54 protein-coding genes (1 of these 54 only partly in view) are annotated in these 55,638 nt (G+C 69.5%); 31 read left to right on the top strand and 23 right to left on the bottom strand.

Annotated features, from left to right (window positions below):
* The 4 genes in view from N788_RS05985 to N788_RS05970 are tightly spaced (at most 44 nt apart) and all read left to right on the top strand, a layout consistent with a single transcriptional unit that may run on beyond the window.
* On the top strand, positions 1-331 hold the 3' portion of the coding sequence (locus N788_RS05985; RefSeq protein ID WP_034222356.1) for a YiiX/YebB-like N1pC/P60 family cysteine hydrolase. 425 nt of this gene lie to the left of the window's left edge; the window shows 331 of its 756 coding nt (coding positions 426-756); its start codon lies off the left edge, out of view; its stop codon occupies positions 329-331.
* Positions 328-1,452, top strand: coding sequence for a GGDEF domain-containing protein (locus tag N788_RS05980; protein ID WP_034222353.1), 1,125 nt, complete (start codon positions 328-330; stop codon positions 1,450-1,452). The genes N788_RS05985 and N788_RS05980 overlap by 4 nt, the downstream gene beginning before the upstream one ends.
* Before the next feature lie 44 nt (positions 1,453-1,496).
* Positions 1,497-2,534, top strand: a complete 1,038-nt coding sequence (locus N788_RS05975; RefSeq protein ID WP_051924424.1) for a class I SAM-dependent methyltransferase — start codon at positions 1,497-1,499, stop codon at positions 2,532-2,534.
* Entirely contained in the window at positions 2,531-3,235 is a 705-nt protein-coding gene (locus tag N788_RS05970; protein ID WP_034222351.1) for a pseudouridine synthase, read from the top strand. Before N788_RS05975 ends, N788_RS05970 begins: the two co-directional genes overlap by 4 nt.
* Positions 3,236-3,307: 72 nt before the next feature.
* On the opposite strand, the gene N788_RS05965 is transcribed toward N788_RS05970, so the two are convergent.
* Positions 3,308-3,790 (bottom strand): YajQ family cyclic di-GMP-binding protein, encoded by a 483-nt coding sequence (locus tag N788_RS05965; RefSeq protein WP_034222349.1) that lies wholly within the window; start codon positions 3,788-3,790, stop codon positions 3,308-3,310.
* Between the two features lie 188 nt (positions 3,791-3,978).
* Between N788_RS05965 and N788_RS05960 the strand changes: the two genes are divergently transcribed.
* Together N788_RS05960 and N788_RS05955 are read left to right on the top strand one after the other, a co-directional pair.
* Positions 3,979-4,653, top strand: a complete 675-nt coding sequence (locus N788_RS05960) for an RcnB family protein (RefSeq protein WP_084695917.1) — start codon at positions 3,979-3,981, stop codon at positions 4,651-4,653.
* A gap of 197 nt (positions 4,654-4,850) precedes the next feature.
* Positions 4,851-5,168, top strand: coding sequence for a hypothetical protein (locus tag N788_RS05955; protein WP_034222348.1), 318 nt, complete (start codon positions 4,851-4,853; stop codon positions 5,166-5,168).
* 59 nt (positions 5,169-5,227) lie between these two features.
* Here the strand turns inward: N788_RS05955 and dinB are convergent, their stop codons facing one another.
* The 4 genes from dinB to N788_RS05935 form a co-directional block, all read right to left on the bottom strand.
* Positions 5,228-6,322 (bottom strand): DNA polymerase IV, encoded by a 1,095-nt coding sequence (dinB, locus tag N788_RS05950; protein WP_051924427.1) that lies wholly within the window; start codon positions 6,320-6,322, stop codon positions 5,228-5,230.
* Positions 6,323-6,423: 101 nt separating this feature from the next.
* Positions 6,424-7,431, bottom strand: a complete 1,008-nt coding sequence (locus tag N788_RS05945; protein WP_051924422.1) for a GlxA family transcriptional regulator — start codon at positions 7,429-7,431, stop codon at positions 6,424-6,426.
* Positions 7,418-7,852 carry a hypothetical protein gene (locus tag N788_RS05940; RefSeq protein WP_034222346.1) on the bottom strand — a complete coding sequence of 145 codons (435 nt, stop codon included), beginning with the start codon at positions 7,850-7,852 and terminating at the stop codon, positions 7,418-7,420. The genes N788_RS05945 and N788_RS05940 overlap by 14 nt, the downstream gene beginning before the upstream one ends.
* A gap of 141 nt (positions 7,853-7,993) precedes the next feature.
* Positions 7,994-8,860 carry a hypothetical protein gene (locus N788_RS05935; protein WP_034222344.1) on the bottom strand — a complete coding sequence of 289 codons (867 nt, stop codon included), beginning with the start codon at positions 8,858-8,860 and terminating at the stop codon, positions 7,994-7,996.
* A 159-nt stretch (positions 8,861-9,019) separates the two neighbouring features.
* On the opposite strand from N788_RS05935, the gene N788_RS05930 reads away from it, so the two are divergent.
* The 5 genes from N788_RS05930 (at position 9,020) to lpdA (ending at position 15,677) form a co-directional block, all read left to right on the top strand.
* Complete coding sequence (locus tag N788_RS05930; RefSeq protein WP_051924421.1) at positions 9,020-9,553, top strand: EF-hand domain-containing protein; 534 nt, start codon at positions 9,020-9,022, stop codon at positions 9,551-9,553.
* Between the two features lie 408 nt (positions 9,554-9,961).
* On the top strand, positions 9,962-11,320 hold the full coding sequence (aceF, locus tag N788_RS05925) for a dihydrolipoyllysine-residue acetyltransferase (protein WP_051924420.1): 1,359 nt from the start codon (positions 9,962-9,964) through the stop codon (positions 11,318-11,320).
* Entirely contained in the window at positions 11,317-12,327 is a 1,011-nt protein-coding gene (locus N788_RS05920; RefSeq protein WP_051924419.1) for a mechanosensitive ion channel family protein, read from the top strand. The genes aceF and N788_RS05920 overlap by 4 nt, the downstream gene beginning before the upstream one ends.
* Positions 12,317-13,876, top strand: a complete 1,560-nt coding sequence (locus N788_RS05915; RefSeq protein ID WP_034222342.1) for a carbon-nitrogen hydrolase family protein — start codon at positions 12,317-12,319, stop codon at positions 13,874-13,876. Before N788_RS05920 ends, N788_RS05915 begins: the two co-directional genes overlap by 11 nt.
* 25 nt (positions 13,877-13,901) lie before the next feature.
* Positions 13,902-15,677, top strand: a complete 1,776-nt coding sequence (gene lpdA / locus N788_RS05910; protein ID WP_034222341.1) for a dihydrolipoyl dehydrogenase — start codon at positions 13,902-13,904, stop codon at positions 15,675-15,677.
* Between the two features lie 61 nt (positions 15,678-15,738).
* On the opposite strand, the gene N788_RS05905 is transcribed toward lpdA, so the two are convergent.
* Genes N788_RS05905 through N788_RS05875 form a run of 7 tightly spaced genes read right to left on the bottom strand, consistent with a single transcriptional unit; the run spans position 15,739 to position 22,830 of the window.
* A complete protein-coding gene (locus tag N788_RS05905) occupies positions 15,739-17,106 on the bottom strand; it encodes an SLC13 family permease (RefSeq protein ID WP_034222339.1) in 1,368 nt (455 codons plus the stop codon).
* 2 nt (positions 17,107-17,108) lie between these two features.
* Complete coding sequence (locus N788_RS05900; protein WP_034222337.1) at positions 17,109-17,441, bottom strand: Na+/H+ antiporter subunit G; 333 nt, start codon at positions 17,439-17,441, stop codon at positions 17,109-17,111.
* Positions 17,438-17,707: a K+/H+ antiporter subunit F gene (locus N788_RS05895; RefSeq protein WP_034222335.1), complete on the bottom strand. Its 270-nt coding sequence runs from the start codon at positions 17,705-17,707 to the stop codon at positions 17,438-17,440. The genes N788_RS05900 and N788_RS05895 overlap by 4 nt, the downstream gene beginning before the upstream one ends.
* Positions 17,704-18,189, bottom strand: a complete 486-nt coding sequence (locus N788_RS05890) for a Na+/H+ antiporter subunit E (RefSeq protein ID WP_034222333.1) — start codon at positions 18,187-18,189, stop codon at positions 17,704-17,706. Before N788_RS05890 ends, N788_RS05895 begins: the two co-directional genes overlap by 4 nt.
* The gene (locus N788_RS05885) at positions 18,186-19,712 is read right to left on the bottom strand and encodes a monovalent cation/H+ antiporter subunit D (RefSeq protein WP_034222331.1); all 1,527 of its coding nucleotides are present in this window, start codon (positions 19,710-19,712) and stop codon (positions 18,186-18,188) included. Before N788_RS05885 ends, N788_RS05890 begins: the two co-directional genes overlap by 4 nt.
* Entirely contained in the window at positions 19,712-20,065 is a 354-nt protein-coding gene (locus tag N788_RS05880; protein ID WP_034222329.1) for a Na+/H+ antiporter subunit C, read from the bottom strand. The genes N788_RS05885 and N788_RS05880 overlap by 1 nt, the downstream gene beginning before the upstream one ends.
* Positions 20,065-22,830: a monovalent cation/H+ antiporter subunit A gene (locus N788_RS05875; protein ID WP_051924418.1), complete on the bottom strand. Its 2,766-nt coding sequence runs from the start codon at positions 22,828-22,830 to the stop codon at positions 20,065-20,067. The genes N788_RS05880 and N788_RS05875 overlap by 1 nt, the downstream gene beginning before the upstream one ends.
* A gap of 85 nt (positions 22,831-22,915) precedes the next feature.
* Here N788_RS05875 and N788_RS05870 point away from each other — a divergent pair, with 85 nt between their 5' ends.
* From N788_RS05870 to N788_RS05850, 5 genes are all read left to right on the top strand, one after another.
* Entirely contained in the window at positions 22,916-23,773 is an 858-nt protein-coding gene (locus tag N788_RS05870; RefSeq protein WP_034222327.1) for an NAD-dependent epimerase/dehydratase family protein, read from the top strand.
* A gap of 137 nt (positions 23,774-23,910) precedes the next feature.
* The gene (locus tag N788_RS05865) at positions 23,911-25,938 is read left to right on the top strand and encodes a DUF1302 domain-containing protein (RefSeq protein WP_034222325.1); all 2,028 of its coding nucleotides are present in this window, start codon (positions 23,911-23,913) and stop codon (positions 25,936-25,938) included.
* 17 nt (positions 25,939-25,955) lie between these two features.
* The gene (locus N788_RS05860; protein ID WP_211250689.1) at positions 25,956-27,323 is read left to right on the top strand and encodes a DUF1329 domain-containing protein; all 1,368 of its coding nucleotides are present in this window, start codon (positions 25,956-25,958) and stop codon (positions 27,321-27,323) included.
* A 91-nt stretch (positions 27,324-27,414) separates the two neighbouring features.
* The gene (locus tag N788_RS05855; RefSeq protein WP_160171912.1) at positions 27,415-28,611 is read left to right on the top strand and encodes a WD40/YVTN/BNR-like repeat-containing protein; all 1,197 of its coding nucleotides are present in this window, start codon (positions 27,415-27,417) and stop codon (positions 28,609-28,611) included.
* Between the two features lie 10 nt (positions 28,612-28,621).
* Complete coding sequence (locus N788_RS05850) at positions 28,622-31,120, top strand: efflux RND transporter permease subunit (RefSeq protein WP_051924416.1); 2,499 nt, start codon at positions 28,622-28,624, stop codon at positions 31,118-31,120.
* Positions 31,121-31,178: 58 nt separating this feature from the next.
* Here N788_RS05850 and N788_RS05845 read toward each other — a convergent pair whose 3' ends face one another.
* Complete coding sequence (locus tag N788_RS05845; protein ID WP_051924415.1) at positions 31,179-32,066, bottom strand: DMT family transporter; 888 nt, start codon at positions 32,064-32,066, stop codon at positions 31,179-31,181.
* A gap of 130 nt (positions 32,067-32,196) precedes the next feature.
* On the opposite strand from N788_RS05845, the gene N788_RS05840 reads away from it, so the two are divergent.
* Entirely contained in the window at positions 32,197-32,703 is a 507-nt protein-coding gene (locus tag N788_RS05840) for a hypothetical protein (protein ID WP_152560397.1), read from the top strand.
* Between the two features lie 70 nt (positions 32,704-32,773).
* On the opposite strand, the gene N788_RS05835 is transcribed toward N788_RS05840, so the two are convergent.
* Both N788_RS05835 and N788_RS05830 read right to left on the bottom strand, forming a co-directional pair.
* Positions 32,774-33,259 carry an Mpo1 family 2-hydroxy fatty acid dioxygenase gene (locus N788_RS05835; protein ID WP_425476477.1) on the bottom strand — a complete coding sequence of 162 codons (486 nt, stop codon included), beginning with the start codon at positions 33,257-33,259 and terminating at the stop codon, positions 32,774-32,776.
* Between the two features lie 26 nt (positions 33,260-33,285).
* Positions 33,286-34,182 carry a phosphoribosylaminoimidazolesuccinocarboxamide synthase gene (locus N788_RS05830; protein WP_034222316.1) on the bottom strand — a complete coding sequence of 299 codons (897 nt, stop codon included), beginning with the start codon at positions 34,180-34,182 and terminating at the stop codon, positions 33,286-33,288.
* A gap of 94 nt (positions 34,183-34,276) precedes the next feature.
* On the opposite strand from N788_RS05830, the gene N788_RS05825 reads away from it, so the two are divergent.
* The 3 genes from N788_RS05825 to rpe are packed head-to-tail and all read left to right on the top strand — an operon-like array spanning position 34,277 to position 35,647.
* Entirely contained in the window at positions 34,277-34,639 is a 363-nt protein-coding gene (locus N788_RS05825) for a c-type cytochrome (RefSeq protein WP_034222314.1), read from the top strand.
* The gene (locus tag N788_RS05820; protein WP_034222311.1) at positions 34,636-34,962 is read left to right on the top strand and encodes a J domain-containing protein; all 327 of its coding nucleotides are present in this window, start codon (positions 34,636-34,638) and stop codon (positions 34,960-34,962) included. Before N788_RS05825 ends, N788_RS05820 begins: the two co-directional genes overlap by 4 nt.
* A gap of 7 nt (positions 34,963-34,969) precedes the next feature.
* The gene (gene rpe / locus N788_RS05815) at positions 34,970-35,647 is read left to right on the top strand and encodes a ribulose-phosphate 3-epimerase (protein ID WP_034222308.1); all 678 of its coding nucleotides are present in this window, start codon (positions 34,970-34,972) and stop codon (positions 35,645-35,647) included.
* A 6-nt stretch (positions 35,648-35,653) separates the two neighbouring features.
* Here rpe and N788_RS05810 read toward each other — a convergent pair whose 3' ends face one another.
* The 3 genes from N788_RS05810 to N788_RS05800 form a co-directional block, all read right to left on the bottom strand.
* The gene (locus tag N788_RS05810) at positions 35,654-36,313 is read right to left on the bottom strand and encodes a class GN sortase (protein WP_152560396.1); all 660 of its coding nucleotides are present in this window, start codon (positions 36,311-36,313) and stop codon (positions 35,654-35,656) included.
* A complete protein-coding gene (locus N788_RS05805; protein WP_034222305.1) occupies positions 36,310-36,492 on the bottom strand; it encodes a hypothetical protein in 183 nt (60 codons plus the stop codon). Before N788_RS05805 ends, N788_RS05810 begins: the two co-directional genes overlap by 4 nt.
* Before the next feature lie 156 nt (positions 36,493-36,648).
* Positions 36,649-38,661, bottom strand: coding sequence for a marine proteobacterial sortase target protein (locus N788_RS05800; RefSeq protein ID WP_051924413.1), 2,013 nt, complete (start codon positions 38,659-38,661; stop codon positions 36,649-36,651).
* A gap of 141 nt (positions 38,662-38,802) precedes the next feature.
* Between N788_RS05800 and pdsR the strand changes: the two genes are divergently transcribed.
* The 5 genes from pdsR (at position 38,803) to N788_RS05775 (ending at position 47,895) form a co-directional block, all read left to right on the top strand.
* The gene (pdsR, locus tag N788_RS05795; protein ID WP_034222302.1) at positions 38,803-39,492 is read left to right on the top strand and encodes a proteobacterial dedicated sortase system response regulator; all 690 of its coding nucleotides are present in this window, start codon (positions 38,803-38,805) and stop codon (positions 39,490-39,492) included.
* Between the two features lie 7 nt (positions 39,493-39,499).
* Positions 39,500-41,515, top strand: a complete 2,016-nt coding sequence (locus N788_RS05790) for an ATP-binding protein (protein ID WP_034222299.1) — start codon at positions 39,500-39,502, stop codon at positions 41,513-41,515.
* A 121-nt stretch (positions 41,516-41,636) separates the two neighbouring features.
* The gene (trpE, locus tag N788_RS05785; RefSeq protein ID WP_034222296.1) at positions 41,637-43,112 is read left to right on the top strand and encodes an anthranilate synthase component I; all 1,476 of its coding nucleotides are present in this window, start codon (positions 41,637-41,639) and stop codon (positions 43,110-43,112) included.
* Between the two features lie 10 nt (positions 43,113-43,122).
* Positions 43,123-44,871 carry a sensor domain-containing diguanylate cyclase gene (locus N788_RS05780; protein WP_152560394.1) on the top strand — a complete coding sequence of 583 codons (1,749 nt, stop codon included), beginning with the start codon at positions 43,123-43,125 and terminating at the stop codon, positions 44,869-44,871.
* A 57-nt stretch (positions 44,872-44,928) separates the two neighbouring features.
* Positions 44,929-47,895, top strand: coding sequence for an autotransporter outer membrane beta-barrel domain-containing protein (locus N788_RS05775; protein ID WP_152560393.1), 2,967 nt, complete (start codon positions 44,929-44,931; stop codon positions 47,893-47,895).
* A gap of 60 nt (positions 47,896-47,955) precedes the next feature.
* On the opposite strand, the gene N788_RS13840 is transcribed toward N788_RS05775, so the two are convergent.
* Positions 47,956-48,306, bottom strand: a complete 351-nt coding sequence (locus N788_RS13840; RefSeq protein WP_051924412.1) for a MerR family transcriptional regulator — start codon at positions 48,304-48,306, stop codon at positions 47,956-47,958.
* 306 nt (positions 48,307-48,612) lie between these two features.
* Between N788_RS13840 and N788_RS05765 the strand changes: the two genes are divergently transcribed.
* Genes N788_RS05765 through N788_RS05745 form a run of 5 tightly spaced genes read left to right on the top strand, consistent with a single transcriptional unit; the run spans position 48,613 to position 52,065 of the window.
* Positions 48,613-49,200 (top strand): anthranilate synthase component II, encoded by a 588-nt coding sequence (locus tag N788_RS05765; RefSeq protein ID WP_034222287.1) that lies wholly within the window; start codon positions 48,613-48,615, stop codon positions 49,198-49,200.
* A gap of 23 nt (positions 49,201-49,223) precedes the next feature.
* Complete coding sequence (gene trpD, locus N788_RS05760) at positions 49,224-50,258, top strand: anthranilate phosphoribosyltransferase (RefSeq protein WP_034222284.1); 1,035 nt, start codon at positions 49,224-49,226, stop codon at positions 50,256-50,258.
* A gap of 4 nt (positions 50,259-50,262) precedes the next feature.
* Entirely contained in the window at positions 50,263-50,613 is a 351-nt protein-coding gene (locus N788_RS05755) for an antibiotic biosynthesis monooxygenase family protein (protein WP_034222281.1), read from the top strand.
* Positions 50,610-51,398 carry an indole-3-glycerol phosphate synthase TrpC gene (gene trpC / locus N788_RS05750; RefSeq protein ID WP_034222278.1) on the top strand — a complete coding sequence of 263 codons (789 nt, stop codon included), beginning with the start codon at positions 50,610-50,612 and terminating at the stop codon, positions 51,396-51,398. Before N788_RS05755 ends, trpC begins: the two co-directional genes overlap by 4 nt.
* Before the next feature lie 4 nt (positions 51,399-51,402).
* Entirely contained in the window at positions 51,403-52,065 is a 663-nt protein-coding gene (locus N788_RS05745; protein WP_051924411.1) for an HAD family hydrolase, read from the top strand.
* 65 nt (positions 52,066-52,130) lie between these two features.
* Here N788_RS05745 and N788_RS05740 read toward each other — a convergent pair whose 3' ends face one another.
* Both N788_RS05740 and crp read right to left on the bottom strand, forming a co-directional pair.
* A complete protein-coding gene (locus N788_RS05740) occupies positions 52,131-52,589 on the bottom strand; it encodes a GNAT family N-acetyltransferase (protein ID WP_051924410.1) in 459 nt (152 codons plus the stop codon).
* A 3-nt stretch (positions 52,590-52,592) separates the two neighbouring features.
* The gene (gene crp, locus N788_RS05735; RefSeq protein WP_034222380.1) at positions 52,593-53,264 is read right to left on the bottom strand and encodes a cAMP-activated global transcriptional regulator CRP; all 672 of its coding nucleotides are present in this window, start codon (positions 53,262-53,264) and stop codon (positions 52,593-52,595) included.
* Between the two features lie 183 nt (positions 53,265-53,447).
* Between crp and speD the strand changes: the two genes are divergently transcribed.
* Positions 53,448-54,242, top strand: a complete 795-nt coding sequence (gene speD, locus N788_RS05730) for an adenosylmethionine decarboxylase (RefSeq protein ID WP_034222275.1) — start codon at positions 53,448-53,450, stop codon at positions 54,240-54,242.
* A 54-nt stretch (positions 54,243-54,296) separates the two neighbouring features.
* On the opposite strand, the gene coq7 is transcribed toward speD, so the two are convergent.
* Positions 54,297-54,941, bottom strand: a complete 645-nt coding sequence (coq7, locus tag N788_RS05725; RefSeq protein ID WP_034222273.1) for a 2-polyprenyl-3-methyl-6-methoxy-1,4-benzoquinone monooxygenase — start codon at positions 54,939-54,941, stop codon at positions 54,297-54,299.
* The coding region (locus N788_RS05720) for a (Fe-S)-binding protein (RefSeq protein WP_160171911.1) at positions 54,938-55,638 on the bottom strand (701 nt) is incomplete at its 5' end. The genes coq7 and N788_RS05720, both read right to left, overlap by 4 nt.

Here is a 55,638-nt window from a genome sequence, read left to right as displayed (position 1 = left end):
CGACCTGGCCCGCTACCTGGTGCGCACGCCGCCGGTGCCGGGCTCGATGAAGCGCCAGCTGCTGGCCTTGGGCAGCGGCGAGCCGACCAAGGCGATCTGCTCGACCCTGCTGGCCCAGGCCTTTGCATCGATCCGCTATCCGATCCTTCCCGAAATCGAGCGCGTGGATACCGGCACCAAGGGTGGCCAGCGCGCCCGCCGTGAAATCCTGCGCATCCGCCACCACAGCCTGTACGTGCCGCGCGACTTCGACGTCTCGCCGTTCTTCCAGATCGTCAAGCCGCGGCTGGCGCAGGGCTTCGACCACAACGCCCTGGTCTGGCAGGCATGACCCGGCCCGCGTCCGCCGCCGCCGACCCGCGGGCCTGGCGACTGGCGCAGGTGGTGCGCGACACCTACGAACGCTCCAAGCTGGCCGGCTTCCTGTACCTGTTCGGCTGGGCCGTGGTGGGCTGGCTGGCCGGCGCCCACCAGTTCGCGCCCTGGCCCAGCCTGGCGATGGCGGGGGTGTTCCTGGTGGTGGGCGTGCTGCGCCTGGTGATGCGGCCGCCTGCGGCCGAGGACGCCGCCGCCAACCAGCGCTGGCTTCGCCACTACGCCCTGGTGCTTCCGCTGGCGCCGCTGGCCTGGTCCGGCGTGCAGGGCTGGATGCTGCTCGATCCGCGCTTCAGTCCCGAACTGCGCATGGTGTCGCTGATCGCCACCATCGGCTACGCCACCGTGTTCGTGAACGTCTACACCACGGTGCGCCGTTTCGCCGTGGTCGGCGCCAGCCTGCTGTTCGTGCCGACGCTGGTGATCCTGTGGCTCGATCCGGGCCAGCGGGCACTGGCGGTGGCGATGACCTTCTACGCGGTTTACCTGGTCGGGGCGCTGCTGCGTACGCACGCCGAGTATCGCCGCCGGCTCGAACTCGACATCGCGCTGCGCGAACAACGCGACCTCTTCGAAGGCCTGAGTCGCACCGATGCCCTGACCGGCGTGTACAACCGGCGGCACTTCGGCGCGCGCCTGGAGCAGCTGACGGCATCGGCGCGTGGCGGCGGGCCGGGCTTCACCTTGTTGTTGCTGGACATAGACCACTTCAAGCAGGTCAACGACCGCCACGGCCATGGCGTCGGCGACGCCTGCCTGCAGGGACTCGCCGCGCGCCTGCAGTCGGCGTTTCCGGCGCCGCGGGCCTTGCTGGCCCGGCTGGGTGGCGAAGAATTCGGCGTTCTCAGCGAAGACGCGCACGAGCAGGTCGCCGAGGCCGCCCAGGCCCTGCGGCGCGACCTGGCGGCGCGGCCCCTGGTCGTCGATGGCTGTCCGCTGGCGATCACCGTCAGCATCGGCATCGGCCGCTTCGGGCCGCAGCGGCACGGCGATGCCGACGGCCTGTACCGGGCGGTCGACCGCGCGCTCTACGCCGCCAAGGACGAAGGTCGCGACCGCGTGGCCGTGGATGCCTGAGCACACACGCTAGACTTGCGACCCCGCCGCCGACGAGCCTGCCCGTGCCCACCGGTTCCGCCGACCCCGTCCTCGACACCCTGTTCCTGCCCCTGGCTTCCGGGGCGCTGGCCTGGCCGGCCGCGGGTTCGAGCCTGTTCCTGCGTGCCCGCGGCGGTGTCGCCCTGAACGCGGTGCGCGAACACCGACCCGTGTGCGAACAGGGCTTCAAACCCTGGGCCGATGCGCTGGCCCGCGATGGCTTCGCGGTCTCGGAATCCAATACCGGGCGCTTCGAACTGGTGATGCTGCTGGCCCCGCGCCAGCGCGAGGAGTCGCGCGCGCTGCTCGCCCGGGCCGTGGCGCAGGCCACCCAGGGCGGGGTGGTGCTGGCCTGCGCGGCCAACAAGGAAGGCGCGCGCTCGCTGCAGGACGACCTCGAGCGCCTGGCCGGACCGGTGCACGCGTTGACCAAGAACCACTGCCGCGCGGTCTGGACCGCCCCGCTGGGCAAGGCCGTGGATGCGGCGCTGCTGGAAGAATGGCAGGCGCTGGACGCTCCGCGTCCGATCCTCGACGGCCGTTACCTGAGCCGGCCGGGGCTGTTCGCCTGGGACCGGGTGGATGCGGCGTCGGCGCTGCTGGCGACGCACCTGCCGACCGACCTGGCCGGGCAGGGCGCCGACCTGGGCGCCGGCTGGGGTTACCTGGCGACGCAGGTGATCGCGCGATGCCCGGCGGTGACCGGGCTGGACCTGTATGAAGCCGAGGCGCGGGCACTGGCCTTGGCGCGGCAGAACCTGGCCGGCGGTCGCCTGGCGCCGGGCCTTTATTGGCACGACGTCACCAGCGGCCTGCCGCGGCGCTACGATTTCATCGTCACCAATCCCCCTTTCCACCAGCGTCGCGCCGACGAACCGGAGCTGGGTCGGGCGTTCATCGCGGCGGCCGCGGCGGCGCTGCAGCCCGGCGGTCGGCTGTGGCTGGTGGCCAATCGCCACCTGGCCTACGAACAGGCGCTGGCCTCGGGGTTCGCCAGCGTGCGCAAGCACGCCGATGCCGACGGATTCAAGGTGATCGAAGCGATCAAGGCGGCCGCATGAAATTGGTCAAGCTGCTCGCCAACCTCGGTTACGGCAGCCGCAAGCAGGTGGCGCTGATGTTCCGCGAAGGCCGGGTCACCGATGCCGCGGGCGAGGTGCTTTACGCCGACGACGTCGTCGGCCATGCCGACGTTCGCCTCGACGGCGAACCGCTGGATCCGCCCCAGGGCATGCTGCTCCTGCTGCACAAGCCCGTGGGTTACACCTGTTCGACCAAGGATCCGGGCCGGGTGGTCTATGACCTGCTGCCGCCGCGCTTCCGGCTGCGCAACCCGCTGCTTTCGACGGTGGGAAGACTGGACCGCGACACCTCGGGCCTGCTGCTGATGACCGACGACGGCGCCTTGCTGCACCGGATCACGTCGCCGAAATCACACCTGCCCAAGGTGTACGAAGCCACCCTGGCCCAGGACCTGCGCGGCGACGAGGCCGGCGTATTCGCCAGCGGCACGCTGATGCTGGAGTCGGAAAAGACGCCGCTGGCGCCCGCGGGACTGGACGTACTCGAGCCCCGTCGCGCCAACGTCACCCTGGTCGAGGGCCGCTACCACCAGATCCGGCGCATGTTCGCGGCGGTGGGCAACCACGTGCAAAGCCTGCACCGGCACCGGCTCGGCGGCCTGGACCTGGCCGGCCTGGCGCCGGGCGAGTGGCGCCTGCTCGGCGACGCCGAACGCGAACGCCTGTTCCAGACGCCCTGAACCTGTGGGAGGGACTTCAGTCCCGAAGCTTTTCGGGACTGAAGTCCCTCCCACGGGAGGTCGAGGCGTCTTTCAGTCGCGGAAGTTGTCGAACTGCAGCGGGATGTCCAGGTCCGACTTCTTCAGCAGGGCCATCGCGTCCTGCAGGTCGTCGCGCTTCTTGCCCGATACGCGCAGCTTTTCGCCGTTGATCTGGGCCTCGACCTTGAGCTTGGCTTCCTTGAGCGTGGCGACGATCTTCTTGGCCAGCTTCTGCTCGATGCCCTGCTTGACGGTGATCTTTTGCCGGGCCTGGGCCAGGTTGATCTCCGGTTCGCCGACGTCCAGGCAACGGATGTCGATGCCGCGGGCGATCAGGCGGGCTTGCAGGATGTCGAGCATCTGCTTGAGCTGGAAATCGCTCGGCGCCTTCTGCGTCACCACGAAACCGTCGAGCTCGAAGCTCGCGTCCTGGCCCTTGAAGTCGAAGCGGTTGCCGAGTTCGCGGTTGGCGGTGTCCACGGCATTGGTCAGTTCATGTTTGTCCACTTCGGACACGACGTCGAACGAGGGCATCGTTGGCTCCTGCTTGGGTTTGCGGCCAATTCTAGCCGAGGCGGCAGCCCGTTCATGCGCCTGAATGCAGGATCGCCCTTCACGTCGGGCGAATGCTGGATTCAAGGGCAATTCAGCGCCGCCAACGCAATCATTCGCCCCGTGGCCGGAGGCATCCGCCCGCACCCCGTTCCCCGAGGGCTATGAACATGAAAAGAGTACTGATGGTTTCGATGGCCGCCCTGCTGGCCAGCGCTACCGTGATGCCGGCGGCTGCGCAGGACGTGCGCGCCCGCGTCGTGGCGGGCGAGACGGCCCGCGAGGGCAAGGGCCCGATGCGCGCCGACCAGCGCGAAGACCGCCGCGAAAACCGCCACGACCGCCGGGACGACCGCCGTGACTGGCGCGCCGATCGCCGCGACGACCGCCACGACCGCCGGGACGACCGTCGTGACTGGCGTGCCGATCGCCGTGACGACCGCCACGACCGCCGGGACGACCGTCGTGACTGGCGTGCGGACCGCCGCGACGACCGCCACGACCGCCGTGACGATCGCCGCGACTGGCGCCGTGACCACCGCAACAACCATCGCTACGTCCGCCACGACGACCGTCGCTGGCGCGGCAACCACTGGCGTTCCGAATACCGCTACCGCGCCCCGGTCCGCTACGTCTATCCGTCGGGCCATCGCCATGTGCGCTGGAACGTCGGACACCGCATGCCGCCGGCGTATTACGCCCGCCCGTACTACGTGGACTACCGTGCCTATCACCTGCCGCCGCCGCCCTATGGCTACCGCTGGGTGCGCTCGGACCGCGACGTGGTGCTGGTGGCACTCGCCACGGGCCTGGTGCTCGACGTGCTTTACGACCTGTACTACTGAGCCTTCGGGCAAGGTGTCAGCTTCGAGGGGCCGGCCATGCCGGCCCCTCTTCGTTCACGCACATGGCCAAGGCCTGACTTGTGATCGCCGGCTAACGAATTGCGAACGCGCGCTTCAGTGGCGGTTGGAGCACGGGGCATCAGGGTGGACCGCGAAGCCCCGGGCTTCATTCCCCCCGTGATTGGAAGGAGTACGACATGAGCAAGTACAGCATCCCCGCCTCCCTGTTCTGTGCCACCGCCCTGGCGATGTCCGTGTCCGCATTCGCGCAGGACCCCGTGCCGGCGGTCGACCCGGTGCCGGATCCGGCCCTTGAAGCCAACCTCGATGCCGAGGCCCGGTTCGATGGCCTGGACACGGACCGCGACGGCTTCATCGAAAAGACCGACATCCCGCCCGAGCACTCGCTGGCCCTGGAGTTCGAAGCGGCGGACACCAACCGCGACGCCCGCCTGAGCCGGGTCGAGTTCGACGCGCACCTGGGCGAGCCGGGTGACGAGGAAGAGTCCGAGTAAACAACGCAAGGCGTCAATCCAGGGAAGGAGCGAACGGGCGGCCATTGGCCGCCCGTTCTTTATTCGTCCCCTGGCTGGCCTGTTTCGAACAGCCCGGGCTGCGGAGGGGCCTCGTGGTGGCCACGGAAGTTGGCCAGGCCGACGCCAACCAGGCGGTAGCGGGTGTGCGCCGGCAGGTCGACCCGCGCGCGCAGCTCCATCGCGATCGCCGTGAACGCCTCCAGGCTCGCCGGCGGCACCGTCGGCGTCAGGCTTCGGGTGAGGATGCGGAAGTCCGAGGTCTTGAGCTTGAGCACGACGGTGCGTGGACTGCGTTCGGTCTCGCGCTCGGCGCCGGCCCAGGCCTTGGCGGCCAGCCGCACGATGGTTTCGCCGGTTTCCTCCAGGCGCAGGTCGGTCTCGAAGGTATCTTCGGCCGACACCTGGGTGGTCGGGCGTTCGGTCCGCACCGGGTTCTCGTCGATGCCCTGCGAGAGTTCATGCAGGCGCCGGCCCCAGCGCCCGAAACGCGCCTCGAGGCCGTCGCCCCCGTGCGCGCGCAGCTGGCCGACGGTGCGGATGCCCAGCGCGGCGAGTTTCGCCTCCATCACCTTGCCCACGCCCGGCAGCTTGCCGACCGCCAGGGGCGTAAGGAAATCGGCGACCATCGCCGGCTTCACCACGAAGATGCCGTCGGGCTTGCGCCAGTCGCTGGCGATCTTGGCCAGGAACTTGTTGGGGGCGACGCCAGCCGACGCCGTGAGCGCGGTGTCCTCGCGGATCTGGCTGCGGATGGCTTCGGCGACGGCGGTCGCGCTGCCGAGTCCAAGCTTGTTCTGCGTGACGTCCAGGTAGGCCTCGTCCAGCGACAGGGGTTCGACCAGGTCGGTATGGCGCGCGAAGATCTCGCGCACCTGGCGTGACACCGCCTTGTAGCGGGCGAAGTCAGGCGGCACGAACACCGCCTGCGGGCACAGTTTTTCGGCCCGCAGCGCCGGCATCGCCGAGCGCACGCCGAAGGTGCGCGCCTCGTAGCTGGCCGCGCAAACCACCGACCGCGCCCCGCGCCAGGCCACGACCACCGGCCGGCCGCGCAGCGACGGGTCGTCGCGCTGCTCCACCGAGGCGTAGAACGCATCCATGTCCACGTGCACGATTTTGCGCGGTGATGCCATGGGCCCATTGTCGCGCAGCGCGGCCATGGCCGCTTTGCCGGTCGGCGGGGCTGGGTAACGGCCCCGGACGGCCCTTGTTCGGGCTCAAGCGGCGCAAGCGGTCAGTGCGGGCGCAGCCGGAAGCGTTCGCGGTAGTCGGCGGGCGTGAGTGACGTGGCGCGCTTGAACAGTTTGCGGAAGCTCGAGCTGTCCGAGTAGCCGCAACGTTCGACGATTTCGTCGAAGCTCAGCAGCGTCGTCTCCAGCAGCGCCTTGGCGCGTTCGACCCGCAGGTACTGCAGGCGCGCCAGCGGGGTGGCGTCGAAGTGCTGGCGGAAGTGGCGCAGCAGGCTGCGTTCGGAGGTGCCGCAATGCCGGGCCAGTTCGGTGATCGAGAGGTCGCGGTGCAGTTCCCGCTGCAGGAAGCCTTCGGCCTTCTCGGACAGCGAATGCCGCGGCCGTTCCGACAGGGCCAGGCTGATGTAGGGGGCCTGGCTGCTGCGGTCGGGGTCGAGCAGCATCATCCGGGCGGTGTTCTGGGCCAGCGCCGGGTCGGCCACGCGCGCCAGCACCTGCAGCACGTAGCCCATCACGGCGGTGCTGGCCCCCGTGGTGGCGATGTCGCCCTCGTCGCAGACCATGCGCTGCACGTCCAGGCGGACCCGCGGGAAGCGCTCCCGGAACGCGCCGTCGAGCCACCAGCTGGTGGTGGCGCCGCGACCGTCGAGCAAACCGGCCTCGGCCAGCAGCAGGCTGCCGCAGCAGTTCGCGGCCAGCGGTACGCCGCGCAGCGACACCGCGCGCAGCAGTTCGATTTCCGGCCCGTAGCCGGCGATGCGCCGGAACGCGTCGCCGACGCTGTCATGCATGAAGCCCGGTACCAGCAGCAGGTCCAGCGCGCGATCCGATGACTGCACCGGTCCCATCACCAGGCCGCCGTCGATGGTGATGGAGGCCTGGCCGCGGGCGCCGACGAGCACGGTTTCGAGCCGCAGGGGGGTCGCCGGGTCGCGCAGGCGCGCCAGTTTCTGCGCGATCTTGAGCAGGTCCATCACGCCCGTGTAGCAGGACGCCATGGCGCCATCCATGGCCAGCAGGCCCAGCGTGAAGCGGGTTTCAGCGGGGGACATACACCGATCCCGAGTGGGTGGTCAGCCAGTCGAGCACGGGCGCGGGCACGGCCAGCGCCGGCAGGTCGTCCTGGGCTTGCTGGTCGCAGGCCAGCAGCCGGACGTGGCCGGGATGGCCCGCGGGCAGGGCCGTGGCCGAGGGCGCCACCAGGGTCGGCTGGCCGCCGTCGTCGAGCGTCAGCAGCCATAGGCCCGGGGGCACCGGGCTGCCGCGGTGGCAGCTGTTGGCGACCCGCAGGCGCAGGTCGGGGCCCTCGGTGGGCAGCAGGCGCCAGTGCTGCAGCGCGCTGTTGAAGACGGCGTCGTAGCGGGTGCCTTCGACGAAAATGGCTTCGTCGGCGGCGGGCGTCGCCGCACGGGGGGCGGGGGACAGGGCCAACAGCAGGGCAGTAACCAGCGTGAAGGGCATCAGGCGTTTCATCACGGACTCCTCGTGTCCCGGGCGGGGGATGCCGGGGTGGACACAGGGTCTCGCCAGGGAGTCTGCCCCGGCAGTGGCGAAAACGCCATCCTGAGGGCGAAATCCGCCGGGCCGACGGGAGGGCCCGCCCGCCGGGGTGGGTCAGCAGCCGTCGGTGTAGTGCAGCCAGCCCGTGACCAGGCCGCCTTCGGTCTCGACGCGCTCGACCCGTCCGCAGTGCAGCACCGGCTGCTGGTCGCCCGGTGGCAGCCAGCGCGGCTGGTCCTCGCCGGGCACGGTGTCGCCCGCCGGCACCGGTTGCACCGTCTCGATGTCGCCGCTGCCCAGGTCCACGAGGCAGTCGAATCGGTCACCACCGGAATCCACCAGCCGCACCATCGCCTTGCCGCGGTTCATCGGCCAGGCCTTGCTGGCGCCCTCGGTGACCACGCCGCCGTCGAAGGCGCAGCGCAGGACGGCCGGGCCAAGCGTCGGCAGCCAGCGGCTCCAGTCCTCGTCCGGCTTGCCGGCGGCATCAAAACTCGGCGCATTCTCCAGGTCGAGTCCGAACTCGACCGTGCAGCAGCCACTGCCCTGGCGGCCGTCGGCGAAGTGCAGCGCCGCGCTGTAGGGCATGGCCGGGCCATTGGCCATGGTGTCGAAACACTGGGCCGGCGAAAGGACCGCGCCGGTGAAGGCGTCGGGTTCGTCTTCCGGGGCGCCCCGGAAGGTCCAGGCCCCGGTCTCGGTGGCGGCAAGATCGCCGACCAGCAAGGTTTCGTTGCCCGGTTCGGTCAGCACCCCGCCCTGGTGGCCGAGCTCGAGCGACCAGAAGGGTTCGTTGCCGCGACAGCTGAAGCTGCGGGGTACCTGGCCATCCGGTGTTTCTCCCGCCGGTGCGGGTTCCGGTTCGGCGGCATCGGGGAACGGGCTGGTTGCGTTGTCAACGACCAGGGCGGGTGGTTGGGGTGCCGGCGAACAGGCGGCCAGGACCAGGGCGGTGAACGACAGCAGCAAGGCAGCACGCATGGCGGAGCTCCGGCGGGGAAAGCCACGATGCCGCAGCCCCCGGTCCCCGGCAAGCTGAACGCAGGCGGGCAGGCGCGGCGGTTCGGGTCAACCGGCGTGGCGGCCGGGCGTTTTTACCTGGCAAGGGCGGAATCCCCCGCCAGGAAACGGAGAACCCACATGCGCAAGACCCTCCTCTTCACCGCCCTGGCCCTGGCCAGTGGCCTCGTGGTGGCGCAGACGTCCGCGCCCACCGACGCCCGCGGCGACCGCGAGGCGCAACGCGCCGAATGGCGCGCCAAAGCCGACGCGCGCTTTGCCGAAGCCGACAAGGACGGCGACGGAACGCTCGACCGCATCGAAGTGCAGGGCATGAGCGAGCGGCTGGCGGAAAATTTCGAACGTGTCGATGCCAACGCCGACGGCGAACTGAGCCGGGACGAACTCCGGGCCATGCACACGAAGATGGCGACGATGCGCCATCACGGGCGCAAGGGCGCCGGCCGCATGGGCTACATGCAGGGCCTGATCAAGGGCATGGACGACGACGGCAACGGCGCCATCAGCCGGGCCGAGCTCGGCGACAAGGCGCCGAAGCTGGCCGAAAACTTCGCCACCATCGATGCCAATGGCGACGGCGAACTGAGCCGCGAGGAAATGCGCGAGTTCGGCAAGGCCCGCCGCGCCGAGCGCCGCGAAGCCGATCAGGGCTGACGCGGCTGCAGCCACCGGGCGGGAGGTTCCCGGGCATCCCGCCCGGGAACGGATTCATTCCCCCCACCCCGCCCGGGGCCGAGGCCACCCAGCCGTTGCCAAGGCCGGGTGACGCCGGGCTTCCGGGAACCCCCGCTGAACGCCGGGGGAACTATGGCGCCGGGACCGTGTCCCATTTGGCACAGGCGTCGCCGCACCCCTTGGGCGACCCTGTAAGCATCCTCGCAAGGGATGATCGGAAGCAGTCCCTTGGCGCAAGGGCCCGAAACGGTCCCGCCCGAACGCGACCAGCACGCGCGTTCCAAGGCGTTAGCGCTGCCCAAGCCTCCCGGCACCCCCCGGGGGGTTTTTTTTATGGCCAAGGGGGGGACAATAGAAAGCCCTCCGTTTGAAAACCCCAGGTGGACCATGGCCGAGCTCAAGGAAGCGCGGGTGCCGGATATCGGCGATGACAAGGACGTGCCGGTCATCGAGGTCCTGGTCAAGCCAGGCGACAGCGTCAGCAAGGACCAGGGCCTGGTGACGCTCGAATCCGACAAGGCGACGATGGAAGTGCCGGCGCCCTTCGATGGCGTCGTGCGCGAAGTGAAGGTCAAGATCGGCGACGAGCTGTCGGAAGGCTCGGTGGTGGCCCTGATCGAACCGGCCGGGGACGCGGCCGAGGGTGGATCCAAGCCCGGGCCCAAGTCGGACGCCAAATCGGAGCCCAAGCCCGAGCCCAAGGCCGAGCCCAAACCGGAAGCCAAGCCGGAAGCCAAGCCCGAGTCGAAGTCCGAATCGCAGCCGCCCAAGCCCAGCCTGCCGGCCATGAACGCCGGCAACCCCAATTCGCCACCGGTCAGCTTCGATGCCGAGGCCCTGATGCCAGGCAAGGTGCCGCATGCCAGCCCGGCCGTGCGCCTGTTCGCCCGCGAACTGGGCGTCGACCTGTCCCAGGTCAGCGGCAGCGCCCGCGGCGGCCGCATCAGCAAGGAAGACGTGCAGGCCTTCGTCAAGTCGGTGCTGTCCGGCGGCGGCGCGGCGCGCACGGGCGGCGGCGGCCTCGACCTGATCCCCTGGCCCAAGGTCGATTTCGCCAAGTTCGGCGAGGTCGAGCGCAAGCCGCTCTCGCGCATCCAGAAGCTCAGCGGCGCCAACCTGGCGCGCAACTGGGCGATGATCCCGCACGTCACCCAGTTCGAGGACGCCGACATCACCGAGATGGAGGCCTTCCGCAAGCGCCTGGGCGAGGAAAACAAGGACACCAAGGTCACGCCGCTGGTGTTCCTGATCAAGGCCGCGGTCGCCGGCCTGAAGAAATTCCCGGCCTTCAACGCCTCGCTCGACGGCGACGAACTGGTGCTCAAGCAGTACTTCAACATCGGCATCGCCGTGGACACGCCCGACGGCCTGGTGGTCCCGGTCATCCGCGACGCCGACCGCAAGGGCCTGCTGGAACTGGCGCGCGAGCTCGGCGAAATCAGCGCCAAGGCGCGCGACAAGAAACTCTCCTCGGCCGACATGCAGGGCGGCTGCTTCTCGATCAGTTCGCTCGGCGGCATCGGCGGCACCGCCTTCACGCCGATCATCAACGCGCCGGAAGTGGCCATCCTGGGCGTCTCGCGCAGCGCGATGAAGCCGGTCTGGAACGGCAAGGAGTTCGCGCCGCGCCTGATGCTTCCGCTGAGCCTGAGCTACGACCACCGGGTGATCGACGGCGCCGCTGCCGCTCGTTTCACCAGCTACCTGTCCCAGGTGCTGGGCGACCTGCGCCGGCTGCTGCTGTGACGGCGCCGGCCGCCAGCACTGGCTGGTGGAACCAGACCCTGGTCGAGCTTGGCGGTGTCAGTTTCACGCCGGCCGGACTGGCCGGGGCCGTTGGCGTCTTCGTCGTCGCCTGGACGGTTTCCTGGCTGATCCGCCGCGGGCTGGGTCGGTTCTCGGAACGCGAAGCCGCGCGCGACCGTCGCGCGGCGATCTACACCGTCGGGCGCATCGTCCACTACCTGCTGCTGCTGGTGGCCTTCCTGGTGGCGCTGGAGCTGATCGGCGTGCCGGCCAGCCGCTTCGCGGTGTTCGCCGGCGCCATCGGCGTGGGCCTGGGCTTTGGCCTGCAGGCGATCTTCAACAATTTCATTTCCGGCCTGATCCTGCTGTTCGACCGCAGCCTCAAGGTCGGGGATTTCGTCGAGCTCGAGTCCGGCGTGCACGGCGAGGTCAGCGACATCAATATCCGCGCCACCCGCATCACCACCAACGACAACATCGAGATCCTGGTGCCGAACTCCGAGTTCGTCAGCGGCCGGGTGGTGAACTGGACCCACAACGACGTCTCGCGCCGGCTGCGCATTCCCTTCGGCGTGGCCTATGGCAGCGACAAGGAAACGGTGAAGGCGGCCGCGCTGGAGGCGGCCTGCGCCGTGCCCTTCACCCTGGCCCAGGAAGGTCCCCGGCGGCCGCAGGTCTGGCTGGTCGAGTTCGGCGAATCGAGCCTGAACTTCGACCTGGTGGTCTGGCTGACCGCCGAAGCCACCAAGCGCCCCTCCGCCGTGAAGGCGGCCTATAACTGGGAACTCGAGACCGCCCTGGCCAAGCATGGCCTGGAGATCCCGTTCCCGCAGCGCGACCTGCACCTGCGCAGCGCCTTCGGCCTGCGCGACGAGGCCGCCTGGGAAACCATGGGCCACCCGGTGCGCAGGAAGGTCGAAGAAGCGCCACCCCCGAGCAGCGGCGGCAACGATGCCACCGAGGACGTGAAGCGCGAAATCCAGGAGGACGCCAAGGATGAACCGTAGCGACGACAGTCGTTCCAAGCTTTTCGTGCGGCTGGCCGAGCGTGCCGACATTCCCGCAATCGTGTCGCTGTCGGCACGTACCTATGGCGAACGCATGGCCTACACGCCGGAAATGGTGGGTGGCCAGCTCACGCAGTTTCCCGGCGGCCAGTTCGTCGCCGAATACGACGGCGTCGTGGTCGGTTATTGCGCCACCTTCTGCATTTCCGAATCGCTGGCCCTGTCCAGGCACGCCTGGCGGGAAATCACCGGCGGCGGCTACGCCTCGCGCCACGACCCGGCGGGCGACTGGCTGTACGGCATGGAGGTCTGCGTCGATCCCACGCGCCGCGGCCTGCGCATCGGCAGGCGCCTGTACGACCGCCGCAAGCGCCTGTGCATGCACCTGGGGCTCAAGGGCATCGTTTTTGGTGGCCGGCTGCCCGGCCTGGGCAAGCGGTTCAAGCAGTTCGGAAGCGCCGAGGCCTACGTCGAGGCCGTGCAGGAGGGCAAGGCGCGCGACCTGGCGCTGTCCTTCCAGCTCTCGAACCAGTTCGAAGTGATCGGCGTGCTGCCCGAATACTTGCCGTCCGACCACGAGTCGCTGGGTTTCGCCGCGCACCTGGTCTGGCGCAACCCGACGTTTTCCGACCACCCGGAGATCCGCAAGGCCCAGAGCACCGGCGACCTGCCGGCCGCGGTGCGGGTGGCGACGGTGCAGTACCAGCAGCGTCGCATCAAGACCTTCGAGGAGTTCGCGACCCAGATCGAGTACTTCGTCGACATCGCCGCCGACTATCGCAGCGACTTCGTGGTCTTCCCCGAGCTGATCACCCTGCAGCTGCTGTCGATCGAGAACCAGCCGCTGTCGCCCTCGGACTCGATCCGCACGCTCACCAAGTACACCACCCAGTACCGCGACCTGATGCACCGCCTGGCGGTGGCCTACAACATCAACATCATCGGCGGCTCGCACCCGACCCAGATGGACGATGGCGACATCCACAACATCTGCTACGTCGCGCTGCGCGACGGGTCCGTGCACGAGCGCGAGAAGCTGCATCCGACGCCCAACGAGGTGCACTGGTGGAAGATCGCCGGCGGCGACGCCGCCGAAGCCATCGCCACCGACTGCGGGCCGATCGGCGTGATGATCTGCTACGACTCCGAGTTCCCGGAGCTGGCCCGCCACCTGGTCGACCAGGGGGCGATGATCCTTTTTGTTCCCTATTGCACCGACGTGCGCCAGGGGCACCTGCGCGTGCGTTATTGCTGCCAGGCTCGCGCCGTGGAGAACCAGGTCTACGTGGTGACCTCGGGCAACGTCGGCAACCTGCCGGGCGTGAACAACTTCGACATCCAGTACGCGCAGAGCTGCATCATCACGCCCTGCGACTTCCCCTTCGCGCCCGAAGGCATCGCCGCCGACACCACGCCCAATGCCGAGCAGGTCGCCTTCGCCGACCTGCGCCTGGACGACCTGATGCAGGCCCGCGCGTCCGGCACCGTGCAGAACCTGCGCGACCGTCGCCACGACCTCTACCAGACCACCTGGAAGCGCCGCATCTGAGCCGCGCCCCTGCCAAGGAAAGAACATGGCCAAGACCATTGAACTGAAAGTGCCGGACATCGGCGACGACAAGGACGTGCCGGTCATCGAGTTGCTGGTGCAGCCGGGCGACACCGTCGCCAAGGACCAGGGCCTGGTCACGCTCGAATCGGACAAGGCGACGATGGAGGTGCCGGCCAGCGCCGCCGGCAAGATCACCGAACTCAAGGTGAAGATCGGCGACACGGTCTCGGCCGGCGACGTGCTGGCGATCGCCGAGGTGGATGATTCTGTGGGAGGGACTTCAGTCCCGAAGCCTTCGGCAGAAAAGACGTCCTCCGATGCCGAGTCGTCATCGAAAAACATCGGGACTGAAGTCCCTCCCACGAAATCGGCCTCCGGCCGAAAGGCCGACGTGGAGTGCCGCATGCTCGTGCTCGGCGCCGGCCCCGGCGGCTACACCGCCGCCTTCCGCTCGGCCGACCTGGGCATGGACACCGTGCTGGTCGAACGCTACGAATCGCTCGGCGGCGTCTGCCTCAACGTCGGCTGCATCCCGTCCAAGGCCCTGCTGCACGCGGCAGAGGTGCTGGTCGAAGCCAGACATGCCGCCGATTTCGGCATCAGCTTCGGTAACCCGAAGATCGACCTCGACAAGCTGCGGGCCCACAAGGAAAAGGTCGTCGGCCAGATGGTCAAGGGCCTGGCGGGCATGGCGAAGCAGCGCAAGGTGCGCACGCTCACCGGCACCGGCAAGTTCATTTCGGCCAACGAACTCGAAGTCGAGGGCAAGGACGGCAAGACCCTGGTGCGGTTTGAGCACTGCATCATCGCCGCCGGCTCGCAGCCGGTGAAACTGCCGGCCTTCCCCTGGGACGACGAGCGGGTGATGGATTCCACTGACGCGCTGGAGCTGGCCGAGGTGCCCAAACAGCTGCTGGTCGTCGGCGGCGGCATCATCGGCCTGGAAATGGCCTGCGTGTACAGCGCGCTGGGCAGCGAGGTGACGGTGGTCGAATTCATGGACCAGCTGATGCCGGGCGCCGACAAGGACCTGGTCAAGCCGCTGGCCGACCTGCTCAGGAAGCGCGGCGTCGCCGTGCACCTGGGCTGCAAGGTCACCGAGGTCAAGGCGAAGAAGGATGGCCTGCACGCCAGCTTCGAAGGCGAATCCAAGCCCGAACGCAGCAAGTTCGACCGGGCGCTGGTGTCGGTCGGGCGTGCGCCCAACGGCGGCAAGCTCGACGCCGACAAGGCCGGGGTGAAGGTCACCGACCGTGGCTTCATTCCGGTCGACCGGCAGATGCGCACCAACGTGCCGCACATCTTCGCCATCGGCGACCTCGTCGGCCAGCCGATGCTGGCGCACAAGGCCACGCACGAAGGCAAGCTGGCGGCCGAGGTGGCCTTCGGCGAGAAGAAGGAATGGGTGGCCCGGGTGATCCCGTCGGTGGCCTACACCGACCCGGAGATCGCCTGGGTCGGCGTCACCGAAACCGAAGCCAAGGCCAAGGGCCTGAAGATCGGCGTGGCGAAGTTCCCGTGGGCGGCTTCGGGCCGCGCCGTGGGCATCGGCCGCACCGAAGGCTTCACCAAGCTCATCTTCGACGAAGAAACCGACCGCATCATCGGCGGCGGCATCGTCGGCGTGCATGCCGGCGACCTGATCAGCGAGGTCGCCCTGGCCATCGAAATGGGCTGCGAAGCCGCCGACATCGGCCACACCATCCACCCGCACCCGACGCTCAGCGAATCGGTCGGCATGGCCGCCGAGATCCAGGAAGGCTCGATCACCGACCTGTACATCCCGAAGAAGAAATAGCTCGATGTGGGAGGCACTTCAGTGCCGAAGCTTTCGGCACTGAAGTGCCTCCCACAAAAAACTACGAGAAGGCGAACCAGCAGACGATGCAGATCACCGCGGCCGCCAGCACGTTGAGCATGGCGCCTTCGCGGAACATGCGTTGGGCCGTGACCAGGCCGCTGCCGTAGGCGATGGCGTTGGGCGCGGTGGCCACCGGCAGCATGAAGGCGCCGCTGGCCGCCAGCACCGCCGGGAACATCAGCAGCGCCGGGTCCACGCCGATTGCGACGCCGGTGGCGGCCAGGATCGGCATCATCAGCACGGCGGTCGCCGTATTGCTGGCGATCTCGGACATCATCAGCACCGCGGCCACGATCGCCACCAGCAGCAGCGGCAGCGGCAGGTCGCCCAGGCCGGCCAAGTGGCCCGCCAGCGCGCCGCTGAGCCCCGAGGACTGGAACGCCGTCGCCAGCGCGATGCCGCCGCCGAACAGCACCAGCGCGCCCCAGGGAATCGACTCCGCGGTTTCCCAGTCGAGCAGCCGGCTGCCCTTGCCGTCGGAGATCACGCACATCACGACCACGGCCAGCAGCGCCACCGCGGCGTCGTTGGCGCCGGGCATCGCCAGCCAGGTGCTCCAGCCGCCGAAGGGTTCGGTGCGCGTCACCCAGGCCAGCGCCGTCAGCGCGAACACGGCCACCACCCGACGCTCGCCCGGCGTCCAGAGCCCCGGTGCCGGAAGCGTCGCCGCCGGCGTGTCGCCCAGGCCGCGGCCGAGCCACCAGCCCACCATCGGCAACAGCAGCAGCACGACCGGAATGCCGATCATCATCCAGTCCAGGAAGCCATAGCGCGTGCCCGTGGTTTCCGCATACACCTGCATGAAGACCAGGTTCGGCGGCGACCCGATGGGCGTGCCCAGTCCGCCGATGCTGGCCGAGTAGGCGATGGCCAGGATCAGCGGGGCCTGCAGGCGTTTGTCCGGATAGACCTGCAGGATCGCCAGCGCCACCGGCAGCATCACCAGCGTGGTGGCGGTGTTGGAGATCCACATGCTCAGCGCGCCGCAGGCGGCGATGAAACCGAACAGCAGGCTGCGGCCGTTGCTGCCACCGAAGCCACGCACCATGCCCAGCGCCAGCCGGCGGTGGGCACCGCAGCGCTCGAGCGCGCGCGAGAGCATGAAACCGCCGCCGAGCAGCAGGATCAGCTCGTGGCCATAACTCTGGGCCACCTGCCTGGCGTCGAGCACGCCCAGCACCGGGAACAGCGCCAACGGCAGCAGCGCCGTCACCGGCGCGCGCACCGGTTCGAGCACCCACCACAGCGCGCACCAGCCGGTCATGCCCAGGGTGGCCGCCAGCGCATGTTCACTCCCAAGGGCCACCGCGAAGAAATAAAGCGAAACCGCGAGCAGCGGGCCGGCCGGCAGGGCGAGCCCGCGCATGCTCAGGCGTCCCCGTCCTGGCCGGGCGGCGGACCGGGCCGCAGCGAGGCATCGCTCGACAGCGCGGCGCGCGCCACCAGGTAGGCGCTGACCGGTGCGGTCATGAACAGGAACAGCGTGATCAGCAGTTCGCGCAGGCTGGGAACGCCCTGCATCGCCTGCCACAGCATGGCCGCCAGCAGCACGCCGCCGACGCCCAATGTGCTGGCCTTGGTCGGGCCGTGCAGGCGCTTGAAGATGTCGCCCAGCTTGGCCAGGCCCCAGCTGGCGACCAGGGCGAAGCCGGCGCCGGACAGCAGCAGCACGCAGACGAGGATTTCCAGGGCCTGGTTCATTCGACGATGTCCCCGCGGATGACGTACTTCGACAGCACGATCGTGGTGACGAAGCCCAGCATCGCGATGACCACCGCCGCCTCGAAATAGATAGTGCTGGATTCGCGCAGGCCGGCCAGCACCAGCAGCGCGATGGTGTTCACCGACAGCGTGTCCAGGGCCAGGATGCGGTCGGGCATGCCGGATCCGCGCAGCAGCCGGAACATGTTGAGCACCATCGCCAGCGCGAAGGCGCCCATGGCGATGTCGATGCAGGTCTGGATCATGGGAACACCTCCCGCAGCGGCGCTTCGTAGCGCGACTTGATGTGGGCGATGGCGGCGTCGGCGTCTTCCAGGTGCAGGAAGTGCACCAGCAGGTGGCGCTGGTCCGGCGACAATTCCGAGGACACCGTGCCCGGCGTCATCGTGATGATGCCGGCCAGTGCCGAGATGCCGTGGCGATTGGTGATGTCGAGCGGGATCCAGACGAAGGCCGGACGCATGCGTGACTCGCGGCCCAGGATGCGGCGCGCCACCTCGATGTTCGACAGCACGATGTCCCAGAGCACCACGACGATCAGCCGGGCCGCCACGCCCGGACGACGGGCGTGGGCGGTGTCTTCGCGCAGGCGCTGGGCGACCAGGGGCAGCACCAGCGCCAGTACCGCCGCCAGCAGCACGTGGGCGGGCTCCAGCGAAGCGACCAGCAGCAGCCAGACGACGAAAACGGTGACGCTCAGCAGCGGCGCGGGCAGCCAGCGCTTCATGGCGACACCCCCGGCAGGGGCAGGGCGCCGCGGACCGCTTCGATGTAGGCCGAGGGTGCCATCAGCTGTTCGCCCGCCGCCTGGGTGTAGTCGAGCGCCGGGCCACCGAACACGCTCAGCAGCACGCCCAGGCCCAGCAGCCCGATCGTGGCGCCCACTTCCGGGGTGCGCAGCCGCGGCACCGCGCCCGGCGGCGCCGGCTCGCCGCCCTCGCGCCAGAACAGCTGGCTGCCGGCGCTGGCCAGGGCCACGATCACCAGCAGGCTGGTGAACAGGATGACCGGCCATAGCCAGGCCGCCTGGGCACCCGGCACCGCCGCGAGCAGGCTGAACTTGCCGACGAAGCCCGAGAGCGGCGGCAGGCCGGCGACCGAGAGCGCCGCGACCATGAACAGTACGCCGAGCAGGCCGCGGTTTTTCATGTGGTCGAGCTTGCGCAGGCTGTCGCCGGCATTGTCGCGCTGGCGGCGGATCAGGTCGGCCAGCAGGAACATCGCGCCGCCGACCAGGGTGCTGTGCACCAGGTAATACAGGCCCGCGCCCAGTGCCTCGGCGCTGGCCAGGCCCAATGCGATGAACAGGGTCGCCGCCGAGCCCAGCACCAGGTAGGCCGCCAGCAGCCGCAGCGACGGGGCCGCCAGCGCGCCCAGCGTCGCCAGCACCAGCGTCGCCGCGCCCAGCGGCAACAGCCAGGGCCAGGCCAGGTTGGCCAGCGCGCCGGCCTCGGCGCCGAACACCAGGGTGAAGACACGCAGCACCGTGTACACGCCCAGCTTGGTCATCACCGCGAACAGCGCCGCCACCGCGGCGGGGCTGCGCGCGTAGGTTTCGGGCAGCCAGAAATACATCGGCAACAGCGCCGCCTTGGCGCAGAACACCACCAGCAACAGACCCGCCGCCGCCTGCAGCGGCGCTGCCTCCGCCGCCGGCATGGCCGCCACGCGCGCAGCCACCTCGGCCATGTTCAGCGCGCCGGTGATGCCGTAGAGATAGCCCACCGCGAACAGGTAAAGCGTGGACGCGGTGATGTTGAAGGCGACGTACTGCAGGCCGCTGCGCACGCGCGCACCGCGGGCGCCGCTGAGGATCAGGCCGTAGGAGGCGATCAGCAGCACTTCGAAGAACACGAACAGGTTGAACAGGTCCGCCGTGAGGAAGGCGCCGTTGAGGCCCATCAGCTGGAACTGGAACAGCACGTGGAAATGCGGCGCGCGCCGGTCCCAGCCACCGGTGGCGAACCACAGGCAGGGCAGGGCCAGCAGGCTGGTCGCCAGCAGCATGATCGCCGAGAGGCGGTCGGCCGCCAGCGCGATGCCTAGGTGCGAGGCCCAGTTGCCGACCAGGTAGACGCGGGTGCCGCCGTCGTCGGCCTGCACGGCCAGCGTGGCCGCCAGCGCGACCAGCCCGGCACCGGACAGCAGGCCGATGAAACGATGCACCGCGACCCGGCGCGTGCGCACCAGCAGCATCACCAGTGCGGCCAGCAGCGGCAGCAGGATCGGGAGGATCGGCAGGTGCGCCATCACGGCGTCTCCTCAGGCGGCTCATGCCCGTCGACGTGGTCGCTCCGGCTGTCCGACCGGCTGCGCACGGCGGTCACCAGCAACACGGCGGTCATCGCGAAGGCGATCACGATGGCCGTCAGCACCAGGGCCTGGGGCAGCGGGTCGGAATGGTTGGCCAGGCTCGGGTCCAGGGCCTTGTCCAGGATCGGCGGCTTGCCCACCGCCAGCCGGCCCATGCTGAAGATCAGCAAGTTCACCGCGTACGAGAGCAGGGTCAGGCCCAGGATGATGTCGAAGCTGCGCGCGCGCAGCAGCAGGTAGACGCCGGCCGCGACCAGGGTGCCGATGAAGACCGAGAGCGCCAGTTCCATCAGCGCGCCCCCCCGTGCAGCGGCGGCCGCACCGCCGCCATCATTCCAAGCATCAGCAAGCTGCCGGCGCCGACCACCAGGTACACGCCGATGTCGAACACCATCGCGCTGGCCATGGGCAGCTTGCCCAGCAGCGGCACGGCGACGTAGTCGGTGTGGCTGGTCATGTAGGGGTAACCGAGCAGCCAGCTGCCGACGCCCGTGGCCAGGGCCAGCGCCAGGCCGACGCCGATCACCCGCGGATAGTCGAAGCCCAGTCGCTGTTCCATGTATTCATTGCCCGACAGCACGTACTGGAGCAGCACCGGCACCGCCAGCACCAGGCCGGCGATAAAGCCGCCGCCGGGCAGGTTGTGGCCGCGCAGGAACAGGTACAGCGACACCGCCAGCGCCAGCGGCAGCAGCAGGCGCGCCACGGTGTTGGGGATCACCAGGGGGTCCGGCGGGCCGTCGGCCCGGCGCTCGGGCAGCATGCGCGCGCGGCGCAGCATCGCGTGCACCACCAGGGCGGCGATGCCGAACACGGCGATTTCGCCCAGGGTGTCGAAGCCGCGGAAGTCGACCAGGATGACGTTGACCACGTTGCTGCCGCCGCCCTCGGGCAGCGACCGGGCCAGGATTTCGGACGCCACGGTGTCGAAGGGCCGCGTCATCACCGCATAGGCCATCGCCGCGACGCCGCCGCCGGCCGCCAGCGCGATGACGGCGTCGCGCCATTTGCGCAGCCGCGAGGGTTCGGGCGCCGATTCGGGCGGCAGGTAGTTCAGCGCCAGCAGCATCAGCGCGATGGTCACCATTTCCACCAGCAGCTGGGTCAGGGCCAGGTCGGGCGCGGACAGCAGCACGAAGGCCAGGCTCACGGCGAGCCCGACCGCGCCCATCACCACCAGGGCCAGCAGTCGCCGGCGATGCAGCCACACCGTCGCCAGCGTCGCGACCATGCCCATGCCCCAGACCAGCCAGGCCAGCGGCGGCATCGGCTGCGAGCGCCCCGGGAAGGCCAGGTCCGCGGAGAGGAACGGCACCAGTCCCAGCGCCAGCGCCGAAAGCACGACCATCAGCAGGTAGCGCTGCAGGCTGCCGTTCTCCAGCCGATCGGTGAGCTTGCCGGCGAGGCGCACGGCCTCGGCCACCTTCCACTCGTAGACCCGGCGGCCCCGCGAGTCGTAGCTGACGCCGTAGAGGTCGATCAGTTTGCGGATGCCGAAGTAAAGCGCGATGCCGAGGGCCAGGCCGACCAGGCTCATGATGAAGGGCGTGTTGAAGCCGTGCCAGATCGACAGGCTGTAGTAGGGCACGTCGGCGCCCAGCACGCCTTCGGCCGCCGTGCGCAGGACCGGCGCGATGGTCAGCGCCGGTGCCACGCCCACCGCCAGGCACAGGATCACCAGGATCTCGACCGGGATGCGCATGAAGCGCGGCGGTTCGTGCGGCGTGCGCTCGATGCGCACCGGGCCCGGACCGAAGAAGGTGTCGTGCACGAAGCGCAGGCTGTAGGCCACGCCGAAGGCCCCGGCCAGCACCGCCGCCACCGTGATGCCCCAGCGCATGAACATGTGCCCCCGGATCTCCAGCGCCTCGGTGAAGAACATTTCCTTGGACAGGAACCCGTTGAGCAGGGGCACGCCGGCCATGGCCAGCGAAGCGATGATGGCCAGGATGGCGGTGTAGGGAAGGATGCGCAGCAGTCCGCCGAGCCGGCGCATGTCGCGCGTGCCGGTTTCGTGGTCGATGATGCCCGCGGCCATGAACAGCGAGGCCTTGAAGGTGGCGTGGTTGAGGATGTGGAACAGGCCGGCGACCACCGCCATCGGCGTCGACAGGCCGAACAGCAGGGTGATCAGGCCCAGGTGCGAGATGGTCGAATACGCCAGCAGGCCCTTGAGGTCGTGCTGGAAGATCGCGTGCCAGCTGCCCACCAGCAGGGTGATCGCACCGATGCCGCTGACCAGGTAGAAGAACAGGTCGCTGCCGGCCAGGGCCGGGTGCAGCCGCGCCAGCAGGAAGACGCCGGCCTTCACCATCGTCGCCGAGTGCAGGTAGGCCGACACCGGTGTCGGCGCCGCCATCGCATGCGGCAGCCAGAACTGGAACGGGAACTGCGCCGACTTGGTGAACACCGCCAGCAGCACCAGCACCAGGGCGTAGGGATAGAGCGGGCTGGCCAGGATCTGCGGGCCGGAGGCGAGCACCACGTCCAGCTCGTAGCTGCCGGTGATGCGGCCGAGCAGGATCACGCCGCCCAGCAGCGCCAGGCCGCCCGCGCCGGTGATCGCCAGCGCCATGCGGGCGCCGTCGCGGGCCTCCTGGCGGTGTTTCCAGAATCCGATGAGAAGGAAGGAACTGATCGAGGTCAGCTCCCAGAACACCGCCAGCAGCACCAGGTTGCCGGCCACCACCATGCCCAGCATCGCGCCCATGAACAGCAGCAGGAAGGACAGGAAGCGCGGCATCGAGTCCGCTGCGGACAGGTAGTAGCGCGCATACAGGACGATGAGCGCACCGATGCCCAACACCAGGCCGGCGAACATCCACGCCAGGCCATCGAGCCGCAGCGACAGGTCCAGGCCCATGGCCGGGACCCACGGCACCAGGCTGCGAACGCCGGCGCCGGACATGACGTCCGGGGTCATCAGGGCCAGCAGCACCAGGCCACCGACCGGTGCCAGCGCCGCCAGCCACGCGGCCGCGCGTCGCCGGGAATCAGGCAGGAGCCCGACCAGCAATGCAAGAACGAAGGGAGTGGCCAGCAGCGTTGCGAGCATCGCGTTCCTCAAGCGTGGCCGGCGAGTTTAGCGCATCGTTTCGAGAAGGCGCCGTGCACGTGTTTGCCGCGGGTATGCTTCGCGCATGCATAAACAAGAGTCGCGCGGCTGGGGAATCTTCGGGCTGACCGGGCTGGTCGGCGAAGCGCTGCGCGCGCAGCTGCGTCCGGATGATGTCGTGGCCTGGGCAGTCACGCGGCAGGCGCCGGCGGATCCGCAGTCACTGCCATGGCGCATCGGCAGCCTGCCCGGGCTCGGCGCCTTGCCGCCGGTGCAGGCCATCGCCAGCCTGGGGCCGTTGGACAAGTTCACCGACTGGTTCGAAGCCTCCGCGCTTGCGCCGGCGCGATTGGTCGCGCTGGGATCGACCAGCCGGCATGGCAAGGCGGATTCGCCCGACCCGGCCGAGCGTGAGCTGGCCCGGACGCTGGCCGACTGCGAGACAAGGCTGCAGGCGGCCTGCAGCGCGCGCGGGACCGCCCTGGCATTGCTGCGACCCACGCTGATCTGGGGCCGCGGCCGCGACCAGAACCTGGGCCGCTGGGTGGCGCTGGCCCGGCGCTGGCGCTGGCTGCCGCTGCCGCGCACGGCGCGGGGCCTGCGCCAACCCATCCATGCCGACGACGTGGCGGCGGCGGTGCTGGCGGCGCTGCGGGCGCCGGAGCCGGTCGTTGGCGCCTTCGACCTGCCGGGCGCGGAGACCTTGCCTTATGACGAGATGGTGGCGCGCTGCCTGGCGGTGGCGGCGCCGGGGTCCCGGCTGGTCCGGCTGCCGGGCCCCGTATTCCGGCTCGGCATCGCGCTGGCGGGGCGCCGGGGGCCCGGATCGGGCGTCCTGGCCCGCCTGGACCGGTCCCTGGCCTATGACGGCGAACCGGCCAGGGCCGCGCTGGGCCTGGCTTTCAGGCCGTTCCGGCCCCGTCCGGAAGATTTTTCCGGCTGACCATACGCAGCAGCATTGCCATTTCCTAACGAACTATTAATATGCCTAGAGGAAATGCTCTAGAGTCTGGGGGGAGCCAGCAAACCATGAACATCGCCCGGAATCCGCAACGTCGACCCGAACCCGAGGAAGCACCGATGAAGAAACTGCACGCAAACCGAGGGCGCGTCGCGCGTGCCCGCCTGGCCACCGCCGTTGCGCTGGGCCTGATGCTGGCCCCGGCCGCACAGGCGATCGAATTCTCGCGCGGCGACCTCCAGGGCAGCTTCGACACCACCGTGTCGTATGGCTACTCCTGGCGCGTCGAAGACCAGGATCCCAACCTCATCGGCAAGTCCTGGTTCGATCCGCTGCTGTGCACCCAGAACGTGCCGCTCGGCCCGATCCCGGTCGGTCCGGGTCGCTGCACCAGCACCGGCGGCGTGCCGGGTTCGCCGGCGCAGGTCGCCGCGATGGGTCGCTTCTCGGCCAACCGTGACGACGGCAACCTCAAGTACGACGAGGGCGACGCCATCTCCAGCGCGATCAAGCTGACTTCCGAGCTCAGCCTGAACTACCGCGACTGGGGCATGTTCATGCGTGCCACGTATTTCCACGACTTCGAAAACGAAGGCCGCGACGACCTCACCGAAGAAGCCCAGGACCGCATCGGCCAGCGCTTCCGCATGCTCGACGCCTTCGTGTTCAAGAACTTCGCGCTCGCCGACGACGGCAGCCTGGCCGGCACCGTCCGCCTGGGTCGCCAGGTCGTGAGCTGGGGCGAGAGCACCTTCATCCAGAACGGCATCAACGTCATCAACCCGGTCGACCTGTCGGCGCTTCGCGTCGCCGGCGCCGAACTGCGTGAAGCCTTCCTGCCGATCGACATGCTCTACGGCTCGATCAGCCTGAGCGACAACGTCTCTCTCGAGGCGCTGTACATGTTTGAGTTCGAGGAAATCGAAATCGATGCCGCCGGCACCTATTTCAGCTCCAACGACTTCGCCAGCCCGGGCGGCACCTACGTGATGCTGGGCTTCGGCACCACGCCGCAGCCGGTTTACAACCCCGAGCGCTTCTTCAGCACCTGCTACAACGGTCCGGCCGGCTACGCCACCTCCGACCGCTTCGGTGACCTGTCGGCGATCTACGGCGCCGCCACGGCCGCGCAGATCATCGCCATCGGCTGCGGCAACGCGGTGGGCCGCCTGCCCAACCGCAATGCCCGCGACGACGGCCAGTACGGCATGGCGCTGCGCTGGTACGCCGAAGCCCTGGGTGAAACCGAGTTCGGCTTCTACTTCCTGAACTACCACAGCCGCGTGCCGCTGCTCTCGGGCCGCGCCGTGAACAACCCGGCGATCGGCGCCGCGTCTGGCCGCTTCTTCGCCGAGTTCCCGGAAGACATCCAGATGTACGGCTTCAGCTGGAACACCACCATCCCGGGCGGCATCGCCTGGCAGGGCGAGGTGAGCCACCGTCCGAACATGCCGCTGCAGGTTGACGACGTCGAACTGCTGTTCGCCGCGCTGAGCCCGCTCAACCCGTTTATCCCGGTGCCGGCGCTGCAGTTCAACAGCCAGCTCGGCAACTACGCGCTGGGCCAGGAAGTGCGCGGCTGGCGCGAACACGAGGTCAGCCAGGTTCAGATGACCTTCACCAAGCTGTTCGCCGACGTGATGGGCGCCAACCAGATCGCCGTGGTCGGCGAAGTCGGCGGCACCGAGGTCTGGGACCTGCCGAGCCACTCCGTGCTGCGTTATGAAGGTGAAGGCACCGATACCGGTGGTGGTTGCGACGTCGGCGATGTGCTGGCGGCCGGCTTCCCCGGCGCCGGCGCGCTGCAGTTCGGCTGCATGCGCAACCCGCAGTCCCTGGGCGGTGGTTTCCCGACCGCGTTCTCCTGGGGCTACCGCGTCGCCGCGCGCGCCGACTACAACGGTGCCTTCGGCACGGCGCTCACGCTGTCGCCGCGCATCGCCTTCAACCATGACGTGAGCGGCATCACCCCGGGCCCGGGCGGGAACTTCCTTGAAGACCGCAAGTCCCTTACCTTGGGTCTGGAAGCGAACTACCTGCAGCAGTGGGTCTTCGACCTCAGCTACACGTCGTTCAGCGGCGCAGAGCCATATAACCAGATCAGCGACCGCGACTTCGCGGCGTTCACCGTCAAGTACTCGTTCTGAGCCCAGGAGGCATGAGGATGAAGATGAATAGGAAACACGCCCTGGCGCTCGCGGCTGGCGCCGTGCTGGCAGCCGGCACCGGCATGGTGCAGGCGGCCGTCAGCGCCGAGGAAGCGGCCAAGCTGGGCCGTGAACTGACCCCGGTCGGTGGCGAGAAGGCCGGCAACGCCGCCGGCACCATCCCGGCCTGGGACGGCGGCATCACGCGCCCGCCGGCCGGCTTCCGCGTCGGCACCTTCCACGCCGACCCGTTCGCGGCCGACAAGCCGCTGTACTCGGTCACCCGCGCCAACGTGCAGCAGTACGGCAACGTGCTGACGCCGGGGCAGAAGGCGATGTTCGCCAAGTACCCGACCTTCCGCATGGACGTGTACCCGACCCGCCGCAGCGCCTCGTTCCCGCAGCGCACCTACGACTTCACCAAGCGCAACGCGACCCAGTGCAAGCTGGTGTCGGACGGTGAAGGCGTGCAGAACTGCGCCGAGGGTATTCCGTTCCCGATCCCGCAGAACGCCTACGAGGTCATCTGGAACCACAAGCTCAAGTACAAGGGCCTGTCGGTGATCAGCTACTCGAACCAGGCCGCGCCCACCGCCAGCGGCAACTTCACGCTGACCAAGGTGCGCGAGGAACTGCTGGGCCTGTACTACAAGCCGGGCAACACCTCCGAGAACATCAACAACATCCTGCTGTACTTCAAGCAGGAAGTGCTCGGCCCGGCCCGCCTGGCCGGCCAGGTGCTGCTGGTGCATGAAACCCTCAACGCCGCCGCGGCCCCGCGCCAGGCGTGGGTCTACAACCCGGGCCAGCGCCGCGTGCGTCGCGCCCCGAACGTGGCCTACGACAACCCGGGCACCGCCTCGGACGGCCTGCGCACCAACGACATGACCGACATGTTCAACGGCGCCATGGACCGCTTCGACTGGGAGCTGGTGGGCAAGCGGGAAATGCTGGTGCCGTACAACGCGTACAAGGCGCACAGCGACAAGGTCAAGGTCGCCGACCTGATCCGCCCGGGCCACCTCAACCCCGACCACATGCGCTACGAACTGCATCGCGTGTGGGTGGTCGAGGCCAAGCTCAAGGAAGGCATGCGCCACATCAACAGCCGCCGCACCTTCTACGTGGACGAGGACAGCTGGCAGATCATGCTGATCGACCACTACGACGGCCAGGGCAACCTGTGGCGCTACTCCGATGCGCCGTCGGTGAACTACTACGAGGTCCCGACCTTCTGGTCCACCCTCGAGACCCACCACGACCTCAAGTCGGGTCGCTACATCACCATGCTGCTCGACAACGAGGACAAGGTGCGTGACTTTGGTTACCAGAGCACGCCGGCGAACTACTCGCCGCAGAACCTGCGCACCTCGGGCGTGCGTTGATCCAAGCGTGAAGGAACAACCAGCCGCGCCCGAAAGGGCGCGGCTGCGTTAAGGGCCCCGCGCCTGGCGGGGTCGTCGGAAGGGGGAAATGATGTCGAGCAAGCCATTGATCCGCACGCGCCTGGCGGGCGCCCTGCTGCTGGCGCTGTTGTTGCCGCTGGCGGCGCAATCCCAGGACCCGCAGGGTGACGCGACCCTGGAGTCCGCGGAGCCGGCGGAACCCATCGACGAATCCGGCATCGACGTCGGCGAGGGCAGTCCCGTCGCCGCCGATCCGGCTGCGCTCGATGCCGAAATGATGCCCAAGGCCAGTCGTTCGCTGCTGCTCGACGCGGTGCAGACCGCCGCCGGCTACTTCGTCGTGGGCGAGCGCGGCCACGTGCTGATGTCCGAAGACGGCAAGGACTGGCAGCAGCTGGCCGTGCCCACCCGTTCAACCCTGACGTCGATCACCAGCGCCGACGGCGTGCTTTGGGCCGGCGGCCACGACGGCGTCATCGTGCATTCAACCGACGGCGGCCAGACCTGGACCCGTCGCCGCATGCAGGTCTGGACCCCGGACTACCTCGATCCCTTCGATGGCGTCCCGGTGATGGACGTCCTGATGGTCGATGGCATGAACGGTTTCGCCGTCGGCGCCTACGCCATGTTCCTGGAAACCAGCGACGGCGGCGTCACCTGGTCGCCGCGCGGCATCATCAACTACGACGAACCCGAGCCCGAGCCGGCGGCTGCGGCACCCGCGGCGGCGGCCGATGAATCCCCCGCCGACGACTGGACCTTCGACGCGTCCGACCTGACCCTCGAGGCCGAAGCCGACCCGCACCTGTACGCCATGGCGCGCACCGACGAAGGCGACCTGGTGATCGCCGGCGAACGCGGCGCCTTCTTCCGCTCCACCGACGGTGGCCAGAGCTGGGAACGCGACCGGCTTCCCTACGAAGGTTCGATGTTCGGCATCCTGTCCTTCGGCGGCGACCACCTGCTGGTGCACGGCCTGCGCGGCAACGTGCTCGAGTCGCGCGACCTGGGTCGAAACTGGACCCCGGTCGAGACCGGCATCACCACCTCGCTCATGGGCGGCCACGCGCTTGCGAACGGCGGCGCCATCCTGGTCGGCGCCAACGGCGTCGTGCTGACGCGGCCCGACGCCGATTCGCCGTTCACCGAGACCCGCTACGAGATGGAGAACGGCGAGACGCCGAACCTGACCGGGGTCATGCCGGCCGGCGATGCCGGCTTCATCGTGGTCGGCGACAAGGGCGCCGGCCTGTTCCGCCCGCAGTAAGGGAGTTCCCATGAGCCTGCCCAACGCCCAGCCCGGCCCTTTCGCCCGCGTCGCCGAGAAGATCGTCTTCGCGAACCGGCCGGTGATCCTGGTGCTGTTCGCCCTGATCACGGTCGCGATGGCCTATTTCGCCATGCAGCTCGAGGTCGACGCCGGCTTCAAGAAGCAGGTGCCGCTGCAGCATGAGTACATGCAGACCTTCCAGGATTACGAGGCCGAATTCGGTGGCGCCAACCGCGTCCTGGTGGCCGTGATCGCGAAGGACGGCGACATGCTGGACCAGCAGTTCATGGCGACGCTGGAGAACGTCACCAACGAAGTGATCAACCTGCCGGCCACCGACGACGCGCGCGCGCGTTCGCTGTTCACGCCGAACGTGCGATTCATCGAAGTGGTCGAGGACGGCCTTTCGGGCGGCAACGTCATCCCGCAGACCTACACGCCCAACGTCGAGGGCTTCCAGTCGCTGCCCGAGGACTACGAGCAGATCCGCAGTAACATCATCAAGGCCAACATCGTCGGCCGCCTGGTCGCCAAGGATTTCTCCGGCGCGATGATCTGGGCCGACCTCATCCCGGAAAGCGACGTCAACAAGCTCGACTACCAGGAAGTCGCCGACCAGTTCGAGGCCATCCGCCAGAAGTACGAGGACGAGAACCACAGCGTCCACATCATCGGCTTCGCCAAGATGGTGGGCGACATCAGCGACGGCGCGCGTTCGGTGATCAAGTTCTTCGCGCTGACGATCGGCTTCACCTGGCTGCTGCTGTTCCTGTATTCGACCTCGGTGAAGCTGGCATCGCTGACCGTCGCCGCGGCGCTGGTGTCGGTGGTGTGGATGCTGGGCGCGCTGCAGCTGATGGGCTTCGGCATCGACCCGATGAACATGCTCACGCCCTTCCTGATATTCGCGATCGCGGTCAGCCACGGCGAACAGATGATCAACCGCTTCCGCGGCGAGATCTTCTTCGGCGGCCTGGAAGAGGGCACCGTCGACGAGCTGCGCGCCAGCGCCAAGAACGCCGTCGAGCCGCTGGAGGCCGCGCGCCTGTCCTTCCGGATGCTGCTGATCCCGGGCACCGTGGCCCTGCTGGCCGGCTGCATCGGCTTCGGCGCGATCATGGTCATCCCGATCGACATGGTCCGCGAACTGGCGATCACCGCCACCGTCGGCGTGGCCCTGACCATCCTCACCGACCTGGTGCTGCTGCCGGTGCTGCTCAGCTACACCAAGCTGCGCAACCTCGACCGCAAGCGCGAGTTCCGCCTGCGCCAGCTCACCCGCTTCGACCGGATCTGGGCGGCGCTGTCGCGCCTCAGCCGGCCCAAGGTGGCCTGGCTGGTGGTCCTGGTCGGCGTGCTGGGCTGGTTCTTCGCCTGGCAGCACGGCAACAAGGTGATGATCGGCGATGCCCAGCAGGGCGTGGCCGAACTGCACCCGGACGCGCGCTACAACCAGGACGCCGTGCTCATCGCCGACCGCTTCGCGCTGGGCGTGGACATCCTCAACGTCATCGCCGAAGCCGCCCCGTCGGCCTGCACCACGTCCTACGCGGCGATGGAAACCATCGACCGCTTCGCCTGGCACATGCAGAACGTCGAAGGCGTCGAGCAGGTGATCACGCTGCCGGCCGCGGCCAAGATCGTCAACGCCGGCTGGAACGACGGCCTGGCCGCATGGCGCGTGCTGCCGCGCGACCCGGACACCCTGCGCCAGGCGACCCAGAGCTTCGAGACCGACTCGGGCCTGCTCAACAGCGATTGCAGCGCGATCCCGATCACCATCTTCACGTCCGACCACCGCGCCACCACCATCGACCGCGTGGTCGCGGCGGTGAAGGAGTTCCGCCAGGCCAACGGCGCGTATGCCGAGGGCAACCTGCGCGTGCGCCTGGCCGAGCAGGCCGCCGAACAGCCGGGCTTCACCTCCGACCAGGTGAACCTGCGCCTGGCCACCGGCAACGTCGGCGTCATGGCCGCGACCAACGACACCGTGCGTGCTTCCGAACACACCATCCTGTACCTGCTGTACGCGGCGGTGTTCGTGATGTGCCTGATCAGCTTCCGCAGCCCGCTGTCGGCGCTGTGCATCCTGCTGCCGCTGGTGCTGGTGACCGAACTGGGCCATTCGGTGATGGTCGAGCTCGACATCGGCATGAAGGTGAACACGCTGGCCGTGGTCGCCCTGGGCGTCGGCATCGGCGTGGACTACGGCATCTACATCTTCGCGCGCATGCGCGAGGCGATGCAGACCGAGGGTCGCACCCTGTCGGAGAGCTACTTCATCGCGCTCAAGACCACCGGCATCGCGATCTTCTACACCGCGCTGACCCTGGCGGTGGGCGTGGCGATGTGGATCTTCTCGGACCTCAAGTTCCAGGCCGACATGGGCATCATGCTGACCTTCATGTTCATCGTGAACATGGTCGCCGCCATCATCTTCCTGCCCGCCCTGTGCCGCCTGCTGCTGCGGCCCGGCGAGAAGGACACCTGGACCCCGCGCCTGTAAGGGGCGGCGGCAGACCGGAGAAGGCGGGCCTCGGCCCGCCTTCTTTATTGGGCGCGGCTCAGAGTTCCTGGGCGACCGGCGCCGGTCGCGCCTTGGCCTGGGTGCGCAGGGCGATCAGCAGGATGCCGGCCAGGGTCATGGCGCCGCCGATCAACAACTTCGGGCCCGGGCGGTCGCCCCAGAAGGCGATGCCCAGGCCGGTGGCGAAGACGGGCGTCAGCAGCAACCAGGGCATGACCTTGGCGACGGCGTGGCGCTGGACCAGGGTGTAATACACGCCGTGGCCGATGACCGAGGCGACGATGGCGGCATAGGCCACGCCGGCCCAGGCCGTGCCGGAGAAACCGCCCAACTGGCCCAGCGCACCGGGCTCGAACCACAGGCTCAGACCCAACAGCGGCAGCACGCCGACCAAGGCGATCCAGGCCTGCAGGCTGTAGCGCGTGACGCCGCCGAGGTCGCGCATCAGTACCGTGCTCACGGCCAGGAAAAAACCCGAGGCGAGCATCAGTCCCAGCGACAGCGGGTTGTCCAGCACCAACGGATCCAGGCCCAGCACCAGTACGCCGCCGAAACTCAGGGCGATGGCCGTGCCGGTGCGCCAGGCGAAACGCTCGCCCAGGAACGCCCAGGCCAGCAGCACCGAGAAAGGCACGTAGCTTTGCATCACGATCGCCGGTGAGCTCAGGTCGCCGGCCAGCTTCAAGGCCCAGAAACTCAGGCCAAAGTGCAGCACGCCGGTGGACAGGCAGATCGCCAGCAGGCGCGGCCACTGGCCCGGTCCCGGCTGGCGCAGGAAAGGCGAGAGCAGGACCACCAGCAGCATCAGCCGCAGGGCCGAAAACAGCAGGGGTGGCATCTCCCGCAGCGCGGTGGCCGAACCCAGGAAGTTCCCGGCCCAGGCCAGGCAGACGAGCAGGGCAAGCAGGATGTCGCGAGGAGGCATGCGCACGGCCCGGGGGCGGGGGGAAGGTCATTATGGCCCGCCGGGGCGGCGACTTGCCCCGGGCGCGTGAAGGCGTCAAAGTCGGGGTCGCGCCACGCAGGCGCGATCCTTACGAATGGGGAGATTCGCAATGGAAATGGCAGCAATGGGGGGTGCGCTGGTCATCATGCTGGTCGCGGTGATCGTGGGTCTTTTGATCGCCGGCCTCATCCTCAAGTTTTCCGTCCGCCTGGTGGCGGGCTTCTCGCCCGGCTATGGCCGCGCCCTGCTGACGGTGCTGGCCGCCGCGGTCCTGGGTTTCATCGTCAACATCGTACTGACCATGGTCTTTGGTGTCGGCGGCGGGATGATGGGTGGTGGCCTGGCTGGCGGTGATCCGGACGCCGCCGCCGCCGCAATGGCCGGGGCGGGCATGGCGATGATGGGCGTGATGGCGGTCAGTGCCATCGTCAACCTGTTCATCCTTGCCGCGTGCATCAACTGGATCATCAAGCGCCCGGGCGGCATCGCGATCGGCTTCGGCCGTTCGCTGCTGGCGGCCCTGCTCTACCTGGTGATCTTCGTCGTCATCGGCATCATCTTCGGCGTGGTCATGGGCATGCTGGGCATGGGTGCCGGAATGATGGCGGGCATGTAAGCCCGGTCAGCCGGAAACAAGAAGGGCGCGGTTGCCTGGCAGCCGCGCCCTTTTCATTTCCGCCGGTGGATCAATGTTTCCAGCCGGCCTTGCGGTAGAGCTTGTCGAGCGTCCACAGCGGCCCGACCAGCAGGTACTTGAGGTCGGTGAAGAAGCTCGGGCGGCGGCCTTCGATCTTGTGGCCGATGAACTGGCCGACCCAGGCAAGCACGAACACGCCCAGCGCCAGCCAGGCCAGTCCCGCCATGCCCAGGGTTTGCGACAGCCAGTAATTGAGCAGCCCGAACCCGGCAAAAACCAGCAGCGCGCCCAGGGCCAGCGGCCGCGACAGGCGCCAGTACCAGGCCAGGGCCAGGAACATCGCCAGCCCCATCCAGGCGCCCGGCCGTGCCAGCGACGACGGCACCGGGATGACCCACAGCGCCGCCGTGACCGACCAGACGATGGCCGGCACGCAGACCAGGTGGATGGCCTGGTTGGTGGTGTTTTCGTGGTCGCCCGCGTAGCTGTCGAGCCAGCGGTCGATCGGCCGGCGCGGGTCGGGGGAATCCATCAACTCGGGTGAAGTGGCCATGGCGCTCCTCAGTCCAGTGTGATGTCGGCCAGTTTCGCCAGGGCCTCGGCGTACTTGGCGCGGGTGCCTTCGATGACGTTGGCCGGCAGCGTCGGCCCCGGCGCGGTCTTGCCCCAGTCCAGGGTCTCCAGGTAGTCGCGTACGAACTGCTTGTCGTAGCTGGGCGGGCTGGTGCCCACTTCGTACTGGTCGGCCGGCCAGAAGCGCGAACTGTCGGGCGTCAGCAGCTCGTCCATGACGTGCAGCACGCCGTTGTCGTCCAGGCCGAACTCGAGCTTGGTGTCGGCGATGATGATGCCGCGCTCGGCCGCATAGCGGGCCGCGAACTTGTAGATCTGCAGGGTCGCCGCGCGGATCTGTTCGGCCAGGTCGGCGCCGACCTTGGCGACCATGGTGTCGAAGCTGATGTTTTCGTCGTGTTCGCCCACCGCTGCCTTGCTCGAGGGCGTGAAGATCGGCTGGGGCAGGCGCTCGGCCTGGCGCAGGCCGTCGGGCAGGCGGATTTCGCAAACCGCGCCGGTGCGCTGGTAGTCCTTCCAGCCGCTGCCGATCAGGTAACCGCGCACGATCGCCTCCACCGGCACCGGACGCAGCTTCTTGGTGACCACCGAGCGCCGGGCGTAGAGGGCGACGTCGCTGCCTTCGGGAAGCACGCCGGCCACGTCTTCGTGGGTCAGGTGGTTGGGCACCAGGTGGGCGGTCTTGTCGAACCAGAAGTTGCTGATCTGGCAGAGCATCTCGCCCTTGCCCGGGATCGGGTCGGGCAGCACCACGTCGAAGGCCGACAGCCGGTCGCTGGCGACCATGAGCAAACGTTTGCCCGGCAGCTCGAACACGTCGCGGACCTTGCCGCGGTGGAACAGGGGCAGGCCGGGAAGGTCGGCGGTATGCAGGGTCGTCGGCACGGGCGTCTCAAGCTACGAAACCGGGCCCGCCATTGTACGTGTCCCGGGCGCCGGGTGCGCGCCGGCGGCCCGGGCCGGCTGCTAGAATCGCCGGATGCTCCGACCCACCTTCCTGTTGGGCCTGGTGCTGGCCCCGCTGGTGGCCTGCGCCGACGGCCAGACCGCCAACGCCCCGCTGCCGCAGGCCGCCGCCACCGGCGCGCCCGAGCGCCCGGCCAAGCTGGGCCTGTGCACGGCCTGCCACGGCGACGATGGCGTCAGCCGCAGCGCCGGCACGCCGCACCTGGGCGGGCAGGACCGCCTGTACCTGGCCCGGTCCCTGGCCGCCTACCGCAGCGGTGAACGCCGCCACGAGCCCATGACCAGCCTCGCCAACACGCTGCAGCCCCGGGACATCGAGGCCCTGGCGGCGTGGTATGCCGCCCAGCCGGGATTCACCGCCGGGAGCACGCCATGAGGTGGTACGGGAAATTGCTGGGCTTCATCGCCGGCTGGCTGCTGACCCGGCACCCGGCCGGCGCCGTGCTGGGACTGGCCATCGGCCACGCCTTCGACGCCGACTGGTTCCGCGCGAAGAAGTACGACCCCTACGCGGTGCTGGGCATCACCGAAGACGCCAGCGAGGCCGAGATCGACCGCGCCTATCGCCGGCTGATCACCCAGTACCACCCCGACCGCCTGGGCGGCATCGCCGAGGACCTGCGCAAGCAGGCCGAGGAAAAGGCGCGGGAGATCAACCACGCCTACGACCGCATCAAGAAGCTGCGCAACAAACCCTGAGGTAGCCATGTCGAACTGCATCATCGCCCCGTCCATCCTGTCGGCAAATTTCGCCAAGCTGGGCGAAGAGGTGGATGCCGTCATCGCCGCCGGCGCCGACTGGGTGCACTTCGACGTGATGGACAACCATTACGTGCCGAACCTGACGATCGGCCCGCTGGTCTGCGAAGCGCTGCGAAAGCACGGCGTCACCGCGCCGATCGACGTGCACCTGATGGTCAAGCCGGTGGACCGCATCATTCCCGACTTCGCCGCCGCCGGCGCCAGCCTGATCAGCTTCCATCCCGAGGCCAGCGAACACGTGCATCGGACCGTGCAGCTGATCAAGGCGCAGGGCTGCCAGGCCGGCCTGGTGCTCAATCCGGCGACGCCGGTGGAAGTGCTGGACTACGTGCTGCCCGAACTCGACCTGGTGCTGCTGATGTCGGTCAACCCGGGCTTCGGCGGCCAGGCCTTCATCCCCTCGGCGCTGGACAAGCTCAAGCGCGTGCGCGAGCGAATCGACACGCTCGGCAAGCCGATCCGCCTGGAGATCGACGGCGGCGTCAAGGCCGACAACATCGGCGCGATCGCCGCGGCCGGCGCCGACACTTTCGTCGCCGGCTCGGCCATCTTCAACGCGCCTGACTACCGCGACGTCATCACCCGCATGCGTGCCGAAGTTGCCGCCGCTGCCAAGCGCTGAAATCCCTCACCCGACGGGCACGAGGCTGACGACGTAACGCAGGGGTCCCCGCGCCGCGGTGGCATCGAAAGGCCAGCAGGTGACCAGCAACAGCTGGTCGTCGGCCGTGGCGGCGATGCGTTCGTGGCGGGCGTCCGCGACCCGGGTGGTTTCGACGACGTAGTTGCGTGAGCCCTCGCGTGTTTCCAGGACCAGGACATCGCCGTCGCGAAGATCCTGCAGCCAGCGGAAATGGGTGTCGCGGTGGCCGCTGATCACGATCGTGCCCGGCAGGCCGGGGCGCGCGCTCGACTCCGCCCAGCCCGGGCCGAAAGCCAAGGTCCGGCCGCTGTCGCCGGCCAGCACCACCTGGGAAACGTCCAGCCCCGGAGACGACAAGCGCGCCACCGGGTGCGTATCGGCCCAGGGCCAGGGCCGGTGCACGCCGCCATCGGCCAGGGTCTGGTGCCAGCTGCCTGTCAGCAGGACCTGCGCCAGGGCGGCCTTGGCCGGCAGCCAGGCCGCCTGCATCGCCATCACCGCGGCCGCCAGCAACAGGGCCCGCGCCAGCCAGCCGCGGGCGGTCGTCGTGCTGCCGCGAAGCCGGCGCGGGAGCGATCGCGCCGGCCGCAGTGGTGGGACTTCCGTGTCCCGAGGGTGCATCCGTGATGTGGCGGCGAAATTCACGGCGCCTCCTGCGCCGTCTTCGGGGAAGTCAGGGGCAAGGGCCGGCGGCGCAGCAGCGCACTGGCGTCGAACGGCACGAAGTACCAGTGCATGTGCGCCAGCGCGCGGGCCGTGGATCGATGGCCGGGTTCGGGCGCGGGTGGCGGCAAGCGATTGCGGTTTTCGACGATCAGGACCATGGCGACATCTCCTTGGCGTGGGATTTCGTGGGAGGGACTTCAGTCCCGAAAGGCTTCGGGGCCAAAACCCCTCCCACAGGGCGTGGGCTCGTCCGGACGCAGCAAACAAAGCAGCGCGGAGCAGAACAGGAAGGCCAGCAGGCGCGCGGCCATGGTTCAGCGCCTCGCGACGAGCAGGAGCAGGCTGCCCAGCAGCAGCACCGAGGCCAGGACCAGGTCGCGCAGCCAGCCGGTGCTGCCCTGCGCGAAGGCCAGGCTGCCGGCCGGCGTGGCGTTGGCCAGGCGGGTGCTGCCCAGGGATTCGCCCACCGGCCGCGCCGGCGTTTTGTCCACGGCCACCAGGCTGGTGTAGGTGCTCACCAGGCCATGGCGCAGGGCGACGTCGACGATGGCCGGGCGCAGGGTCTGGATGTCGCCGCCGCGGCGCAGTTCGTCTTCGAGCGCATCAATGCGGGCGCGGCCCCAGAGCCGGGCGACGCCGGGCGAGGGCTGGGACTTTTCACCGGCCAGGGTCATCCGGCGCGACCAGGGCTGCGGCGCCAGCCCGCGCACCGTCGCGACGCCGTCGATCCGGTCGAGGCGGGCGACCACCTGCACGGCCTCGCCTTCGTAGAGGTCGGGGATGCGCGACGGATAGGCGTCGGCGACGCCGGGCCAGTCCACCTGGATGTCACGCATCGCCGGGCGATCGAGCTTGGCCAGCAGGCCGTCCATCTTCTGCGCCACTTCGTTGACGTCGCGGACCACGATGCCGGTGCCGCGGCCCAGCTCGGCGGCCTTGGCCAGGAACTGGCCGTTGGGTGCACTGCCGATGCCGACCGGGAACAGGCGGCTGTTGCCGCGGCCCGTTTCGATCAGGCGCAGCAGCTGGTCCTCGTTGCCGATGGCGGCGTCGGTCGCCAGCACGACCTGGCGCAGGTAACCCTCCGGTGCCTGGCCGGCGAAGGCGGCCACCAGCGCCGGCAGCATCTCGGTCCCGCCCTCGGCGCGCAGCGAGCGTACCCAGGCCCGGGCACGGGCGACGTTGCCCGGCTGCGCCGGCACCGCATCGGCGAACAGCAGGTCGAAGTCATCGTCGAAGCGGATCACGTTGAAGCGGTCGCCGGGACGCAGTCGCGCCAGGGCACGGTCGGCGGCTTCGATGGCCTGGGCCATCGAGGCGCCGGCCATCGAACCGGAGTTGTCGATCACCAGGATCAGTTCGCGCGGCAGCGGCGCCACCGGCAGCGTCGGCGGCACCAGCATCAACAGGGCGAAGTCTTCGCCGGCGACGCGGTCGATGAACACGGCGCTGCGCGGGGCCTGGCTCGGCTCGGGTTCCCATTCCAGGGCGAAATCGCGGTCGCTGGCTTCGACCAGCTGGCTCAGCTCGACCCGGTGCCGGCCTTCGCCGCCGAACACCGTCACCGCATGCGTGGGGCTGTCGATGCGCCGAAGCGGCAGGCCGGCGTCGATCTCGGCGACCAGGGCGACCGTGGGTCCGGCGGCGACGCCACGATCGAGGCTGCCACCAACCGCGGGCAGATGCTCGGGCGCCGACGTCGACGCCATCGCGTGCAGGGCGAACGACGTTTCCGGCGCCGGGTCCGGCAGGTAGCGCGGCGTCAGCGTCAGCGGCAGCCCCAGCGAGAAGATGCCGTCGCGGAAGCTCACCGGCTGCCAGTAGCGGACCTCGATCTCGATCTCCTCGCCCGGGCCGATGTTGGCGACCGCGGTCTGGAACAGGTTCGGCCGGTTCTGCGACACCAGGCTGGCGCGCTGGCCGGCGGCGGCCGCGGCTTCGTAGGCGGCCCTGGCTTCCTGCTTCTCGCGGATTTCGCCTTCGATCAGGCGGTCGCCGATGCGCAGGCTCAGGTCGCCGACCGCGGCGTTTTCGGGCAGCGGCAGCAGGTAGCGGCCTTCGCGCCACTGGCTCGAATCGTTGCGATAGGTCTGGCGCACGGCGACTTCGGCCAGCAGGCCGTGGACCTGCATGTGCACCGTCGTGTCCATGGCCAGGCTGGCCACCCATTCGTCTCCTTCGCGCAGCATCAGGCCCTCCGGGTCCGGGCTGGCCTGGGCCAGCAGCGGCAGCAGCGAAAGCACCAGCCCGGCCAGCCAGCGGCGGGTCCAGCCGGCGGTGCGCAGCGAACGGTAGAAGCGGGGTTTGCGGGTTTCGCGCTCGGTCATGGCAGCTCTCCGTGGGGACAGCTGCATCACATCGCGGCCGTGGGCCGGTCGCCGGGCAGGCAAGGGCAGGGCGCTGACGAGTTGTGGCGATTCGCGGGCAACGCATTGCCCGCCCGCGGCGGCTGGCCTAGGCTGGCCGCCATGTCACGCACCGTTGCCATCGTCGAAGACGAACCCGCCATCCGCGACAACTACGCCGAAGCGCTGCGCCGGCATGGTTACGGCGTCCTGCCCTTCGCCAGCCGCGCCGAGGCGCAGGCGGCCTTCGCGGCGAAGTTGCCGGACCTGGTGATCATCGACGTCGGCCTGGGCGACGAACCCGAGGGGGGCTTCGACCTGTGCCGGGAGCTGCGCGCGAAATCGGCGACGCTGCCGATCCTGTTCCTCACGGCGCGCGACTCGGATTTCGACGTCATCTCCGGCCTGCGCCTGGGCGCCGACGATTATCTGAGCAAGGGCACCAGCCTGCCGCAGCTCACGGCGCGCATCCACGCCCTGTTCCGGCGGCTCGATTCGCTGGCGGCGCCGCGGGTGAAGGAGCAGGTGTTCCGCCTGCGCGGGCTGAGCCTGGAGCTCGAGCGCATGCGCGTCACCTGGAACGACCAGGAAGTGGGGCTGACGGTCACCGAGTTCTGGATGGTGCATGCGCTGGTGCGCTACCCGGGCCACGTGAAGTCGCGCGAGCAGTTGATGCGCGAAGCCCAGGTCGTGGTGGACGACGCCACCATCACCTCGCACATCAAGCGCATCCGGCGGAAGTTCCAGGCGCTCGACCCGGCTTTCGACGACATCGACACCGTGCACGGTGCCGGTTACCGCTGGCGCGCCTGAGCCCGGCATGGGCCTGCGCACGAAGCTGCTGCTGGTGGCGCTGTCGATCCTGGCCTTGCCCTGGGCCGGCTGGCAGTTCGTGCGGCAGATGGAAACCCTGCTGCGCCAGGGCCAGGAACAGGCGCTGCTCGCCTCGGCCGAAGCCCTGGCACGTGGCGTGGCGGTGCGCCCGGGCGGCCTGCCGCCGGCCGGCGAGAGCTGGTTCGTGCATCCGCTCGATTTCGCCCCGCGCCTGGATGGCGACGCCGCCGACTGGCGCGGCGCGGCCGCCGTGCCGCTGGCCTTCGGCTCGCCACGCCCGTGGGTGAGGGCGGCGGCGGGTCGCGCCAACGAGCGCCTGCACCTGTGGATTTCGGTGGACGATGCCAGCGCCCAGCGCGGTGAAGCCCATTGGCCGGCCGACCTTCATTTCGACCGGGTCGACCTGCGCTTGCTCGGGCGCGGCTCCGACCTGGCGCTGCGACTGGCCAACAGCGGCAGCGGCCCGCTGCGCGTGGCCGGCGAAGACGGGCTGCCACCGCCCGTGCGGATCGAAGGGGTCTGGCGGGAACGCGAGGGCGGTTACGACATCGAGCTGGCGCTGCCCCAGGACTTCAGCGTTCGCGCCGTCGGACTGCGGGTGCGCGATGTCGACGCGAGCGGCACCGAGCGCATCGCCGGCGTCGCCGGGGACGGGCGGGTCGGGCTGCTGCCCCTTCACGGGTTCGTGGAGTCGCTGGAGCCGGCGCTGCAGGCGCTCGCGCCCGAAGGCATGCGCGTGCGCGTCGCCGATCGCGACGGCTGGGTGCTGGCGCGCGCCGGCGAACTGCGGGCCGATGCGTCCGAGGAAGACATCCTGCCCTGGCGGCGCAGCCTGTACCGGGCCCTGCTGTTCCGCGACGTCACGGCCACGATCGATGAATCGGCGCTGGCCCGGCGCCTGGTGCGCGCCGAGGTCGCCGCCGCGGTGGCCGGCACGCCGGCGGTGACCTGGCGCCGTGATCCGGCCGGCGCGCGCCTGCTGCTGTCCGCCGCCGTGCCCCTGGAGGTCGCCGGCCAGGTCCGCGGCACGGTGCTGATCGAGCGCTCCAATTCCGAAGTGCTGCTGCTCACCGACCAGGCGTTTTCCGGCCTGCTCGGCGTCAGCCTGGTGGCTTTCCTGGCCTCGGGCGGCATCATCCTGCTGTTCGCCACGCGCCTGGGCCAGCGCATCCGTCGCCTGCGCGACGCCGCCGAAAGCGCGCTTGATCGCGAAGGCCGGGTCACGCCCTTCCCGCGCACGGCCGCCCGCGATGAAATCGGCGACCTCTCGCGCAGCTTCGCCCGCCTGCTCGACCAGGTCGCGGCCTACACCGACTACCTGCGCTCGCTGTCGGGCAAGCTTTCGCACGAACTCAACACGCCGCTGGCGATCGTGCGCAGCTCGCTGGACAACCTCGACCACGCCCGGCTCGACCCCGAGGCCCGCGTGGTGGTGGCCCGTGCCCGTGACGGCGTTGAACGCATGGGCCACCTGGTGCGGACGATGAGCGAAGTCACCCGCATCGAACACGCCATCGAGGCTGCGGAGGCCGAGGACGTGGACCTGCGCCGGTTGCTGGAGGACTGCGCCGGGGCGTATCGCGGGCTGCTGGCACCACGCACGCTGGCACTGGAGCTGCCGCCCGGGGCGCTGCCGTTGCGGGCTTCACCCGAGCTGCTGGTGCAGGCCCTGGACAAGCTGGTCGACAATGCCCGCGGCTTCACGCCGGAAGACGGCTGGGTGCGGCTGTCGGCAACCGGCGAACCCGGCGGCGTGCGCATCGCGCTGGCCAACCAGGGGCCGCGGTTGCCCGAAACGATGCGGGGCCGGCTGTTCGATTCCCTGGTGAGCCTGCGCGACAAGACCCAGCGCGGCGAAGGCGCCGCCCACCTGGGCCTGGGCCTGTACGTGGTGCGCCTGGTCGCCGACCTGCATCGCGGCCATGCCGAAGCGCGCAACCTGCCCGACGGCGACGGCGTCGAATTCAGCCTGCACCTGCGCGGCATGCCGCCGTCTTTGTAGGAGCGCCTTCAGGCGCGAATCTTTTGGCTTTGCCTGGAGGCAAAGGACCGCTTCGCGCCTGAAGGCGCTCCTACAAACGGGCCCGGATATACTCGGGCCTTCGCCACGCCCGGAACCCGCCTTGATCTCCGCCGAAGACTTCCAGACCCTGGCCAGGGCCGGCCACAACCGCATCCCGGTGGTGCGCGAGGTGCTGTCCGATCTCGACACGCCGCTGTCGGTCTACCTGAAGCTGGCCGACGGTCCGCACACCTACCTGTTCGAGTCGGTCGAAGGCGGCGAGACCTGGGGCCGGTACTCGATCATCGGCCTGCCGGCGCGGCGCACCTACACCTTCCGCGGCCACGACCTGCAGGTGCGCGACCACGGCGAAGTGGTTCAAACGCGCACGCTGGAAGACCCCCTGGCCGAAGTGGACCGCCTGCGGGCCTCCTTCACGGTGCCACGCCTCCCCGGCCTGCCGGACTTCACTGGCGGCCTGGTGGGCTATTTCGGCTTTGAAACCATTGGCTGGATCGAGTCGCGCCTGGCCGGCGGCGACAAACCCGACCAGCTGGGCACGCCCGACGCCTTGCTGATGCTCAGCGAGGAAGTCGCGGTCTTCGACAACCTCAAGGGCCGCCTGTACCTGGTGGTGCACGCCGACCCGGGCGAGCCGCAGGCCTACGCCCGCGCCGTGCGCCGGCTCGACGAGCTGGTGCACCGGCTGCGCCATTCGGGCCGCAGCTATCCCGACGTGCTCGACCCCTCGCTGCTGCAGGAGCAGGACTTCGTCTCCGGTTTCACCCGCGAGGGTTTCCTGGTCGCGGTGGAGCGCTGCAAGGAGTACATCCGCGCCGGGGACATCTTCCAGGTCGTGCTCAGCCAGCGCATGAGCGTGCCCTTCCGTGCCCGGCCGGTGGACGTGTACCGCGCCCTGCGCGCGCTCAACCCGTCGCCCTACATGTATTTCCTCGACCTGGGCGACACCCAGGTGGTGGGCAGTTCGCCCGAGATCCTGGTGCGCCTGCAGGGCGGCGAAGTGACGGTGCGACCGATCGCCGGCACCCGCCCGCGCGGGGACACGCCCGAAGCCGACGCCGCGCTCGAAGCCGAACTGCTGGCCGACCCGAAGGAGCGCGCCGAGCACCTGATGCTGATCGACCTGGGCCGCAACGACGTCGGCCGCGTCGCCGAGCCGGGCAGCGTCGAGGTGCCCGACCGCTTCATCATCGAACGCTATTCGCACGTCATGCACATCGTCAGCGAAGTGCGCGGCCAGCTGCAGCCGGGCCTGAGTTTCGCCGACGTCATCAAGGCGACCTTCCCGGCGGGCACCGTCAGCGGTGCGCCGAAGATCCGCGCCCTGGAAGTGATCCGCGAACTGGAGCCGATCAAGCGCAACATCTATTCCGGCGCCGTCGGCTACCTCAACTGGTGGGGCGACGCCGACACCGCGATCGCCATCCGCACCGCCGTGATCCAGGACGGCCGCCTGCACGTGCAGGCCGGTGCCGGCATCGTGCACGACTCCGACCCGGTCAAGGAGTGGGAGGAAACCATGAACAAGGGCCGGGCGCTGTTCCGCGCCGTGGCCCAGGCGGCCGGCGGGCTCTGAGGTGGCGCCGGTGGAAAAGGTCGTCGGCCGTTTCCGCCCCCGCAGCGCCGGCCTGCGCCTGTGGCTAGCCCTGAGTTTCGGCCTGTTGGCGATCGTGATGGTCGGCGTGCTTTCCTGGCGGGTCGAACGCGTGGCGACCGACAAGCTCCAGGACGACATCGGCCTGCGCCTGCAGGCGCGCGCCCTGGCGCTGGCCGGCCGGCTTGATCGTGGCCTCTTCGAGCGCCTCAACGACATGCGCGCCCTGGCCCTGATGCCGATGCTCGACGAGCCCGAGGAGAACGAGCAGGTGCTTCGCGACCTGTTCGACCTGATGCAGCTCACGTTTCCGGATTACCTCTGGATCGGCGTGGTCGGCGCCGACGGCAAGGTCCGGGTCGGCAGTCGTGGCCTGCTGGAAGGGGACGATGCTTCGGCGCGTCCCTGGTTCATCGGCGGGATCAAGGATCTTTACGTCGGCGACCTGCACGAGGCCCTGCTGCTGTCGAAATACATGAGCGGCCCCGGCGGCGAACCGCTGATCGTGCTGGACGTCGCGGCCCCGGTGCACGACGACCATGGCGCCGTGGTCGGCGTCATGATCGCCCAGCTGTCGTGGCGTTGGGCCGAGGGCCTGCGCCAGGACCAGATGCGTCCCAGCCGGGCCAACGACCCGGTCGAGGTGTTCTTCCTCAGCCCGGAGGGCGAGGTGCTGATGGGCCCGGGCGACATGCGCGGAACGGTGCTGCGGACCCCCAGCGCCCTGGCCGTGGCGCGTGGCGAACGCGGCGCCGTGCTCGAAACCTGGCCCGATGGCCGCCAGTACCTGACCGGCTACGTCCCGACTGAGGGCCACGAAGCCTATGGCGGCCTGGGTTGGACGGTGCTGGTGCGCAAGCAGGCGGACCTGGCCTTTGAACCCGTGCATGAACTGAGCCGGCAGGTCTGGGTGGCGGCGATCGTCCTGACCATCATGTTCCTGCTGCTGGGCACCGTGATGGCGCGCGGGATTGGTGCGCCGCTGCATGCGCTGGCCCGGTCGGCCAAACAGATCCAGGCACGCGAGCCCGGCGCGGCCTTTCCGCCCGCGCGCGGCTATCGGGAAGCGCGTGAACTCACCGGCGCCCTGCGCAGCCTCGTGGATGACCTCACCGCCCACGAGCACGAGCTCACCAAGATGGCCGAAGGCCTCGAACAGCGCGTGCGCGAACGTACCCAGGCCTTGAGCGAAGCCAATGCCCAGCTCGAGGTCCTGGCCATGACCGACGGCCTGACCGGCCTGGCCAACCGCCGCCACTTCGGCGACCAGCTGGCCCGCGCGACGACCCGGGCGGCTGAAACCGGGCGTCCGTTGAGCCTGGTGACCCTGGACATCGACCACTTCAAGGCCATCAACGACCAGCATGGTCACCCGGCCGGCGATGTGGTGCTGCGCCGGATGGCGCTGCTGCTGGAGGAAGAAGTCCGGGCCAGCGACCTGCTGGCCCGCGTCGGCGGCGAGGAGTTCGCCGTGCTGGCGGTGGACACCGGCATGATCGAGGCCAGCCAGCTGGCCGAACGCCTGCGTGCCGCCGTCGAGGGCGCCGGGCCGTTGCCGGTCGGCCGCACCTCGGTGCCGGTCACCATCAGCCTGGGCGTGGTGACCCGCCGGATCCAGGCCGGCGAGGTGACGCGGGCCCCCGAGCAGTTGCTCGCCGCGGCCGACGATGCCCTCTACCGGGCCAAGCGCAATGGCCGCAATCGGGTGGAAGTCTCGACGGGGGCGGTGCCGGACGCTTGACCTTGCACCTGCTGCAAGCCCTAGCGTCCGGGTCCCCCTCCCGATGGCGCACTATCCATGAACTCAAATATTCCCGGTTCCGCCCGGAACATCCGGCGGTCTTCGCTTTTCCTCGCCCTGGCGGCGGCAATTCCCTGCCTGGCGCTTCCTGCCTACGCCAGTGAAGAATGTGGCGCCGCCAGCCCGGGCGGCGAGGTGGTGTGCACGCCCGACGGCAGCGGGCCGGTACCAAGCCTGAACTACACCGGCGTTTCCGACTTCCGCCTGCGCCTGGGCGAAGGCTTCGCCGTGGACGGCAACCTGCTTCCCGAAGGTGACACCGCGGTGGTGCTGTACGGCGAAGGCGAACTGAGCCTGTTCGCCGAGGACGGCACCGTGATCCAGGCGCACCACGCCTGGCCGGCGGTCGACGTCGTCTCCAATTCCGGCGCGGTCAACGTGCGCGTCGACCAGGTGCTGGGCGGCAACATCGGCGTCGCGGCGCTCGCGGCCGGCGACGTCACCGTCTGGGCCAACTACGTCGAGGGCGGCGTCGCCATCGACGCCTACAGCCTCGGTGGCAACGTCCTGGTGGACGTGGCCGGCGTGCAGGCCTGGGGTCCGCTGGCCACCGGCGTGAGTGCCATCACCGAACGTGGCGACGTGACCGTGCTCGCGGGCGGCGCCATCGTCGAGGGCGACTTCAGCACCGGCCTGCAGGCCGTCAGCCTGGATGGCTCGGTGGCGATCGAAGCGGGTTTCGTCCGCGCCGAAGGCCTGGGTGCCTACGCGGTGCTGGCGCAGTCCTGGGAAGGCGGCGACGTGATGGTCGACGTCGGGACCGCGGCGGCCATCGGCGAGGGCAGCGTGGCCGTGTTGGCCGGCGCGGGCTTCGGCGACGTCGGCGTGCGCGCCGGCTGGATCGGCGCGAGCGGCAGCTACGGGCTGGGCCTGGGCGTGTTCGCCTTCGAAGGCAGCGCCTTCGTCGACGTCGACAACCTGGGCACGGACGGCGACTTCACCCGCGGCATGGACATCGGTGCGCTGCACAACGTGCATGTCAGCAACGGCTCGGTCTTCACCAGCGGCTACGCGGCCGACGCCATCAACATCGAAACCACCGGCATCGTTTCGGTCCAGTCCGGTCGCCTGACCACGTATGGCGATGACTCGGCCGGCCTGCGCGTGCTCACCAGTGCCGACATCCTGGTCAACATCGACGACATCGAGACCTACGGTGAACGTTCGACGGCCATGCAGCTCTCGAGCGGCAACGGCGACATCACCGCCCGTGTCGGCAACGTGCATTCACGCGCGACCAGCGGCGACTGGTACGGCATCGGCATCAACGCCGACAGCGGCATGGCGCGCTTGCTGGTGGATGGCGCGGTGCGGGTGGAATCCGGTTACGCCATCACGGCCGGTAGCTGGTTCGGCTCGGCGCACGTGCGCGTCAACGAGGGAGGCTCGGTCTATGGCGAAACCACGGCCATCGATGCCGCCACCGCGTTGGGAACCCGCGTCGACATCGCCGGCACGGTTTCGAGCACGCGCGGTCCGGTGATCACGATCCGGGGCACCGACGAAGGCGACGGCGCCGCCGACATCCGCCTGGCCTCGACCGGCGAACTGCACGGCTGGCTCGAGCTCTCGGGCGGCGCCGACGTGGTGACCAACGCCGGCCAGTTCATCACCAGCGGCACCAGCCAGTTCGGCGCCGGCCAGGACCAGTTCCTCAATACCGGCCGCGTCCGCCTGGACGACGCGGCGACGTCGGCGCGACTGCAGGGGCTGGAGCGTTTCGAAAACGCAGGGCTGCTGACCCTGGCCAATGGCCGCGCCGGCGACGTGTTCGTCATCGACGGCACCCTGCACGGCGCCCAGGGCGGGCGCCTGGTCGTGGACCTGGAGCTCGACGGCTTCGCCACCGACCGCATCGAAGTGGGTGCACTCTCGGGCCGCAACGAGCTGAGCCTTGCCTTCGTGGGCGCCGGTTCGCTGCTGGGCCTGGACGGCGTGCAGGTGCTCAGTTCGGCCGCGAACCAGGACGGCAGCGAACTGGTGCTGGCGGCCGGAAGCCGCAACCGCGGTTTCATCGGCCTGGAACTGGACTACGACGGCTTCGGCAACTGGCGCCTGGAAAGCGACCTCAGCGACGCGGCCTACCTGGCGGGCGCCGTTCCGGCGGGCGCGCGCGAACTGTGGCGGCAGGGCACGCAGGCGGTCACCAGCCACCTCGACGCCACCGGCCGGCAGGCCGATGCCCACGGCGCCTGGCTGCAGGTGCTGGGCGGTGACTTCGACGGCAAATCGCAGTTCACGCACGCTCAGGGCCGGCGCAACCTGGACTGGCAGGGGTCGCACCAGGGGGTGCAGGCAGGCTGGGAAACCACGCTGGGCAACTGGCGCGCCGGCGTGACCGCGGGCATGGGCGAAGCCGACATGGACCTGGGCGGCGCCGAACAGACCCGCCTCGACGCCGTCAATGCCGGCGTGTACGCGCGCTACAGCAAGGATGGATGGTTCGCGGGGGCACAGCTTCGCGGCGAACGTTTCGACCTGGAATCGGACTGGGCCTCCATCGGCCTGGAAGATTCGGGCAGCGGCAGCGCGATCGGCCTGCAGATCGAGGGCGGCCGTCGCTTCGCGCTGTCCGGGATCTGGATCGAGCCCAGCGCCAGGCTGTCGTGGGTGGACCTGTCGCTTCCGGCGCTGGACGGCGCCGGCGGTGAGGTGCACTGGCAGGAAGGCGCCGGTGGCGCCGGCGAGCTGGGGCTGAGCATCGGCCTGGCCGAGGGCTGGCACGGCCTGTACCCATACGCCTCGATGTCGATCTCGCGCGAGTTCGGCGGCGGCGACGCCACCCGCTACGACACCGGCTTCGACGACGTGGTGGTGGACCAGGAAGGGGGCCGCAGCTTCGGCCGCTTCGCGGCGGGCCTGCAGTGGAACATCGGTCGGGCGCAGCTGTACGGCGAAGTGGACGCACGCACGGGTGACCTGGAAGGTTCGACGGCGCGCCTGGGCGTGCGCGTGAACTTCTGAGCCGGTGCCTGTCCGGCGGCAACCCCGGCCCGTGCCGGGGCTCCCGTCGGGCAGGCCGGGTCAGCGGCCGGACCCGTCCAGCCAGCGGCCCAGGTGCCGGCGCAGCCGTGCGCCACGCTGGATCTCACGGTCCAGGTGGTCAAGGTGCTGGCGCAGGATGTCCCGCAATCCGACCAGGTCGCCATCGCCACGGTTGGCCTTGGCGATCTGGTCCATCGACAAACCCAAACGACGGGCCCGGCAGACCAGCCGGGCCCGTTGCATGTCGGCCGAGGAATATTTCCGATAGCCCGCGGCCGACCGGGCCGCGCCAGGAAGCAGGCCGCGGCGTTCGTACAGTCGGAGCGTGGCGGGGCTGACACCGAGGCGGCGTGCCGCCTCGCCGATGTCCAGGGGGGAAGAGTGACGCATGAGGGGTGGGGAAACGTTGCAGGCGCGTAGTTTTCCGCGCCTTGCCCCGGGTGGGTCAACCGGGCCGGAAGTTGGTGCAGGCAGGCCACGGGATGGCCGCAAGCCGCGTCCCGCAAGGCTTCGCGGCATCGTGGTGGCGGGCAGCGACGGCAGTGGCCTACGAAGCTGCTGCCATCGCCGGGCATTGATGGTCGCCGGGGTACACGCAAAACGCAGCTTTGGCACCAGCGGACCCGCCGCCGGTCCATCCTCCGCTATCCTAGCGGGCCGGTTCGCCGGCGATGGAACCGCAAATTCGGGCCGCCCATGCTTTTGATGATCGACAACTACGACAGCTTCACCTACAACCTCGTCCAGTACCTGGGCGAGTTGGGCCAGGACGTGAAGGTGGTGCGCAACGACGAACTGACGGTGGCGGCGATCCGCGAGCTGGCGCCCGAACGCATCGTCATCTCGCCCGGCCCGTGCACCCCCAACGAAGCCGGCGTGTCGCTGCAGGTCCTGGAAACGCTGTCGGGCGTGGTGCCCATCCTGGGCGTTTGCCTGGGCCACCAGAGCCTGGGCCAGGCCTTCGGCGGCAAGGTGGTGCGGGCGCGCACGATCATGCACGGCAAGACCTCGCCGATCCGCCACAAGGGCGTGGGTGTGTTCGCCGGCCTGCCGGATCCGTTCGAGGCCACGCGCTACCATTCGCTGGTGGTGGAGAAGGACTCGCTGCCCGACTGCCTGGAAGTGACCGCCTGGACCGAGAACGACGACGGTTCCGTGGACGAGATCATGGGACTGCGTCACCGGACCCTGGCGGTGGAGGGGGTGCAATTCCATCCCGAATCGATACTCACGCAGCATGGGCATGACATGTTGCGCAATTTCCTCCAGGCGTCTCGCGCCTGAAGGCGCTCCTACAGGTGAAACCGATGTTGATCAAACCGCAGGACGCCCTGCAACGCGTCATCGAGAACCGCGAGATCTTCCACGACGAGATGGTCGACCTGATGCGCCAGGTGATGCGCGGCGACGTCTCGCCCGTCCTCACCGCCGCGATCCTCTCCGGCCTGCGCGTGAAGAAGGAAACCGTCGGCGAGATCGCCGGCGCCGCCCGGGTGATGCGCGAGTTCTGCGCCAAGGTGACCGTGCCCGACGCCGGCAACTTCGTGGATATCGTCGGCACCGGCGGCGACGGCTCGCACACCTTCAACATCTCCACCGCCAGCATGTTCGTGGTGGCCGCGGCCGGCGCCAAGGTCGCCAAGCACGGCAACCGCAGCGTGTCGTCGAAGTCCGGCAGCGCCGACGTGCTCGAGGCCCTGGGCGCGGTGATCGAACTGCAGCCCGACCAGGTCGCCGCCTGCATCGCCGAAACCGGCATGGGTTTCATGTTCGCACCCATCCACCATCCGGCGATGAAGAACGTGGCGCCGGTGCGCAAGGAAATGGGCGTGCGCACGCTGTTCAACATCCTCGGCCCGCTGACCAACCCGGCCGATGCGCCGAACATCCTGATGGGCGTGTTCCACCCCGACCTGGTCGGCATCCAGGTGCGCGTGCTGCAGCGCCTGGGCGCCAAGCGGGCCCTGGTGGTCTGGGGCCGCGACGGCATGGACGAGATTTCCCTGGGCGGGGCCACCTTGGTGGGCGAACTGCGTGGCAACGACGTGGTGGAGTACGAAATCCACCCGGAGGACTTCGGCATCCCGATGGCCGCCAGCCGCAACCTGCGCGTCGAGGACGCCGACCAGTCGCGGGCCATGCTGCTCGAGGCCGTGGACGGCAAGGACGGCCTGCCGCGTGAAATCGTCGCGCTCAACGCCGGCGCCGCGCTTTACGCCGCGGGTCGGGCCGTGTCCATCGCCGATGGCATCGCCCAGGCCCGCGCCGCGCTCACCGGCGGCAAGGCCCGCGCCAAGCTCGACCAGTTCGTCGCGGCCACCCGCCGCCTGGCAGGAAAGTAAGAACATGACCGAGCGATTCGCCAACACGCCGCAACCGCCGTATTACGCCGTGATCTTCAGCAACCAGCGCACGCCCGGCGACGAGGGTTACGGCGCCACCGCGGCGCGCATGGAGCAGCTTGCGCGCTCCCAGCCGGGCTTCCTGGGCATCGAAAGCACCCGTGACGAGGGCGGGTTCGGCATCACCGTCAGCTACTGGGAGTCCGAGGCCGCCATCGCCGCCTGGCGCGCCCAGGCCGAGCACAGCGACGCCCGCCGCGACGGCCGCGAACGCTGGTACGAACATTTCCAGGTCCGGGTGGCGAAGGTCGAACGCGCCTATGCCGGCCCGCCGGCCCGCGGAGCCGGTCAATGAGCGACATCCTGCAGACCATCCTGGCCCGCAAGGCCGAAGAGGTGGCGGAGCGGTCGACGCGGACGCCGCTGGCCGAGCTCGTGGCCCGTGGCGCGGACGCGCCGGCGCCGCGCGGTTTCGCCGCCGCGCTGCAGGCCAAGGTCGCGGCGGGATTGCCGGCGGTGATCGCCGAGGTCAAGAAGGCCAGCCCCAGCAAGGGCGTGATCCGCCCGGATTTCCGCCCCGCCGACATCGCCGCCAGCTACGAGCGCGGCGGCGCCGCCTGCCTGTCGGTGCTGACCGACGTGGACTTCTTCCAGGGCGCCGACGCCTACCTGCAGCAGGCGCGCGCCGCGTGCGCGCTGCCGGTGCTGCGCAAGGATTTCGTGGTCGATCCCTACCAGGTGCACGAGGCCCGCGCGCTGGGCGCCGACTGCATCCTGCTCATCGTCGCGGCCCTGGACGATCCGGCCCTGGCCAGCCTGTCGCACCTGGCGATGGACCTGGGCATGGACGTGCTGGTGGAAGTGCACGACATCGACGAGCTCGAGCGCGCGCTGCAGGTGGGCGCGCCCCTAGTGGGCATCAACAACCGCAGCCTGCGCACCTTCGAGGTCTCGCTCGACACCACGCTGGCGCTCAAGCCGGCGGTGCCGCCCGACCGCCTGCTGGTGACCGAAAGCGGCATCGCGACCCGCGAGGACGTGGCACGCATGCGGGCGAACGACGTGCACGCCTTCCTGGTCGGCGAGAGCTTCATGCGCGCGCCGGACCCGGGCGCCGAGCTGGCCAAGCTGTTCGGCTGAGGCCATGCCCGCCCGCGCCGCCACCGTCCTGTTCGATTTCGACGGCACCCTGGTGCGGGGCGACTGCGCGGCGGCCTGGCTGCGTGACCTGCTGGCCAGCCACCCGCTGCGGCGCTTGCTGGCCGGGGCCAGTTTCCCGGTGCTCAAGCCGGCCTTCGGCTGGTGGCGCGTGGCCTGGATGCCGGCCAGCTTCTACACCTGGCTGGCGACGGTGGGACGCACGGACGAGGCCCTGGCCGAGGCGCGGGAAGACTTCCTGCGCCTGTGCGCAACGCGCCGCGAACAGCTGCTGATCGCGCCGGCGGTGGCGCGCCTGCACGCCCACCTGGCGGCGGGCGACCCGGTGGTCATCGTCACCGGCGCCGAAGCCGGCCTGGCGCGCTCGCTGTGGCGGGCCCTGGGCCAGCCGGACGTACCGGTGGTCGGCTCCAGCGTCCGGCCGGCCCTGGGCGGCTACATCGGGGCCGAACACACCGTGGGGCCGCGCAAGCTCCGGGCGCTGGAACGGGCCGGCATCCACCCGCCGTTCGCCGCGGTGTATTCCGACAGCGCCATCGACCTGCCCCTGCTGTGCGAAACCGCCCGGCCGGTCCTGGTCCAACCCGACCCACGCAGCCTGGCCCGCGTCGACAAGCGCCTGCGCGGCGCCTTCGAAACCCTGCTCTGACGCTGTGGGAGGGACTTCAGTCCCGAAAGCTTTTCGGGACTGAAGTCCCTCCCACAGGGTCGGCTTCAGGCGCCTAGACGCTTGAGGAAGCGCAGGGCGCCGTCCTGGTAGCCGCAGGCGCGGTAGAAGTCGTGGGCATCGGAACGGCTGGCGGCCGAGGTCAGTTCGATGCGGGCGGCGCCGGCCTGGCGGGCGCGCTGCTCGGCCTCGCGCAGCAGCAGGCGGCCCACGCCCTGGCGTTGTTCGCCAGCGGCCACCGCCAGCGCCGTGATCCGGCAAGTCGGGCCGCCCAGCGGCAGGTAGTAGCGGATGTCCAGGGCCAGCAGCCCCACCAGGCAGCCATGGCGGTCGGCCACGAAGACCTGCTGGCCAGGTTCGTCCTGGATCGCCCGCAGGCGGGAGGCCGCTTCGTCCCGGTCACAGGGATAACCCAGCACCCCGAGCAGGGCCGCCACGCCGGCGGCGTCCTGGGCGGCGGCCGGCCGCACCAGCAAGGTGTCGGTGCCGGCGGCCAGGCGAGCCATCGGTCAGCGGGTGCCGTAGACCACGACGGTCTTGCCGCGGGCGTGCAGGATGCCCTGCTCCTGCAGCTGCTTGAGCACGCGGCCGGCCATCTCGCGGCTGCAGCCGACGATGCGCGCCAGCTCCTGGCGCGAGACCCGGATCTGGGTGCCCTGCGGATGCGACAGCGCGTCCGGCTCCTGGCACAGGTCGTGCAGCGTGCGCACGATGCGCCCGCTCACGTCCAGGAAGGCCAGCCGGCTCGCCTTGCGGCTCGTGTCCAGTAAACGCTTGGACAGCTGCAGGCCGATCGCGTACAGGATGCGCGGGCATTCGGCCGCCAGCGGTCCGGCGAAAAGCTGGTGCAGGCGGTCGTAGTTGATTTCGGCCAGCTCGCAGGCGCTGCGGGTGCGGACCACCACCGCGCGGGCGTCGGCCGCGAAGAACAGGCCCATCTCGCCGATGAACTCGCCGGCGTTGACGTAGCCCAGGATGAGTTCGCGGCCATCGGGTTCTTCGCTGACCACCGCCAGCGAGCCGCTGACCACGTAATAGAGCGACGTGGCGGGCGTGCCGGGGCGGAAGACGTCGTTGCGCGACGGGTAGCGGCGCCGGTGGCAATGGTCCAGGAACCGGCTGAACGTGGCGGCGTCCGGGGCCAACGGGCTGTTGACCACCTTGTGCGGCTGGATCGGCATCGGCGAAGTCCTGTCCTGCGCCATGGCGCGTCCTCGGCTGGCTTTGAAGCATTCAGCTTAGGCCGACGTGGCGCTATCGGCAATGCCGGAGGGGCCGCGGGAGGCCAAGGTTTCCCCCGGGGGGGATATGGCCGATAATGCCGGCCCTCCAGCTCCACCCCCTCCGAACGCAGGAAAGCCAACGTGGTCAAGCCGCTTCCGCGCCTCAGGCTCCAGGGATTCAACAACCTGACCAAAGCCCTGAGCTTCAACATCTATGACGTCTGCTACGCGGTCTCGGAAGAGCAGCGCCAGCGCTACATCGAGTACATCGACGAGGCCTACAACGCCGAGCGCCTGACCCAGATCCTGACCGACGTGGCCGAGATCATCGGCGCCAACATCCTGAACGTGGCCCGCCAGGACTACGACCCCCAGGGGGCTTCGGTGACGATCCTGATCTCCGAAGAGCCGGTGATCGACAAGAAGGCGGCCGGCAAGGAGATCATCTCCGACGCCGTGGTGGCGCACCTGGACAAGTCGCACATCACCGTGCACACCTATCCGGAAACCCATCCGCACAACGGCATCGCCACCTTCCGCGCCGACATCGACGTGGCGACCTGCGGCGTCATTTCGCCGCTGAAGGCCCTGAACTACCTGATCGAGAGCTTCGAGTCCGACATCGTGGTCATGGACTACCGCGTGCGCGGCTTCACCCGCGACGTGAAGGGCAAGAAGCACTACATCGACCACAAGATCAACTCGATCCAGGAGTTCATGTCCAAGCCGATCAAGTCGCGCTACGAGATGATCGACGTCAACGTGTACCAGGAAAACCTGTTCCACACGAAGATGCATCTCAAGGAGTTCGACCTCGATACGTATCTGTTCGAGGAGAAGGCCAAGAACCTGGGCTTCAAGGACCGCATGCGGATCGAAAACCAGCTCAAGCGCGAGATCGTCGAACTCTTCAACGGCCGCAACCTGGCCGACTGAAGGTCGGGACATCGCGACGGACAGGGCCCGGCACGCAGGTGTCGGGCCTTTTTCTTAGCCGCGGTAGGCGACGGCTTTCATGAGCCGCGACGAGAGCGCCATCAGGGTCGGGATCGGCTGCGGCAGCACGCGGGCGCCGGCCTGTTCGGCCGCGTCGGCGTGGCGGGCCTCGTCGGCCTTCATGGTGCGCAGGATGGCGCGGCTGCGTTCGTCGCCCGGCGGCAGGGTCTGCAGGTGTTCTTCCAGGTGCGCTTCCACCTGGCGTTCGGTTTCGACCACGAAACCCAGGTTCCAGCCGTCGCCGCGCAGGCCGGCCGCCACCCCGATGGCGTAGCTGCCGGCGTACCACAGGGGGTTGAACACGCTGGGCCGGCTGTCGAGCTCGGCCAGCCGGTCGCCGCACCAGGCCAGGTGGTCGGTTTCTTCCTGGGCCGCGTGCTGCAGGTGCCGGCGGGTGCTGTCATCGCGCGCCACGGCGGCCTGGCCCAGGTACAGCGCCTGCGCGCAGACCTCGCCCGTGTGGTTGATGCGCATCAGGCCGGCCGCGTGGCGGCGGTCCGGGTCGGCGAGCGCCAGTTCGGGCACGTCGCCGGCCGGATTGGGCCGTTCGGCGTGGGCCTGCCCCAGGCTGGTGCCCAGGGCGTGCTGGAATTCGATGATCAGCCGGTCCAGGGGGCTGAATTGGCGGGTCGCGGTCATGCCAGGTGCTCGGCCAGGAAGTGGATGGGGTGGCGCACCTTCATTGTAGTGCCGGCGGCCAGGTGCAGCCGGCAGCCGATGTTGGCCGACAGGAGTTCGGTGGCGCCGCTGTCGGCCAGCGCCTGCAGCAGCGGCGCGCGCAGGGCCGCGGCGCGGTCCGGCTCGGCCAGCTGGTGCAGGCCGGCGGCGCCGCAGCAGCCGGTGTCCGGCAGTTCCACCAGGTCCAGGCCGGGCACCCGCGCCAGCAGCCGGCGCAGGGCCGCGTCCGACTTCACGCTGCTGCGCTGGGTGCAGGGCAGGTGCAGGGCCACGCGCCGGGTCGCGGGCCGGAACGCCAGGCGATCAGCCGCCTGTTCGAGCAGCGCCAGCGGGTCCTCGACGCGGGTGCCGCTATCCAGGCTGCGGGCGAGGGCGTCGTGGCAGCCCGAGGCCAGGCAGAGCACGCGTTCCTGGCCGGCGAAGGCCCTGCGGTTGGCATCGGCCAGGCGCGCCGCGCCCGCGGCGTCGCCGGCGTGGGCGGCAGCGGCGCCGCAGCAGCCCTGGCCCACAGGCACCACCGCCTCCAGTCCGGCGCTCGCCAGCAGGCGCTGCAGGGCGGCCCGGGTGCCGGCTTCGTGCGACCGGGCAATGCAGCCGGCGAACAGCGCCACCCGGGCAGACCCGGGCGGCGCCGGCACGGACGGCGCGGGCGCCTCGC

The organism is Arenimonas donghaensis DSM 18148 = HO3-R19 (assembly GCF_000743535.1).
GTDB lineage: Bacteria > Pseudomonadota > Gammaproteobacteria > Xanthomonadales > Xanthomonadaceae > Arenimonas > Arenimonas donghaensis.
The sequence above is the reverse complement of the archived record's forward strand: the minus strand, read 5'-3'. Positions and strand labels throughout refer to the sequence as shown.

Coding starts and splice junctions, on each gene's coding strand:
- N788_RS05980 (WP_034222353.1), top strand. CDS start 328: ATGACCCGGCCCGCGTCCGCCGCCGCCGACCCGCGGGCCTGGCGACTG.
- N788_RS05970 (WP_034222351.1), top strand. CDS start 2,531: ATGAAATTGGTCAAGCTGCTCGCCAACCTCGGTTACGGCAGCCGCAAG.
- N788_RS05965 (WP_034222349.1), bottom strand. CDS start 3,790: ATGCCCTCGTTCGACGTCGTGTCCGAAGTGGACAAACATGAACTGACC.
- N788_RS05960 (WP_084695917.1), top strand. CDS start 3,979: ATGAAAAGAGTACTGATGGTTTCGATGGCCGCCCTGCTGGCCAGCGCT.
- N788_RS05955 (WP_034222348.1), top strand. CDS start 4,851: ATGAGCAAGTACAGCATCCCCGCCTCCCTGTTCTGTGCCACCGCCCTG.
- dinB (WP_051924427.1), bottom strand. CDS start 6,322: ATGGCATCACCGCGCAAAATCGTGCACGTGGACATGGATGCGTTCTAC.
- N788_RS05945 (WP_051924422.1), bottom strand. CDS start 7,431: ATGTCCCCCGCTGAAACCCGCTTCACGCTGGGCCTGCTGGCCATGGAT.
- N788_RS05940 (WP_034222346.1), bottom strand. CDS start 7,852: ATGAAACGCCTGATGCCCTTCACGCTGGTTACTGCCCTGCTGTTGGCC.
- N788_RS05935 (WP_034222344.1), bottom strand. CDS start 8,860: ATGCGTGCTGCCTTGCTGCTGTCGTTCACCGCCCTGGTCCTGGCCGCC.
- N788_RS05930 (WP_051924421.1), top strand. CDS start 9,020: ATGCGCAAGACCCTCCTCTTCACCGCCCTGGCCCTGGCCAGTGGCCTC.
- aceF (WP_051924420.1), top strand. CDS start 9,962: ATGGCCGAGCTCAAGGAAGCGCGGGTGCCGGATATCGGCGATGACAAG.
- N788_RS05915 (WP_034222342.1), top strand. CDS start 12,317: ATGAACCGTAGCGACGACAGTCGTTCCAAGCTTTTCGTGCGGCTGGCC.
- lpdA (WP_034222341.1), top strand. CDS start 13,902: ATGGCCAAGACCATTGAACTGAAAGTGCCGGACATCGGCGACGACAAG.
- N788_RS05905 (WP_034222339.1), bottom strand. CDS start 17,106: ATGCGCGGGCTCGCCCTGCCGGCCGGCCCGCTGCTCGCGGTTTCGCTT.
- N788_RS05900 (WP_034222337.1), bottom strand. CDS start 17,441: ATGAACCAGGCCCTGGAAATCCTCGTCTGCGTGCTGCTGCTGTCCGGC.
- N788_RS05895 (WP_034222335.1), bottom strand. CDS start 17,707: ATGATCCAGACCTGCATCGACATCGCCATGGGCGCCTTCGCGCTGGCG.
- N788_RS05890 (WP_034222333.1), bottom strand. CDS start 18,189: ATGAAGCGCTGGCTGCCCGCGCCGCTGCTGAGCGTCACCGTTTTCGTC.
- N788_RS05885 (WP_034222331.1), bottom strand. CDS start 19,712: ATGGCGCACCTGCCGATCCTCCCGATCCTGCTGCCGCTGCTGGCCGCA.
- N788_RS05880 (WP_034222329.1), bottom strand. CDS start 20,065: ATGGAACTGGCGCTCTCGGTCTTCATCGGCACCCTGGTCGCGGCCGGC.
- N788_RS05875 (WP_051924418.1), bottom strand. CDS start 22,830: ATGCTCGCAACGCTGCTGGCCACTCCCTTCGTTCTTGCATTGCTGGTC.
- N788_RS05870 (WP_034222327.1), top strand. CDS start 22,916: ATGCATAAACAAGAGTCGCGCGGCTGGGGAATCTTCGGGCTGACCGGG.
- N788_RS05865 (WP_034222325.1), top strand. CDS start 23,911: ATGAAGAAACTGCACGCAAACCGAGGGCGCGTCGCGCGTGCCCGCCTG.
- N788_RS05860 (WP_211250689.1), top strand. CDS start 25,956: ATGAAGATGAATAGGAAACACGCCCTGGCGCTCGCGGCTGGCGCCGTG.
- N788_RS05855 (WP_160171912.1), top strand. CDS start 27,415: ATGTCGAGCAAGCCATTGATCCGCACGCGCCTGGCGGGCGCCCTGCTG.
- N788_RS05850 (WP_051924416.1), top strand. CDS start 28,622: ATGAGCCTGCCCAACGCCCAGCCCGGCCCTTTCGCCCGCGTCGCCGAG.
- N788_RS05845 (WP_051924415.1), bottom strand. CDS start 32,066: ATGCCTCCTCGCGACATCCTGCTTGCCCTGCTCGTCTGCCTGGCCTGG.
- N788_RS05840 (WP_152560397.1), top strand. CDS start 32,197: ATGGAAATGGCAGCAATGGGGGGTGCGCTGGTCATCATGCTGGTCGCG.
- N788_RS05825 (WP_034222314.1), top strand. CDS start 34,277: ATGCTCCGACCCACCTTCCTGTTGGGCCTGGTGCTGGCCCCGCTGGTG.
- N788_RS05820 (WP_034222311.1), top strand. CDS start 34,636: ATGAGGTGGTACGGGAAATTGCTGGGCTTCATCGCCGGCTGGCTGCTG.
- rpe (WP_034222308.1), top strand. CDS start 34,970: ATGTCGAACTGCATCATCGCCCCGTCCATCCTGTCGGCAAATTTCGCC.
- N788_RS05805 (WP_034222305.1), bottom strand. CDS start 36,492: ATGGTCCTGATCGTCGAAAACCGCAATCGCTTGCCGCCACCCGCGCCC.
- N788_RS05800 (WP_051924413.1), bottom strand. CDS start 38,661: ATGACCGAGCGCGAAACCCGCAAACCCCGCTTCTACCGTTCGCTGCGC.
- pdsR (WP_034222302.1), top strand. CDS start 38,803: ATGTCACGCACCGTTGCCATCGTCGAAGACGAACCCGCCATCCGCGAC.
- N788_RS05790 (WP_034222299.1), top strand. CDS start 39,500: ATGGGCCTGCGCACGAAGCTGCTGCTGGTGGCGCTGTCGATCCTGGCC.
- N788_RS05775 (WP_152560393.1), top strand. CDS start 44,929: ATGAACTCAAATATTCCCGGTTCCGCCCGGAACATCCGGCGGTCTTCG.
- N788_RS13840 (WP_051924412.1), bottom strand. CDS start 48,306: ATGCGTCACTCTTCCCCCCTGGACATCGGCGAGGCGGCACGCCGCCTC.
- N788_RS05765 (WP_034222287.1), top strand. CDS start 48,613: ATGCTTTTGATGATCGACAACTACGACAGCTTCACCTACAACCTCGTC.
- trpD (WP_034222284.1), top strand. CDS start 49,224: ATGTTGATCAAACCGCAGGACGCCCTGCAACGCGTCATCGAGAACCGC.
- N788_RS05755 (WP_034222281.1), top strand. CDS start 50,263: ATGACCGAGCGATTCGCCAACACGCCGCAACCGCCGTATTACGCCGTG.
- trpC (WP_034222278.1), top strand. CDS start 50,610: ATGAGCGACATCCTGCAGACCATCCTGGCCCGCAAGGCCGAAGAGGTG.
- N788_RS05745 (WP_051924411.1), top strand. CDS start 51,403: ATGCCCGCCCGCGCCGCCACCGTCCTGTTCGATTTCGACGGCACCCTG.
- N788_RS05740 (WP_051924410.1), bottom strand. CDS start 52,589: ATGGCTCGCCTGGCCGCCGGCACCGACACCTTGCTGGTGCGGCCGGCC.
- crp (WP_034222380.1), bottom strand. CDS start 53,264: ATGCCGATCCAGCCGCACAAGGTGGTCAACAGCCCGTTGGCCCCGGAC.
- coq7 (WP_034222273.1), bottom strand. CDS start 54,941: ATGACCGCGACCCGCCAATTCAGCCCCCTGGACCGGCTGATCATCGAA.